Annotated in this window: 49 protein-coding genes and 1 pseudogene (2 of these 50 cut by a window edge); 23 read left to right on the forward strand and 27 right to left on the reverse strand. The window is 60.2% G+C overall.

Translation table 11 applies throughout. From position 1 onward, the window contains the following. Positions 1-1575, forward strand: the 3' portion of a protein-coding gene (locus tag KVG88_RS04565; protein WP_217870464.1) for an amidase. 135 nt of this gene lie to the left of the window's left edge; only the last 1575 of its 1710 coding nucleotides appear in the window; the start codon falls outside the window, past its left edge; its stop codon occupies positions 1573-1575. A gap of 1419 nt (positions 1576-2994) precedes the next feature. Here the strand turns inward: KVG88_RS04565 and KVG88_RS04570 are convergent. Further along, the gene (locus tag KVG88_RS04570) at positions 2995-4317 is read right to left on the reverse strand and encodes an OprD family porin (protein ID WP_217870465.1); all 1323 of its coding nucleotides are present in this window, start codon (positions 4315-4317) and stop codon (positions 2995-2997) included. Positions 4318-4719: 402 nt separating this feature from the next. Between KVG88_RS04570 and KVG88_RS04575 the strand changes: the two genes are divergently transcribed. The 5 genes from KVG88_RS04575 (at position 4720) to KVG88_RS04595 (ending at position 9180) form a co-directional block, all read left to right on the forward strand. Further along, positions 4720-5382, forward strand: a complete 663-nt coding sequence (locus KVG88_RS04575; protein WP_217870466.1) for a glutathione S-transferase family protein — start codon at positions 4720-4722, stop codon at positions 5380-5382. An 88-nt stretch (positions 5383-5470) separates the two neighbouring features. After that, on the forward strand, positions 5471-5737 hold the full coding sequence (locus KVG88_RS04580) for a hypothetical protein (protein WP_150702501.1): 267 nt from the start codon (positions 5471-5473) through the stop codon (positions 5735-5737). A gap of 304 nt (positions 5738-6041) precedes the next feature. Further along, positions 6042-7418, forward strand: a complete 1377-nt coding sequence (locus tag KVG88_RS04585; protein ID WP_217870467.1) for a pyridoxal-phosphate dependent enzyme — start codon at positions 6042-6044, stop codon at positions 7416-7418. Beyond that, positions 7415-8593 (forward strand): trans-sulfuration enzyme family protein, encoded by a 1179-nt coding sequence (locus tag KVG88_RS04590; RefSeq protein ID WP_217870468.1) that lies wholly within the window; start codon positions 7415-7417, stop codon positions 8591-8593. The genes KVG88_RS04585 and KVG88_RS04590 overlap by 4 nt, the downstream gene beginning before the upstream one ends. 92 nt (positions 8594-8685) lie before the next feature. After that, a complete protein-coding gene (locus tag KVG88_RS04595) occupies positions 8686-9180 on the forward strand; it encodes a PaaI family thioesterase (protein ID WP_217870469.1) in 495 nt (164 codons plus the stop codon). 18 nt (positions 9181-9198) lie between these two features. Here KVG88_RS04595 and KVG88_RS04600 read toward each other — a convergent pair whose 3' ends face one another. Further along, a complete protein-coding gene (locus KVG88_RS04600; protein WP_437179937.1) occupies positions 9199-10371 on the reverse strand; it encodes a DUF2252 domain-containing protein in 1173 nt (390 codons plus the stop codon). 464 nt (positions 10372-10835) lie between these two features. Between KVG88_RS04600 and KVG88_RS04605 the strand changes: the two genes are divergently transcribed. Next, positions 10836-11288, forward strand: coding sequence for a hypothetical protein (locus tag KVG88_RS04605; protein ID WP_217870471.1), 453 nt, complete (start codon positions 10836-10838; stop codon positions 11286-11288). A gap of 16 nt (positions 11289-11304) precedes the next feature. On the opposite strand, the gene KVG88_RS04610 is transcribed toward KVG88_RS04605, so the two are convergent. After that, positions 11305-11838: a nucleotidyltransferase family protein gene (locus tag KVG88_RS04610; protein WP_225933849.1), complete on the reverse strand. Its 534-nt coding sequence runs from the start codon at positions 11836-11838 to the stop codon at positions 11305-11307. A gap of 508 nt (positions 11839-12346) precedes the next feature. Between KVG88_RS04610 and KVG88_RS04615 the strand changes: the two genes are divergently transcribed. The 3 genes from KVG88_RS04615 to KVG88_RS04625 are packed head-to-tail and all read left to right on the forward strand — an operon-like array spanning position 12347 to position 14191. Beyond that, on the forward strand, positions 12347-12835 hold the full coding sequence (locus KVG88_RS04615; RefSeq protein WP_150702495.1) for an Hcp family type VI secretion system effector: 489 nt from the start codon (positions 12347-12349) through the stop codon (positions 12833-12835). Between the two features lie 7 nt (positions 12836-12842). Further along, positions 12843-13820 carry a hypothetical protein gene (locus tag KVG88_RS04620; protein WP_217870473.1) on the forward strand — a complete coding sequence of 326 codons (978 nt, stop codon included), beginning with the start codon at positions 12843-12845 and terminating at the stop codon, positions 13818-13820. Next, positions 13817-14191, forward strand: a complete 375-nt coding sequence (locus KVG88_RS04625; protein WP_150702492.1) for a hypothetical protein — start codon at positions 13817-13819, stop codon at positions 14189-14191. The genes KVG88_RS04620 and KVG88_RS04625 overlap by 4 nt, the downstream gene beginning before the upstream one ends. Before the next feature lie 135 nt (positions 14192-14326). Here KVG88_RS04625 and mqo read toward each other — a convergent pair whose 3' ends face one another. Continuing rightward, positions 14327-15973 carry a malate dehydrogenase (quinone) gene (gene mqo / locus KVG88_RS04630; protein WP_217870474.1) on the reverse strand — a complete coding sequence of 549 codons (1647 nt, stop codon included), beginning with the start codon at positions 15971-15973 and terminating at the stop codon, positions 14327-14329. A gap of 365 nt (positions 15974-16338) precedes the next feature. Here mqo and ilvD point away from each other — a divergent pair, with 365 nt between their 5' ends. Continuing rightward, complete coding sequence (gene ilvD / locus KVG88_RS04635) at positions 16339-18021, forward strand: dihydroxy-acid dehydratase (protein ID WP_150702490.1); 1683 nt, start codon at positions 16339-16341, stop codon at positions 18019-18021. 141 nt (positions 18022-18162) lie between these two features. Here the strand turns inward: ilvD and KVG88_RS04640 are convergent, their stop codons facing one another. The 3 genes from KVG88_RS04640 to KVG88_RS04650 all read right to left on the reverse strand — a co-directional run bounded on the left by KVG88_RS04640 (position 18163) and on the right by KVG88_RS04650 (position 22608). Further along, a complete protein-coding gene (locus KVG88_RS04640; RefSeq protein WP_217870475.1) occupies positions 18163-19590 on the reverse strand; it encodes an aldehyde dehydrogenase family protein in 1428 nt (475 codons plus the stop codon). A gap of 9 nt (positions 19591-19599) precedes the next feature. Next, on the reverse strand, positions 19600-20907 hold the full coding sequence (gene aptA, locus KVG88_RS04645; protein ID WP_150702487.1) for an omega-aminotransferase AptA: 1308 nt from the start codon (positions 20905-20907) through the stop codon (positions 19600-19602). 201 nt (positions 20908-21108) lie between these two features. Continuing rightward, positions 21109-22608, reverse strand: coding sequence for a serine hydrolase domain-containing protein (locus KVG88_RS04650; RefSeq protein ID WP_217870476.1), 1500 nt, complete (start codon positions 22606-22608; stop codon positions 21109-21111). Positions 22609-22798: 190 nt separating this feature from the next. On the opposite strand from KVG88_RS04650, the gene KVG88_RS04655 reads away from it, so the two are divergent. After that, a complete protein-coding gene (locus KVG88_RS04655; protein ID WP_150702485.1) occupies positions 22799-23677 on the forward strand; it encodes a GntR family transcriptional regulator in 879 nt (292 codons plus the stop codon). Between the two features lie 212 nt (positions 23678-23889). Here the strand turns inward: KVG88_RS04655 and KVG88_RS04660 are convergent, their stop codons facing one another. The 5 genes from KVG88_RS04660 to KVG88_RS04680 all read right to left on the reverse strand — a co-directional run bounded on the left by KVG88_RS04660 (position 23890) and on the right by KVG88_RS04680 (position 30333). After that, positions 23890-25176, reverse strand: a complete 1287-nt coding sequence (locus tag KVG88_RS04660) for an OprD family porin (protein ID WP_217870477.1) — start codon at positions 25174-25176, stop codon at positions 23890-23892. 114 nt (positions 25177-25290) lie between these two features. Then, complete coding sequence (locus KVG88_RS04665) at positions 25291-26922, reverse strand: ABC transporter ATP-binding protein (protein WP_217870478.1); 1632 nt, start codon at positions 26920-26922, stop codon at positions 25291-25293. Positions 26923-26924: 2 nt separating this feature from the next. Next, positions 26925-27800, reverse strand: a complete 876-nt coding sequence (locus tag KVG88_RS04670; protein ID WP_217870479.1) for an ABC transporter permease — start codon at positions 27798-27800, stop codon at positions 26925-26927. Then, a complete protein-coding gene (locus KVG88_RS04675) occupies positions 27797-28738 on the reverse strand; it encodes an ABC transporter permease (protein ID WP_217870480.1) in 942 nt (313 codons plus the stop codon). Before KVG88_RS04675 ends, KVG88_RS04670 begins: the two co-directional genes overlap by 4 nt. A 14-nt stretch (positions 28739-28752) precedes the next feature. Then, entirely contained in the window at positions 28753-30333 is a 1581-nt protein-coding gene (locus KVG88_RS04680; RefSeq protein WP_217870481.1) for an ABC transporter substrate-binding protein, read from the reverse strand. Between the two features lie 145 nt (positions 30334-30478). Here KVG88_RS04680 and KVG88_RS04685 point away from each other — a divergent pair, with 145 nt between their 5' ends. Then, on the forward strand, positions 30479-30685 hold the full coding sequence (locus KVG88_RS04685; RefSeq protein ID WP_217870482.1) for a hypothetical protein: 207 nt from the start codon (positions 30479-30481) through the stop codon (positions 30683-30685). Between the two features lie 4 nt (positions 30686-30689). Here KVG88_RS04685 and KVG88_RS31285 read toward each other — a convergent pair whose 3' ends face one another. The 3 genes and pseudogenes from KVG88_RS31285 to KVG88_RS04695 all read right to left on the reverse strand — a co-directional run bounded on the left by KVG88_RS31285 (position 30690) and on the right by KVG88_RS04695 (position 33066). After that, a complete protein-coding gene (locus KVG88_RS31285; protein WP_437179938.1) occupies positions 30690-31553 on the reverse strand; it encodes a methyl-accepting chemotaxis protein in 864 nt (287 codons plus the stop codon). Next, positions 31548-32303 (reverse strand): annotated as a pseudogene (locus KVG88_RS31290) (MCP four helix bundle domain-containing protein); the annotation flags it as partial. The pseudogene KVG88_RS31290 and the gene KVG88_RS31285, both read right to left, overlap by 6 nt. A gap of 88 nt (positions 32304-32391) precedes the next feature. After that, positions 32392-33066 (reverse strand): DUF2238 domain-containing protein, encoded by a 675-nt coding sequence (locus tag KVG88_RS04695; protein ID WP_217870484.1) that lies wholly within the window; start codon positions 33064-33066, stop codon positions 32392-32394. Between the two features lie 175 nt (positions 33067-33241). On the opposite strand from KVG88_RS04695, the gene KVG88_RS04700 reads away from it, so the two are divergent. After that, positions 33242-33673, forward strand: coding sequence for a nuclear transport factor 2 family protein (locus KVG88_RS04700; RefSeq protein WP_150702476.1), 432 nt, complete (start codon positions 33242-33244; stop codon positions 33671-33673). A 164-nt stretch (positions 33674-33837) separates the two neighbouring features. Here KVG88_RS04700 and nirD read toward each other — a convergent pair whose 3' ends face one another. The 3 genes from nirD to KVG88_RS04715 all read right to left on the reverse strand — a co-directional run bounded on the left by nirD (position 33838) and on the right by KVG88_RS04715 (position 37945). After that, positions 33838-34215, reverse strand: a complete 378-nt coding sequence (nirD, locus tag KVG88_RS04705) for a nitrite reductase small subunit NirD (RefSeq protein WP_217870485.1) — start codon at positions 34213-34215, stop codon at positions 33838-33840. Beyond that, positions 34215-36776, reverse strand: a complete 2562-nt coding sequence (gene nirB / locus KVG88_RS04710; protein ID WP_217870486.1) for a nitrite reductase large subunit NirB — start codon at positions 36774-36776, stop codon at positions 34215-34217. The genes nirD and nirB overlap by 1 nt, the downstream gene beginning before the upstream one ends. A gap of 968 nt (positions 36777-37744) precedes the next feature. After that, a complete protein-coding gene (locus tag KVG88_RS04715) occupies positions 37745-37945 on the reverse strand; it encodes a YbdD/YjiX family protein (RefSeq protein ID WP_150702473.1) in 201 nt (66 codons plus the stop codon). Between the two features lie 242 nt (positions 37946-38187). On the opposite strand from KVG88_RS04715, the gene KVG88_RS04720 reads away from it, so the two are divergent. The 3 genes from KVG88_RS04720 to msrA are packed head-to-tail and all read left to right on the forward strand — an operon-like array spanning position 38188 to position 39854. After that, positions 38188-38793, forward strand: coding sequence for an SCO family protein (locus KVG88_RS04720; RefSeq protein WP_150702472.1), 606 nt, complete (start codon positions 38188-38190; stop codon positions 38791-38793). Beyond that, positions 38793-39296, forward strand: coding sequence for a copper chaperone PCu(A)C (locus tag KVG88_RS04725; protein ID WP_150702471.1), 504 nt, complete (start codon positions 38793-38795; stop codon positions 39294-39296). The genes KVG88_RS04720 and KVG88_RS04725 overlap by 1 nt, the downstream gene beginning before the upstream one ends. Positions 39297-39347: 51 nt before the next feature. Next, positions 39348-39854, forward strand: a complete 507-nt coding sequence (msrA, locus tag KVG88_RS04730; RefSeq protein ID WP_217870487.1) for a peptide-methionine (S)-S-oxide reductase MsrA — start codon at positions 39348-39350, stop codon at positions 39852-39854. Positions 39855-40073: 219 nt separating this feature from the next. Here the strand turns inward: msrA and KVG88_RS04735 are convergent, their stop codons facing one another. Then, positions 40074-40994 (reverse strand): LysR family transcriptional regulator, encoded by a 921-nt coding sequence (locus KVG88_RS04735; protein ID WP_217870488.1) that lies wholly within the window; start codon positions 40992-40994, stop codon positions 40074-40076. Between the two features lie 121 nt (positions 40995-41115). Between KVG88_RS04735 and KVG88_RS04740 the strand changes: the two genes are divergently transcribed. Then, the gene (locus KVG88_RS04740; protein WP_150702468.1) at positions 41116-41520 is read left to right on the forward strand and encodes a RidA family protein; all 405 of its coding nucleotides are present in this window, start codon (positions 41116-41118) and stop codon (positions 41518-41520) included. 96 nt (positions 41521-41616) lie between these two features. Here KVG88_RS04740 and KVG88_RS04745 read toward each other — a convergent pair whose 3' ends face one another. Next, on the reverse strand, positions 41617-43614 hold the full coding sequence (locus KVG88_RS04745) for a peptidase U32 family protein (RefSeq protein ID WP_217870489.1): 1998 nt from the start codon (positions 43612-43614) through the stop codon (positions 41617-41619). Positions 43615-43841: 227 nt separating this feature from the next. Next, positions 43842-44222, reverse strand: coding sequence for a RidA family protein (locus KVG88_RS04750; protein ID WP_010459079.1), 381 nt, complete (start codon positions 44220-44222; stop codon positions 43842-43844). Positions 44223-44403: 181 nt separating this feature from the next. Here KVG88_RS04750 and pdxR point away from each other — a divergent pair, with 181 nt between their 5' ends. The 3 genes from pdxR (at position 44404) to KVG88_RS04765 (ending at position 48378) form a co-directional block, all read left to right on the forward strand. Continuing rightward, positions 44404-45936 carry a MocR-like pyridoxine biosynthesis transcription factor PdxR gene (gene pdxR / locus KVG88_RS04755; RefSeq protein ID WP_217870490.1) on the forward strand — a complete coding sequence of 511 codons (1533 nt, stop codon included), beginning with the start codon at positions 44404-44406 and terminating at the stop codon, positions 45934-45936. A gap of 85 nt (positions 45937-46021) precedes the next feature. Continuing rightward, positions 46022-47092, forward strand: coding sequence for a sugar phosphate isomerase/epimerase family protein (locus tag KVG88_RS04760; RefSeq protein WP_217870491.1), 1071 nt, complete (start codon positions 46022-46024; stop codon positions 47090-47092). Between the two features lie 20 nt (positions 47093-47112). Continuing rightward, a complete protein-coding gene (locus tag KVG88_RS04765; protein WP_217870492.1) occupies positions 47113-48378 on the forward strand; it encodes an MFS transporter in 1266 nt (421 codons plus the stop codon). 69 nt (positions 48379-48447) lie between these two features. Here the strand turns inward: KVG88_RS04765 and KVG88_RS04770 are convergent, their stop codons facing one another. The 5 genes from KVG88_RS04770 to KVG88_RS04790 all read right to left on the reverse strand — a co-directional run bounded on the left by KVG88_RS04770 (position 48448) and on the right by KVG88_RS04790 (position 54206). Beyond that, positions 48448-49296, reverse strand: coding sequence for an ureidoglycolate lyase (locus KVG88_RS04770; RefSeq protein WP_217870493.1), 849 nt, complete (start codon positions 49294-49296; stop codon positions 48448-48450). Between the two features lie 39 nt (positions 49297-49335). Continuing rightward, a complete protein-coding gene (locus KVG88_RS04775) occupies positions 49336-50076 on the reverse strand; it encodes an SDR family oxidoreductase (RefSeq protein ID WP_217870494.1) in 741 nt (246 codons plus the stop codon). Then, positions 50073-51455 carry an MFS transporter gene (locus tag KVG88_RS04780; protein ID WP_217870495.1) on the reverse strand — a complete coding sequence of 461 codons (1383 nt, stop codon included), beginning with the start codon at positions 51453-51455 and terminating at the stop codon, positions 50073-50075. The genes KVG88_RS04775 and KVG88_RS04780 overlap by 4 nt, the downstream gene beginning before the upstream one ends. 91 nt (positions 51456-51546) lie before the next feature. After that, the gene (locus tag KVG88_RS04785) at positions 51547-53127 is read right to left on the reverse strand and encodes an aldehyde dehydrogenase (NADP(+)) (protein ID WP_217870496.1); all 1581 of its coding nucleotides are present in this window, start codon (positions 53125-53127) and stop codon (positions 51547-51549) included. 128 nt (positions 53128-53255) lie between these two features. Continuing rightward, the gene (locus KVG88_RS04790) at positions 53256-54206 is read right to left on the reverse strand and encodes a LysR family transcriptional regulator (RefSeq protein ID WP_150702458.1); all 951 of its coding nucleotides are present in this window, start codon (positions 54204-54206) and stop codon (positions 53256-53258) included. 114 nt (positions 54207-54320) lie between these two features. On the opposite strand from KVG88_RS04790, the gene KVG88_RS04795 reads away from it, so the two are divergent. Further along, positions 54321-55502: a fumarylacetoacetate hydrolase family protein gene (locus KVG88_RS04795; protein WP_217870497.1), complete on the forward strand. Its 1182-nt coding sequence runs from the start codon at positions 54321-54323 to the stop codon at positions 55500-55502. 48 nt (positions 55503-55550) lie between these two features. Further along, positions 55551-57338, forward strand: a complete 1788-nt coding sequence (locus KVG88_RS04800; RefSeq protein ID WP_217870498.1) for an IlvD/Edd family dehydratase — start codon at positions 55551-55553, stop codon at positions 57336-57338. A 45-nt stretch (positions 57339-57383) separates the two neighbouring features. Here KVG88_RS04800 and KVG88_RS04805 read toward each other — a convergent pair whose 3' ends face one another. Further along, positions 57384-57671: the 3' portion of a bile acid:sodium symporter family protein gene (locus KVG88_RS04805; protein WP_150702455.1), read on the reverse strand. The gene runs 711 nt beyond the window's last position; the window shows 288 of its 999 coding nt (coding positions 712-999); the start codon falls outside the window, past its right edge; its stop codon occupies positions 57384-57386.

Genomic DNA, 57671 nt, shown 5'->3' on the forward strand with positions numbered 1-57671 from the left:
CTCAATGCCGTGGTGGTACGCAACCCGGATGCACTCCAGGAAGCCCAGGCCAGCGATGCCCGTCGGGCCAAAGGCCAGGCGCTGGGGCCGCTCGATGGCATTCCTTATACGGCCAAGGACAGTTACCTGGTCAAAGGGCTGACCGCCGCTTCGGGCAGCCCCGCGTTCAAGGATCTGATCGCTTATCGCGATGCGTTCACCGTCGAGCGACTGCGCGCTGCCGGTGCAATCTGCCTGGGCAAGACCAACATGCCGCCCATGGCCAACGGCGGTATGCAACGCGGGGTCTACGGACGCGCCGAAAGTCCGTACAACGCCGATTACCTCACGGCCCCGTTCGCCTCCGGTTCGTCCAATGGGGCGGGTACGGCAACCGCGGCGAGTTTCGCGGCGTTCGGTTTGGCGGAAGAAACCTGGTCGAGCGGTCGTGGTCCGGCGTCGAACAATGGCTTGTGCGCCTATACGCCTTCGCGCGGAGTGATCTCGGTGCGCGGCAACTGGCCGTTGACGCCGACCATGGACGTGGTCGTGCCGTTTGCCAGGACCATGGCCGACCTGCTCGAAGTGCTCGACGTGGTGGTGGCGGACGACCCCGATACCCGTGGCGATCTGTGGCGCCTGCAACCCTGGGTGCCGATTCCGAGTGTTGCGTCGGTGCGCCCCGCTTCTTATTTGGAGCTGGCGGTGAAACCCGATGCCCTGGCGGGTAAACGCCTTGGCGTGCCGCGCATGTACATCAACGCCGACGCGGACACGGGCACGTCAGAGGCACCGGGCATCGGTGGCCCGACCGGTCAACGCATCAACACTCGTGCCTCGGTGATCGATCTTTGGAAACAAGCACGTTCGGCCCTCGAAGCCGCTGGCGCCGAAGTGATCGAAGTCGATTTCCCGCTGGTGTCCAATTGCGAGGGTGATCGTCCCGGAGCACCGACGGTGTTCAATCGCGGGATCGTGTCCAAGGAGTTCCTGCACCACGAATTGTGGGACCTGACGGCGTGGGCGTTCGATGACTTCCTGCAAGCCAACGGCGATCCGAAGTTGAACCGCCTGGTCGATGTCGATGGACCGAAGATTTTCCCGCACGACCCGGGCACCTTGCCCAACCGTGAGGGCGACCTGGCCGCCGGCATGGACGAGTACGTGAAGATGGCCGAGCGCGGTATCACGCCGTGGGACCAGATCAGCACCGTGCCCGATGGTCTGCGTGGGCTTGAACAGACGCGCAAGCTTGATCTGGAAGACTGGATGGATCGCCTGGGCCTGGACGCGGTGCTGTTCCCGACGGTCGCAGATGTAGGCCCGGCGGACGCCGACGTCAATCCGGCGTCTGCCGACATCGCCTGGAGCAACGGGGTTTGGGTGGCCAACGGCAACCTCGCCATCCGTCACCTGGGCGTGCCGACAGTCACCGTGCCCATGGGCATCATGGCGGATATCGGCATGCCCGTCGGGCTGACCTTCGCCGGCCGCGCCTATGACGACTCGGCGTTGCTGCGTTTTGCTTCGGCGTTTGAGGCAACCGGCAGCAAGCGATTGATTCCGCCGCGCACGCCATCTTTGGCTGGCAAGTGATTGCGGTGACCGTCCGCCGACATTGATGTTGGATGGGATGGCCTCATCGCTAGCAGGCTAGCTCCCACAAGTTTTGCGGTGGTCACGGCGTTTGTGGCTCCACACAAATCCAATGTGGGACCTAGCCTGCTAGCGATGGCGGTGTGTCAGCCAGCATCGATGTCGGGAGTGCTGGCCTCATCGCTAGCAGGCTAGCTCCCACAAGTTTTGCGGTGGTCACGGCGTTTGTGGCTCCGCTCAAATCCAATGGGGGAGCTAGCCTGCTAGCGATGGCGGTGTGTCAGCCAGCATCGATGTCGGGAGTGCTGGCCTCATCGCTAGCAGGCTATCTCCCACAAGTTTTGTGGTGGTCACGGCGTTTGTGGCTCCGCTCAAATCCAATGTGGGAGCTAGCCTGCTAGCGATGGCGGTGTGTCAGCCAGCATCGATGTCGGGAGTGCTGACCTCATCGCTAGCAGGCTAGCTCCCACAGGGTTTTGTGGTGGTCACAGCATTTGTGGCTCCGCACAAATCCAATGTGGGAGCTAGCCTGCTAGCGATGGCGGTGTGTCAGCCAGCATCGATGTCGGGAGTGCTGACCTCATCGCTAGCAGGCTAGCTCCCACAAGTTTTGCGGTGGTCACAGCGTTTGTGGCTCCGCACAAATCCAATGTGGGAGCTAGCCTGCTAGCGATGGCGGTGTGTCAGCCAGTATCGATGTCGGGAGTGCTGACCTCATCGCTAGCAGGCTAGCTCCCACAAGTTTTGCGGTGGTCACAGCGTTTGTGGCTCCGCACAAATCCAATGTGGGAGCTAGCCTGATGGCGATGGCGGTGTGTCAGCCAGCATCGATGTCGGGAGTGCTGACCTCATCGCTAGCAGGCTAGCTCCCACAAGTTTTGCGGTGGTCACGGCGTTTGTGGCTCCGCACAAATCCAATGTGGGAGCTAGCCTGCTAGCGATGGCGGTGTGTCAGCCAGTATCGATGTCGGGAGTGCTGACCTCATCGCTAGCAGGCTAGCTCCCACAGGGTTTTGCGGTGGTCACGGCGTTTGTGGCTCCGCACAAATCCAATGTGGGAGCTAGCCTGCTAGCGATGGCGGTATGTCAGCCAGCATCGATATCGGGAGTGCTGACCTCATCGCTAGCAAGCTAGCTCCCACAAGTTTTGCGGTGGTCACGGCGTTTGTGGCTCCGCACAAATCCATTGTGGGAGCTAGCCTGCTAGCGATGGCGGTGTGTCAGCCAGTATCGATGTCGGGAGTGCTGACCTCATCGCTAGCAGGCTAGCTCCCACAGGGTTTTGCGGTGGTCACGGCGTTTGTGGCTCCGCTCAAATCCAATGTGGGAGCTAGCCTGCTAGCGATGGCGGTGTGTCAGCCAGCATCGATATCGGGAGTGCTGGCCTCATCGCTAGCAGGCTAGCGATGGCGGTGTGGATTACAACAACGGGATCGAGTAGTTGATGATGAAGCGGCTCTGATCCACATCACGCCCCGCGTCGGTGTTCGACTGGCCGTTGCGCAGTGAGAAACCGACGTTTTTGAACGTGCCCGACTGGACCACGTAGTCGAGTGTCATGTCGCGTTCCCACTCGGACTGATCGCTGCCGTTCTGCACTTTGATGTCCGTGCCCTTCAGGTACACGATCGATGCCTTCAGCCCCGGTACACCCAGCGCGGCGAAGTCGTAGGTGTATTGGCCGAAGTGGGTCTGCTCGCCCGCGCGGGTAAAGCTCTGGATCATGCGGTCGGTGGGCAGGTAGACGCTGCCGCCACCGGCCCCTTTGTCCGGCAGGCTGCCCTGGTTGGGCTGGACGAAGTTACTCCCATCACCCACCCGTTGATGCCCCAGCGTGACCGCGTGGCCACCATTGGCATAAGTGATCATCGCCGCCCAGGTGCTGTTGTCGATTTCACCGTTGTTGTCTTCGGTGTAACCCGACGCGCGATAACCTTGCGCCCGGCCCGCGGCGGAACTGTTGGCACCGCTCGACGTGGTGCGGAAGTAGCGCAAATCGGTGGTGATCGAACTGGCGCTGTCGATCGGCAGCAAATGCGTCAGGCCGACAAAGTTCTGGTTGTAGAAGTCTTCCAGCTGCGCAAAGTAATACTGCGCCTTCAAAGTTTTGGTGATTTCGTAGTCGCCACCGGCAAAGTAGAACTTGTTGCTGTCCCGGGTGGCGCCCGCCACCGACAACCCCGTACGGTCAGTCGAGGCCCGTCCGACTGCCTGCTCCAGCAAACCACCGGTCAGGGTCAAGCCGTCGATGTCTTTCGACGTGACCTGCGTACCGGTGAACGACTGCGGCAGCACACGCGCATCGTTGGAAATCAGGATCGGCAACTTCGGTAACAGCGTGCCGTAGCGCAGCTCGGTTTTGGCAATGCGCATTTTCGCGGTCGGGCCGAAGCTGCTCCAGCTGTCGGCAGCGTCGTCGCCATCGCTGGGGATCATGCCGCTTCCGACGTGGCGCCCGCGTCCGCTGTCCAGCGTCACGCCGAGCAACGCTTGGGCGTCCAGGCCAAAACCGACGGTGCCCTGGGTAAATCCGGACTCATAGCGCAGTACAAAACCCTGTGCGGTCTCTTCGGTTTTAGACGGGTCTGCCGCGCCGTCGCGGTTGTCGCTGTTGAAGTACAGCGTGCGCATCGAAAGCGTGGCTTTGCTGTCTTCCAGAAAGCCATGGGCGCCGTCTGCGGCCTCGGCGCTCATGGAGCCGGCGGCCAGCAGAATGGCGGTGGGAATTGCTCGTTTGAACATACGGTGCTCCAGAATGTTTTCTTGTTTTTTTAGGTTCGCCGCCCATTCGGACGCGACGGTTCACCCCGTCACGAGCGCGCAAACTCACCCGCCCGATGGAGAACCATCAGCATCGGTAAGTCGAAGCGGCGGGTTGGAAGTCAGAGTGGCCAGCGCCACTCGAAAGGGTCACGTCGAATGAATCGTGAAACTCTTAAAACATTTCGAGGCGCAATTATCAAACGAGGTGAAAGTAGTTTTCGTGGAGGGATAAGGGTTGTCGTACAGAGGCATGGGTGAACGCCGTATTTGAAAATCCACACTGCGGGTTTTCATCGATTTTCTCCGTTCATTCCATTCATTCGCGACACGCCGGGCAATGGTCGATACTGCAGGTCACCCCTTGTGCCGAGGAGATGAACAATGTCCCTGACGCTCTACTACCATCCGCTTTCGTCGTTCTGCCACAAAGTGCTGGTCGCGCTCTACGAGTACGGCATCGAATTCGAGTCCAGGCTCATCGACCTTTCCAGCGAAAAAGACCGAGAGGAATTGAAAGCGCTTTGGCCACTGTGCAAGTTCCCAGTGATCGTTGACCAGAAGCATCCCCACGGGTTGCCGGAGTCGAGTGTGATCATCGAGTACCTGGACCGGTTTTATGCAGGCGAGCACTGCCTGCTGCCCAGTGATTGGGAGACGGCGTTGCAGGTGCGGCTGTGGGACCGGTTTTTTGACCAGTACGTGCAAGGGCCATTACAGCGGATTGTCGCCGACCGGCTGCATGAAACCCACGGTGACATGACCGCAGAACACAATACGCTGACGACCGCGTACGGCATGCTCGACCGCCAGTTGGCCTGCCGAAACTGGGTGGCGAACCAGACGTTCAGCATGGCCGACTGCGCCGCAGCACCGGCGTTGTTTTACGCCAGCACCCTCCTGCCATTGCCGGATGACCACGGCCATTTGCGTGGGTATTTCGACAGGCTGATGCAGCGGCCCTCGGTTGAGCGGGTGATCGAACAAGCCAAACCCTGGTTTGCTTTCTATCCATATGCCGAAGCGATACCGGAACGGTTTCGCTGAACACCTGCCACCGATTGGCCCGCCCCTTGCTTTGGCACCTTCGCGCATTCACAAATCGGCGGGGGTGTTCATGGCAGGACAAACAACGATGGCGGTGTTCATCACTGCCCTGATCGCCGCAGCGATCATTCTGGCGACGATCTGCGCAGCAGCGGCGGCCACTTGGGTGACGGGTGCAACCTTTGCGGCGATTGGCCTGATCGAAAAGGTCGCGCCGGATATACAGCTGCTGGCCACGCTTTCCCTGACGCCGCAGCCGGCCATGCTGATGGCGGCGATGCAGGCCACCGGCCTGATGACGATTACGCAACTCATGCAGGAAGTGAATCTGGTGATGATTACCGTCACCCTTTGAGGCTTTATCTATTTCTTTTAACTACGTCTACCCCCCACTTCCAGTCGATTCCCGCCCCCAAACAGGTCACCAGATTCAGGGCATTGCCCAATGTCGGGGGCACAAAGGGTCAGTTCTGACTCAGCCAAACCGACTCTGAAAACATCAACCATGACCTGCCCGGCAACACGACCGACTGGCCACGAACGGTTGCGGATGGGCCGATCCCGGCCTATGGTCCAGACACAACAATATCGACGATCGGCGCCATGACCCGCCGCCAATTCTGTTCATCCAAAGCGCCTTTGCGCAGCGAGGTGACCACATGCCTAATGATTCCCGTCCCGCGGTACTCGAACTGATCGGCAACACGCCACTGGTGCGTGTCAGCCGATTCGATACCGGCCCGTGCACCCTGTTCCTCAAGCTTGAATCACAGAACCCCGGCGGGTCGATCAAGGACCGTATCGGTCTGGCGATGATCGACGCCGCGGAGCGCGATGGCCGCCTGCGACCCGGAGGCACCATCGTCGAAGCGACTGCCGGCAACACCGGCCTGGGCCTGGCGCTGGTCGGCCGCGCCAAGGGTTACCGGGTGGTGCTGGTAGTTCCGGACAAAATGTCCACCGAGAAAGTCCTGCACCTCAAGGCCATGGGCGCCGAAGTGCACATCACACGGTCCGATGTCGGCAAAGGTCATCCGGAGTATTACCAGGACGTTGCCGGCCGTTTGGCGAAGGACATTCCCGACGCTTTTTTTGCCGACCAATTCAACAACCCGGCTAACCCCCTCGCCCACGAATGCAGCACCGCACCGGAGATCTGGGCGCAGACTCAGCATGATGTCGATGCCATCGTCGTGGGTGTCGGCTCGGCCGGCACACTCACCGGCCTTACGCGCTTCTTCAAACGCGTGCAGCCGGAGCTGGAAATGGTACTGGCCGACCCGGTCGGTTCGGTGATGGCCGAATACAGCCGCAGAGGCACCCTCGGCACACCCGGCTCGTGGGCGGTGGAAGGCATTGGCGAAGACTTCATTCCGTCGATTGCCGACCTTTCCAGCGTGCGCCACGCTTACTCCATCAGCGACGAGGAAAGCTTCGATCACGCCCGCCAGTTACTGCGCGCCGAAGGGATTCTCGGCGGGTCATCGACCGGCACTCTGCTGGCTGCAGCGTTGCGTTACTGCCGCGAGCAGACCGAGCCAAAACGCGTGGTCAGCTTTGTCTGCGATACCGGCACCCGCTACCTCTCGAAGGTCTACAACGACCAATGGATGAGCGATCAAGGCTTGCTGCAAAGTAAACGCTACGGCGATTTACGCGACGTGATTGCGCGGCGCTTCGAGGACGGCCGTGTGATCAGCGTCGGCCCCGACGACACCCTGCTGACCGCGTTCCAGCGCATGCGTCTGGCGGATGTTTCCCAATTGCCGGTGTTGGTCGATGGTCAGCGACTGGTCGGGGTGATCGACGAATCCGACATTCTGCTGCGTGTGCACCAGGACGCTTCGCACTTTCGCCAAACCGTCTCCGGCGCCATGACCGACAAACTGCAAACCCTGCCACCCGCCGCCAGCCTCGTTGAATTGCAGGCGGAACTCGACCGCGGGCTGGTGGCGATCATCGCCGACGCTTCAGGCTTTCACGGTCTGATTACCCGGTTCGACTTGCTCAATCATTTACGGAGATCCCTTGCATGAGTCAGCACGATAAAACGGGCGCCGCCCGTGGTTTTGCCACCCGCGTGATTCACGCCGGGCAAGCGCCGGACCCTTCCACCGGCGCGCTGATGCCGCCGATCTACGCCAACTCCACTTACTTGCAACAAAGCCCCGGCGTGCACAAAGGCCTCGACTACGGACGCTCGCACAACCCGACCCGCTGGGCACTGGAACGCTGCGTGGCGGATCTCGAAGGTGGAACCCAGGCGTTCGCCTTCGCCTCCGGGCTGGCGACCATTTCAACGGTGCTGGAACTGCTTGATGCGGGTTCGCACATTGTCTCTGGCAATGATTTGTACGGCGGGACTTTCCGTCTGTTCGACAAGGTGCGCCAGCGCAGCGCCGGGCACCGCTTCAGCTTTGTCGACCTGACCGACCTCGCAGCCTTCGAAGCCGCGTTGCAGGACGACACCCGCATGGTCATGGTCGAAACGCCGAGCAATCCGCTGCTACGCCTGACCGACCTGGCCGCCATCGCCCGCACCTGCCGCGACCGGGGCATCATCTGCGTGGCCGACAATACTTTTGCCAGCCCGTGGATACAGCGCCCACTGGAGCTGGGATTCGACATCGTGCTGCACTCGACCACCAAGTACCTGAACGGTCACTCGGATGTAATCGGCGGCATCGCTGTTGTTGGCCAGAATGCCGAGCTGGCCGAACGCCTGGGCTTTCTGCAAAACGCCGTGGGCGCCATCGCCGGGCCGTTTGATGCGTTTCTCACGTTGCGCGGGGTCAAGACCCTGGCGCTGCGCATGGAGCGCCACTGCAGCAACGCGCTGGAGTTGGCGCAATGGCTGGAGCAGCAACCGCAAGTGGCGCGTGTCTATTACCCTGGCCTGCCCTCGCACCCACAACATGAACTGGCGCGCCAGCAAATGCGTGGCTTCGGCGGGATGATATCGGTCGACCTCAACACCGACCTGGCAGGCTCAAAACGCTTTCTCGAAAACGTGCAGATCTTCGCCCTGGCCGAGAGCCTGGGCGGCGTCGAAAGCCTGATCGAACACCCGGCAATCATGACCCACGCCACCATCCCCGTGGAAACCCGCGCACAACTGGGCATCGGTGATGCGTTGGTGCGGCTGTCGGTGGGGGTAGAAGACATAGAAGACCTGCGCGCGGACCTCGCACAGGCACTGGCACGAATTTAGCGCGAACCGAGCGAGATACCGGCATCTGCAACTTCGATGGCGCCTGATGCGCCGCAATAAACTTCGATGGATTTTTTTCGGATACACAACACATGTCCAACCCAGACACTTCCCTGCAAGACACCGCGGCACCCGACGGCGTTTGTTATGGCTGCGGTGGCAGCAACCCTCACGGTTTGCACATCAAAAGTTACTGGCATGAAGACGGCGTGCATGTCGTCGCCGAACACGTCCCGGATGCCAAATACTGCGGCTGGCCGGATCTGGTCTACGGCGGGTTGATCGCGATGCTGGTCGACTGCCATTCCAACTGGGCAGCGATGGCCTACCACTACCGCGCAGAAAACCGCGAAGTCGCCAGCCTGCCACGCATCAACTGCGTGACCGGCAATCTGGGCATCAAATTCATCAAGCCGACGCCCATGGGCGTGCCGCTGACGTTGCGGGCGAAAGTCGAAGGCGAAGTCGGGCGCAAAACCCGCGTCATCTGCGAAGTGTTTGCCGGGGATGTGTTGACGGCGGTCGGCGACTCGGTTTTCGTTCGGGTCGATACCGGCCAACTGGCGGACGCCGCTCACGGTCGCTAAGTGCAGCGCCGGGCTTCATCACTCTTCTTCTATGAGCGCTGTGATCCGCCCGGATCGTTCGGCGGCGAGCAGCGCGGCATAGTCCTTGGCGTTCTGGTCGGCATAGGCCATGGCAAATTGGCCGATGGCCTGGTCGAAGGAGTCCGATTTCCCCAGGTAGCCGCTGATGAGCGCGGCGTCCCCGGATTTCGCGTGGGCGCGGGCCAGGGTCTGACCGCACCAATGCGCGTACCGCTTCAGGCGCGCCGCGGTTATGCCCTCGATGGGCGCCGACATTTTCATGTCGCGCAACTGCCTCACAAAGAAGTCCCGACCGTTCTGGCCGCGTGTCCAGCCCAGAAAAATATCGCTTGAGGACTGCATCAAGCGCTGTCCGGTGACCACCCGCTCGCCCTGATTGTCGTAATCGCTCTTGCCTGCATAAGGCGCCAACACCGAGGGACAGGCCTCCTTGAATTGCAGGAGCAGCGGATGGTTTTCGGCGGAGAAAAACAGCCCGACAAAACAATACGTGCCGACACTACCGATCCCCACCGCTTTGACCGCAATGTCTTCGAGGCGATAACGATCAAACAGCACACGACGTTCATGGGGCAACGACAGGCGATAACCCTGCAGCGCCTCCCGTGCCCGCTCCAGGAAGTTTTTTTCATCGACATGATAAAGAATCGGCGGCTGATCGATCAGGCGCCTGCGCCCCGCCACCTCGCTGCTGATCTTGGGGTACAGATAATCGCCGACCCGTACTTTGGCCTTGGCCACCACCTGCTCGCGAAACTTCTTCACCTCGGCCGTGGGCGCCATGTCGATGATCGCCTGGGCATCTAGACGGTCATACCAGACTTCCAGCGGGCTCAGTTTCGACAGCTTGCGCAGGCGCTCACGGTAAGCACGCACGCACTCCATCGCAGCCGTTATCGAGGCCTTTTTGCCGAGCCGGTTATCCCCTGCCGCCACGACAAAACTGATCGCCAGGCGCTTCACATCCCACTCCCAGGGGCCTGGAAGCGTTTCGTCAAAATCATTGATGTCAAAAATCAGGTTGCGCTCGGGCGTCGCGAACAGGCCGAAGTTCAACAGGTGGCAATCACCACAGGCCTGCACGTTGATGCCAGTGATCGGCGTGGTTGCCAGGTCATGGGCCATCAACCCCGCAGAGCCGCGCAAAAACGTGAACGGGCTGCGCATCATGCGCCCGTAACGTACCGGCACCAGATTGGCCAGCCGATAGCGGTTGGATTTTTCCAGCAGCTCAATCGGGTCGCGGTGTTTGCGCGGGGGGGTCCATTCGGCGTGCAGCGCGTGCGGCAGGCTCTGGCTCAATCGTTCACCGGCACTCAAGCGTTCCTTGCGCGAGCGGAAGACCGGCTCATCCATCGAGACCACAGGGTTACCGGCAGACGCCTTGGCAGGCTTGCTTTTGCGGGGAGGCATGTCCACTCCTTTGCTCAACGAAATGGATCGAGCCGAAGATGGATAGAAGCGTAGCACTCGCCTTTGCAGGGCGAGGCGCAGGCTGAAAAATATCTGCAAGCTCTGTGCACAACGACGTGGTGCACAGCGGATTGTTTTAAATGCCGTTGCCCGCCAGAAAGTGATTAATGAGCTATACCCGCTAATCTCTCTTTGCAGTTGTTCAACACAGGAGTTTGGCAATGAAACTCAGACATTCTCTGGCGGCGCTGCTGGTCATCACCAGCCTGTTCGGCTGCGCCACATCGTCAAAACAAAGCGTGTTCGTGAACCTCGATGCCACTCGGCAGAATGTCGGCCAGATCGGCAACGTCACGCTGTCCGACTGGGACAAACAAACCGGTTTGAGCTTCTTCATCAGCGGCGCCCCCACCGGCGCTTCCCTGCCATTGCGGCTCTACAGTTTCATCAACAAAGGCAGTTGCCAGCAACCCGGCCCCGTCGCCTATGCCATGAACGACAAGGTCAACACCGAGCGCCAACCCATACGCGGCTGGACCTTTTCAAGAAGCGTACCGGTGCCCTTGCATGACTTGATGTCCAGCGAGCACTACATCGTGGTGCGAACCGCAGCGACCGATGGCAACGTCGATATTTTTTGCGGGGATATCAAACAGACGGCCACAGCGAAATAACCACGGCCAACAGCGTTCATAAAGGGTGCGGCTCGATAATCTTCAGCCAGGGCCAGCGCGCCTGATAACTTTTGGCCTTCTGTTCGAACAGCGCCGGCTTGGGATTCTTTGGGTTGATACGCAGCAGTCCTGACTGGGTATCGGCCAGTCCGTTTGGCGCATAGAGCTCGCCGGTGACGATATTCAGACCGATGCAGGTACCCGCAATCAGGTAGCGATCAATCCCGTCTTTGGCCGATTGAAGCTGAGGATAGGCCCCGCCAAATCGCTGGTTGTACCAAAGATGAACGCGGGCCTGATTCTTGATTTCGATGTTGGCCTCGAGATCCTGAAACAACCGTTGAGCTGCCTGGATGACTTCGTTCTCAGCCTCCCAAGACAGATCATCGTCGAAGTAAAACACGTCGTAATCCTTCACACCCCAACCCGGCGACTGTTCTGATTGACAATTCCACACCGCCTGAAACAGGCATCCGGCAGTGAGCATGCACTGGCTCAGACCCAATGCGGGCAGCCGTCTGCTGATTTCAGCGTTCAGCGGATTGGTCATGGCGATCCTGACCAATTCATCACCCGTCAATGTCATTTTGCAACCCTCGATCCCTGTGGTCGCCCATCGTAAACATCTGCACCGTCAGCCGCTACGTCGATGGCGTGGGCACGACCACGTCACACCGGCGAAATTGTCGCGAGCACGCCGATCAAAATAGTCACCAGCAAAAAACCACCGAGGAAAATCGCCATCTTGCCCATAAGGCCTCCTGCATTCTGAGTTTGCGGTGCACCGCGACCAAGGCGCGGCACTCGTCGCTATTGTGGAGCGCAAACTGAGTGCATTACAGAGGCAGAAAACACAAAAAAATACGGATCAGATGCGCATTACTGCGGAGCGAACCTGCTCGTGAGGAAGGTTCCTACATCCGACTGCCAAAACAGAATCAGACGCATCTGATTCTGTTATTCGGAAACGTCTTTATGCGCCATTGCTGGCGTCGACCGCCGTACATTCGCACCTGCACAAACATGGATCAACAATCTCATTGCCAAGGAGCGGTCGTATGGCATTTGACGCTTACATCAAAATCGAAGGTATTCCGGGAGAAGCCCTGGACGAGCAGTATCGTAACTGGATCGAAGTCAACAGCTACAACTTTGGCACTCAACAAAGTACTTCCGCCACCGCCAGTTCTGCGGGTGGCGCAACTGCAGGGCGAACGACGCTGAGCACCTTCACTTTTACCAAAGTACTCGACAAGTCCAGCTGCAAGTTGATGGAAGCCAGTTGCGCTGGTGAGCATTTGAAAGAAGTCACTCTGGTTCTTAGCCGTGCAGGCGGCGACAAACTCAAGTATTTCGAGATCGTTCTCGAAGAAGTGATCATCGCCGACTACATGCAAAACGCTGCTTCCGGCATTCCCGTTGAAATCGTGCAACTGGATTATGGCCGCATCAAGACGGTCTATACCCAGCAAAAACGCAGTGACGGTGCCGGTGGCGGCAACATCGCGGGCGGCTGGGATCGCATCAACAACAAGCGCTATTCGTGAGGCTGACATGGCACAGCCTCTGGCGTTCATCAATACACAATCCCAAACCTACGCGTCCCTCAAAGCTCAACTGGGCCTGAACGGTATCGCCAACAGCAAGTTCGATGCACTCAATAGCCATATCAGCAATTCGGTGGTGCTGGCGGGCGAGTTAGTGATCATCGGTGACGTGTCTACGCCACTCAGTACCAGCGAAGAGGCCTACTTGATGGCCAGGGCACGAGACATCCATATCGGCCTGCTGACGAATCAGGTCGATGCGGACGACTTCTTTCTCGATAACTTCGAACTACTCCAGGGCATGCTTGCTCACGGCGCTATCGGCGCAGGCGCCGTCAGTGACGGCTGGAGCAAGCACTTGGCCGCAATCAAGACCACTCTGGAGGAAATCGAACAAGCCCATAAGGACTATCTGCGCAGCGGATCAATAGCGGCCCGGGACAGGTTTTACAGTGAGCGCGCCCTGTTGTTCAGCAAGCTGGAAAATCAACTTGGCAATGTAGCGTCCTATGGTTCCGGGCTTCGTTATCAAGGGTCGATAAAACGGATGCTGGGAATTTCGACCAAGCGTTACATGAGTACGGGTGAGATTGCCGGGTATGCACAGAAGGTCAGTGGCGTGGCAAAGGCGGCAAAGCTGATCAAGCGAGGGGTTTATATCGGCGTCGCTCTTGACGTTGCTTCCGCTGGGCTGGATATCCGGCAAGCGTGTGCGTTGGGGCGGGAGGATGAGTGTACTAAGGCGAAGTATGTCGAGGGGTCTTCGTTGGTTTCAGGATTGGCGGGGGGTGCAGTTGGTGGTTTTTTAGGTTCGCGCGTCGGAACGCTTGGATGCATGCTCGCTTTGGGAATCGCTAGCGGCGGATCAGGGGCATTGGTATGTACTGTGTTGGGGGGTGCCGTGGGGGGTGTGTCAGGAGGATCGTTAGGTGGATCCGAGGGTGAGAGCATTGGTGAATATCTGTATGGAAACATGGCTCAATGAGCCAAGAACAACTCAGTCTGATATCACTCATCCTTTTCGTGCCATTTATCCTGACAACGGTTTGGATATTTTTGATGGTACATATCTATACAGATAAAGCCGAAAGGCTGTTACCAAACAGCCGACTCGTAAAAGATAATAAAAAATTATTCTCTCATATGGGGCTTTTGGGAAAAGCCACTAGCAATGGGGTAATTAGCTATATCCTTCTAATGCCGAAGCTGATCGCAAAAAAAGGTTTGGTCGATGTCACTGAAGTCCATAATTTCCCAAGAAAGTTGAAGCTAATCCTGATTTTGTCATGGGGCTCGAACTCGTTTTTCTTTTTTGCCCTGATTGCGCTCAATGTTTACCGTAGACACGTCGTGTAGAGAAGGCGCTCAAACTGCGTGGTGTTTCCACTTTAAAAAAACCATAAAAAAACCCGCTAACCATTACTGGTTCAGCGGATTTTTCATCTCAAGCCAAGTAATTAAACACCTCACCGTCACCGGCACGGCATCCTTTTACAAAGCCATATCAGTCGCAGCATTTTCCTTCGGTGCTTTCGGCGCTTCAGCTGGCGCAGTCACCGGTGCAGTTGCCTGACCAATCGCCGGTGGCGGAGTCAGTTCCAGCACCTTGGCGGTGTAGGCCCATTCCTGCGCAACCTTTTCAGGATTACCGTTCAGCTGGGTGCCGTAGCTTGGCACGATCTGGTGCAGTTTTTCCTGCCAGGCCGGGGTGGCGACCTTGTCCTTGAAGACTTTCTGCAGCACGGTCAGCATGATCGGCGCAGCGGTCGAAGCGCCTGGGGAGGCACCCAGCAGGCCGGCGATGCTGCCGTCTTGCGAAGCGACGATTTCGGTGCCCAGTTTCAGCACGCCACCGGCGGCTTCGTCACGCTTGATGATCTGCACGCGCTGGCCCGCTTGCCACAGACGCCAGTCTTCAGCCTTGGCGTTCGGGAAGTATTCTTTCAGGGCATTGAGGCGGTCTTCGTCAGACAGCATCAGTTGACCAGCGAGGTACTCGACCAGCGGGTATTCCTTGATGCCTACCTTGGTCATCGGCCACACGTTGTGGGTGGTCGTGGTGGTCAGCAGGTCCAGGTACGAACCTTCTTTCAGGAACTTGGTGCTGAAGGTCGCGAATGGGCCAAACAGGATCACGCGCTTGCCGTCCAGCACGCGGGTGTCCAGGTGTGGAACCGACATCGGCGGTGCACCCACCGAAGCTTTACCGTAGGCCTTGGCCAGGTGTTGCTCGGCAATGGTCGGGTTTTCGGTCACGAGGAACGAGCCGCCTACCGGGAAGCCTGCGTATTCCTTGGCTTCAGGAATGCCGGACTTCTGCAGCAAGTGCAGGGCACCGCCACCAGCGCCGATGAACACGAACTTGGCGTCGGTTTCGGATTTGCTGCCGTCTTTCAGGTTTTTGTAGCTGACGCGCCAGGTGCCGTCTTCATTCTTGGTGATGTCCTGCACTTCGCTGGACAGCTTCAAGTCGAATTTCGGCGTGGTTTGCAGGTGCGCGACGAACTGGCGGGTGATCTCGCCGAAGTTCACGTCGGTACCGATCGGGCTCCAGGTGGCCGCGATTTTCTGGTTCGGGTCACGCCCTTCCATCATCAGCGGAACCCACTTCTTGATCACAGCCGGGTCTTCGGAATACTGCATGCCGGCGAACAGCGGGCTCGCTTGCAGGGCTTCGTAGCGCTTTTTCAGGAACTTGATGTTGTCATCGCCCCACACAAAGCTCATGTGCGGCGTGGAGTTGATGAACGAACGCGGGTTCTTCAGCACGCCTTGCTGAACCTGCCAGGCCCAGAACTGACGGGAAATCTGGAAGGCTTCGTTGATTTCGACGGCTTTAGGGATCGAGACATTGCCCTTGTCGTCTTCCGGCGTGTAGTTCAACTCGGCCAGGGCGGAGTGACCGGTACCGGCGTTGTTCCAGCCGTTGGAGCTTTCCAGGGCGACGCCGTCGAGACGCTCGATCATTTCCATCGAGGTGCCGGGTTCCAGCTCATTGAGCCACACACCCAGGGTCGCGCTCATGATGCCGCCGCCAATCAGCAGCACATCGACTTTCTTGGCCTCTTCGGCCTGGGCCGTCGTCATCCCCAACGACAACGCCAACCCCAGCAGGGCTGTGTTCACTTTTTTAAACATCTGTAGCACCTATGATAAAACGCCATCCGCCCTTCCATCCTCGCGCACACGGCCCATGTTTCACGGCAGATCATGGGTGCGGCACAGCAGGATTACAGGGTGGGCACACAAGGCCGACATGACTGCATCGACCCCAGTTATATGTCCCTACTGAACTGACTTCTTATCTTTTTTGGCTTCAGCTGCTTGAGCGACAGTGATTCTGTTCGCCTGTCTCGTGGACAGGCAAACTGAATAGGTCAAACCAAGTTGCGCCAAGAATATCACGACATGGCTAACCCGCGCGTCTGTTCCCGACTCGTTAGTCCGGATAGGCGCGGTGGGAGCTCTATACTGATCCTGTTTGCCTCAATGGGTGCATTGTCATGAGCGATAAAGACTATCTGCGCAAATACTCTTCTCAAGTGATCGACGGCGTCGAGGCCGCCCCGGCGCGCGCCATGCTGCGTGCGGTGGGTTTTACCGATGACGACTTCAACAAGCCGCAGATCGGTATTGCCTCGACCTGGGCGATGGTGACGCCTTGCAACATGCACATCGACAAGTTGGCGCTGGAAGTGGAAAAAGGTGCGAACGCGGCGGGTGCCAAAGGCGTGATTTTCAACACCATCACCATCTCCGACGGCATCGCCAACGGCACTGAAGGTATGAAGTATTCGCTGGTGTCCCGCGAGGTGATTGCCGACTCCATCGAGGTCGTGGTCGGTTGCGAAGGCTTCGACGGTTTGGTGACCGTGGGCGGTTGCGACAAAAACATGCCGGGCTGCCTGATCGGCATGGCGCGGCTCAATCGACCGTCGATCTTCGTCTATGGCGGCACCATCCGCCCCGGCGCCGGCCACACCGACATCATTTCCGTGTTTGAGGCCGTCGGTCAGCATGCCCGTGGTGACATCAGCGAAATCCAGGTCAAACAGATCGAAGAAGTGGCGATCCCCGGCCCCGGTTCCTGCGGCGGCATGTACACCGCCAACACCATGGCCTCGGCCATCGAAGCGTTGGGCATGAGCCTGCCGGGCTCAAGCTCCCAGGATGCCGTCGGCGGCGACAAGGCCTCGGACAGTTATCGCGCCGGCCAGCAGGTCATGGAGCTGCTCAAGCTCGATCTGAAACCGCGGGACATCATGACCCGCAAAGCCTTCGAAAACGCCATCCGCGTGGTGATCGCCCTCGCCGGCTCGACCAACGCGGTGTTGCATCTGTTGGCCATGGCCAATGCGGTGGATGTCGAGTTGACCCTGGACGATTTCATCGAGCTGGGCAAGATTTCCCCGGTGGTGGCCGACCTGCGCCCCAGCGGCAAGTACATGATGAGCGAGTTGGTGGCCATCGGCGGCATTCAGCCCTTGATGAAGCGCATGTTGGCGGCGGGCATGCTGCATGGCGACGTCATGACGGTCACTGGCAAGACCCTCGCCGAAAACCTCGAAAGCGTGCCCGACTACCCCGAAGGCCAGGACGTGATCCTGCCCTTCGACCGGCCGGTCAAAAAGGATTCGCACCTGGTGGTGCTGCACGGCAACCTCTCGCCCACCGGCGCGGTGGCCAAGATCACCGGCAAGGAAGGCCTGCGTTTTGAAGGCACGGCGCGGGTTTATCACGGTGAGGAAGGTGCGCTGGCGGGCATTCTCAACGGCGAAGTAAAACCCGGTGAAGTGATCGTGATCCGCTACGAAGGCCCCAAGGGCGGGCCGGGCATGCGCGAGATGCTTTCACCGACGTCGGCGGTGATGGGCAAAGGGTTGGGCAAGGATGTGGCGTTGATCACTGATGGGCGCTTTTCCGGTGGCTCCCACGGTTTCGTGGTGGGGCATATCACGCCGGAGGCCTTCGAAGGCGGGCCGATTGCGCTGATCGAAAATGGCGACAAGATCACCATCGACGCCGAAACCCGGCAGATTACGGTCGATGTGTCCGATGCAGAGCTGGCCGAGCGCAAATCGCGCTGGGTGCGGCCGGAATCGAAGTACAAGCGCGGGGTGTTGGCCAAGTATGCGAAAACGGTTTCGAGCGCTTCGGAGGGGGCAGTTACCGATAAGTATCTTTGACCGGTAGTTCTATGTTGCCTGCTCTGACGCTATCGCGAGCAGGCTCGCTCCCACAAGGGATCTGCGGCGACCACAGATTTTGTGTTCGCTGAAGATTAACTGTGGGAGCGAGCCTGCTCGCGATGAGGGCTGCACAGTCACCTAAACATTCGGCTGATACCCGAACATCGACTTCACCTCGAGGTAATCCTCCAACCCGTACACACCCCATTCACGGCCGTTGCCCGACTGTTTGTAGCCACCAAACGGTGCGCCGTTATCGGCCTTGCTGCCGTTGAGATGAACCATGCCCGTACGCAAGCGCCGCGCTACGACTCGGGCGCGCTCCAGCGTACCTGCCGTGACATAACCCGAAAGGCCGTAAGGGCTGTCGTTGGCGATCGCCACGGCTTGGTCTTCCGTGTCATAGGGGATGATCACCAATACCGGTCCGAACACTTCTTCCCGGGCGATCGGCATGTCCGGATGGACGTCGGCGAACACCGTCGGCCGGACGAAATAGCCCTGAGTCACACCGTCGGGACGGCCGACGCCGCCACACACTGCCCGCGCACCTTGATCGATGGCTTCACCGATCAACGCCTGCACTCGCTCGAACTGCGCGGCATTCGCCAGCGGCCCCATGGCATTGGCGGGCTGGCTGTCATCGAAACAGATTTGCCCGGCGACGGACTGCGCGATCTCGATGGCCTGCGCTTGCATTGCTCGAGGAATCAACAGGCGGGTTGGCGCGTTGCAGGACTGTCCGCTGTTGCGAAAACAGCTGCTGACGCCATGGCGCACCGCCGCGTCGATATCGGCGTCGGCGAGAATCAGATTGGCCGACTTGCCACCCAACTCCTGCGAAACCCGCTTGACCGTATCGGCGGCGGACTTGGCCACGGCAATACCAGCAGCGGTGGATCCGGTGAACGAAACCATATCGATTTCAGGATGCCGGGCGATGCCGTCGCCGATGGTCGGACCATCGCCATTGACCAGATTGAACACGCCCTTGGGTACGCCGGCCTGGTGAAGAATGTCAGCCAGCAACATCGCCGACAACGGCGCCTTCTCACTGGGCTTGAGCACCATGGTGCACCCCGCCGCCAATGCCGCAGCGAGTTTGCAGGTCAGTTGGTTCAGCGGCCAGTTCCAGGGCGTGATCAGCCCGCAGACGCCAATCGGCTCGCGGCTGATCAGCGTCGTTCCGTGGAGTCGGTCAAACTCATAACTGCGCAGCACGTCGAAGGCCCGTTGCAGATGCCCGAGACCCGCCGGCACATGGGCACTGCGCGCCAGTGACAATGGCGCGCCCATCTCCCGATGCACCCGTTCGACCAACGCTTCGCTTTGCTGACGGTAACCCTCGATGATCGCGGCCAGCAGCTCCAGGCGGTCTTCGCGCGACCATTGCGCGTAAGACGTAAACGCATGGCGGGCCGCCGCCACGGCGCGGTCGAGGTCAGCACGGGTGCCCAGCGTGATCGCACCGATGGCGCGCTCGGTGGACGGGTCGATCACCTCCAGCGATTCACCCCCCAAAGGCTTGACCCACTCGCCATCAATGTAGAAGTCCAGGTAATTCATCGGGTCTCCTCAGGCGACTTGATCGAGCACGCGCTGCAAGGTGTCGAAAATCAGCGCGATTTGCTCCTCGCTAATGATCAGCGGTGGCGACAGCACAATGTTTTCGCCTGAAGCTCGTACCAGCAGGCCGGCGTCGAAGCAGCGTTGCGCGACTTCAGCGGCGCGAGCGCCTGGCGCATTTTCGCGGGATTTGAGCTCGACGGCGCACAACAGGCCGATGGCCCGAATGTCCTGCACCGATGTTTGCTCGCGCAACGCCAACGCAGCACTTTGCCAGACCGGGGCGACTTGCCGGACATGGGCATTGATGCCCAATTCTTCATGCACCGCCAGAGTCGCCAGCCCTGCCGCGCACGCCAGCGGATGCGCCGAATAGGTGTAACCGTGCATCAGCTCGATGGCTTGCTCGGGGCCCGCCATGAATGCGTCATACACCGAACCGCTGACCAGCACGGCGCCCATGGGTACGGCGCCATTGGTCAAACCCTTGGCGAGGGTCATCAGGTCCGGCGTCACCCCGAATGCCTGGGCGGCGAACGAGTGGCCAAGGCGTCCGAAACCGGTAATCACTTCATCGAAAATCAGCAGCACGCCATGGCGGTCGCAAATCTCGCGCAGCCTCTGCAAGTAACCCACGGGCGGCGCATAGACGCCACCGGAGCCGGTCACCGGTTCAACGATGACCGCCGCCACTGTCGCCGGGTCGTGCACCTCCAGCAATTGCAACAACGCGTCGGCGTAGTGGGCGCCCTGTTGCGGTTGACCGTTGCTGAAGCGCAGACCGGCATCATAGGGCAGCGGCAGGTGCGCAACATCGCCGAGCAGTGGCCCGAAGTCGCGTTTCTGCCGACCGATACCCGACACCGACAACCCACCGAAGCCCATACCGTGATAGCCCTTGGCACGGCCGATCAGCTTGGTCCGACGGCTGTCGCCTCGGGCCTGATGGTAGGCGCGGGCGATCTTCAGCGCGGTGTCGACCGCCTCTGATCCCGAGTTGGTGAAGAACACCTTGTCGAGCCCCGCCGGGGCAATCGCTGCCAATTGGTCGGCCATGCTCAGCGCCGCCGGATGGCTCATCTTGAACGAGGACACGAAGTCCAGCCGCCCTGCTGCTTCACGAATCGCCTCGACAATCCGTGCCTGACCGTGGCCGGCGTTGACGCACCAGAGTCCGGCCATGGCATCCAGCACCCGGTGCCCCTCGGTGGTGGTGTAATGCATGCCCTCAGCGCTTTCGAACAGCATCGGCTGACGATTGAATTGGCGCATTGGGGTAAAAGGCGCCCACAGCGCGGAAGTCGACATCGGGTTCATTTTTTTGCTCCAAACAATAAGGTAACGGTGATCTGTAGCCGCTGGCGCAGCCTGCGTTCGGCTGCGCAGCAGTCGTGGAGTCAGCCGACGCGGTGCTTCAGGAAGATCAAGCACTCAGGTTTTACGACTGCTTCGCAGCCGAACGCAGGCTGCGCCAGCTGCTACGCAAAGCGTGTTCACCTGCGAGGAAACTGGCAGGGATCAGATCCGGGTGCCGGTCAGGGTTGGGCGTTGCATCGATCCGGCGTTGGTGTTGACGCCACGATCAAACAGCAAGCGGCCCTCTTCCAGACGACAGCAAACGTGGTCGCCAAAAGTCGTTTCGACAAAGCGCCAATCCATGCGCAACTCGCCTTGCGCGCTCCAGCGAGCGTGGGCAATGACCGGGGTCTGCTCCGGTTGGTATTGGTGATGCAGATAATTGCCGGTGAGGCTGGTCTGCGACTCAATGGGCTGATGCAGGCCAACACGTAAACTGTGTCGCCCACGGTGGTCGATCAGGGTGAAATCGCAGTAGTCATCGTGAAAGTCGAAGCCCAGTTCCAGCACGCCGTCCTCGTTTGGCGCCACGGCGAAACGGCCTTGCAGGGCAGCGGCGTGCGGCGACTCGCTCAGGCCTTGCAGGGTCGGCAGGCGCAGGGCGTCGATCAGGCCGACGAGTTGCGTTTGGATGGTGTGCGGCTCCGAGGCCTCACGTCCCAGTGCCGGGAACAGGTGCTCCCAGATCGCTGCTTTCAGACGTTTCTCGCCCAAACGCAGACCGCAGGTGAAAGCGATCACCGTGTCCTGGTCCGGCAGCACCATGCAGTACTGACCGAAGACACCGGACGCGTAGTAACCGCCGTGTTCGGTCATCCACCATTGATAGCCGTAGCCTTCCTGACGCGATTCGGTGTGGCTGTCTTTGCTGCGCGGCAGGTACTGCTTGCCGTCGAACTCCCCCATCCACACATCGTCCACCTGATTGCGCGTGGCATCGGCAATCCACTGCGGGCTCAGCAACTGCCGCCCCTGCCACTGACCCCGGTTCAGGTGCAACACACCGAACTTCAGGGAGTCTTCCGTGGTGCAACTCAAGCCATTACCGCCGGAGTTGAAACCACCGGGTGCCAGGTCCCATTCCAGGCCGTCCATGCCGAGGTAATCCAGCACCCGCTCTTGCAGCAAGGCGTGCAGGGTTTGCCCGCTGACCCGGGTGACAATCGCCGACAGCATAAAGCTTGAAGCGCTGCTGTAGATGAAGTCTTTACCCGGCGGCACCGTCACTGGCTCGTGTAAAAAAGCTTCGACCCAGCTGGTTTTAAGGTTGCGCCAGTCGCCGCCGGAAATGCCCCGCGGGTGGCCGGTGCGCATGGTCAGCAAGTCTTCCACGGTCATGGCGGCAAGGTTTTCGCTGATCTCGACCGGGCACAGCTCGGGGAAAAAACTGACCACTTTGTCATCGAGATTCAGGCGTCCGTCATCGACCAGCAGCCCCACGGCCGTGGCGGTCCAACTCTTCGTCGCCGAGTGCTGCACATGCCGGCGCCGCGCCGAGTACGGCCGCCAGAATGCTTCTGCCACCACCGCGCCCTGGCGATAAAGCATGAAGCTGTGCAGTTCAAGTCCGGCGCTGTCCACCGCCGAGAGGAAGTCAACGATGCCTTGAGGGTCGACGCCTCGTTCATGGGGCAAGGCTCTGGGCAGGGGTACATAGGTCATGACTAACGTCCTCAAAATTGCCGTTTCTCTGCTTGGCAATGTTTTTATATTTCAAATAATACAGACTTGGTTTTACTGGTCGCTGCATAAATGTATTTGCAGCCCCTATAATTCAGTTTCAGGCCGCTCCAAAGCTTTCCGGCCTTTTCGGGTATCCTTGCCTCCCCTGTCACAGGAACGACAACGCGCCATGGCTCAACTCACCTCGCTGCAGACCAAAGTCGCCGGCCAGATCCTTTCCGCCATTCAGTCCGGCGACCTGCAACCCGGTACCCACCTCAAGGAGGTGGAACTGAGCCAACGGCTGGGCGTGTCGCGCTCGCCGATCCGCAGCGCCCTTTCGTACCTGGCCGAACAGCAACTGATCGAACCGTTGCCCCAGCAAGGCTTTCGCGTACCGCTGCAAACCTCTGCGGGCCTGGCCGAACAGTTCGATGAGCTGCATAACGAAGAGGACGAGCTTTACACCCGGCTGATCGACGACCGGCTGAACCAGGTCTTGCCCGACCAGATCTCCGAAAGTGATTTGTTGCGAAGGTACGGTGCCGGTAAAAGCGTGCTGCGCCGCTGCCTGCTGCGGCTTTCCGATGAAGGCGTCATGCAGCGCAAACACGGGCATGGCTGGATGTTCCTGCCCACCCTGAGCAGCCCGCAGACGCGCTTCGAGAGTTACCGTTTTCGCATGCTGGTCGAGCCCGCCGGGCTGCTGGAGCCCACGTTCAAAATCAATGCCGAACAGTTCCGGCGCTGCCGGGAACGGCAACTCGAATTGCTCGAAGGCCAGGTCGACGGCCAGCGCTTTTTCGAATGCAACGCCGAGTTCCATGAACTGCTCGCCGCAGCGTCCGGCAATACCTACATCCTTCAGGCGATCCAGCAGCAGAACCGTTTGCGTCGGCTGACCGAGTTTCATTCGGCGAGCAATGTCGAGCGGGTGAAAGTGTCCTGCCGTGAGCACCTGGCAATTCTTGATGCGCTGGAGCAAGGCGATAACGAATGGGCTTCGACCTTGCTCCACCGGCATTTGGAAGTCGCCAGCAAGATGGGTGTTGCTCGCAATAAGGCCTGATACCTGTTGAATATGGCCAGCCAAGGCTGGACATGCCCCTGTAGGAGCCGTCGAGTGCAACGAGGCTGCGATCTTGAAAGCAAGATCAAAAGATCGCAGCCTTTGGCAGCTCCCGCATTTGACGAAAGACATCCGTGAAATCAGGTTGGCTGACACACCGCCATCGCCAGCAGGCTGGCTCCCACAGTTGTTTAGCGTACACACCCTGCTCATCACCAAAGCGCCACGGTATAACCGACGATCACACGGTTTTCGTTCATGTCCCGCAGGTAGTTGGCCTTGCTCAAGCCATTACGCCAGCGCAACGAAACACCCTTGAGCGCCCCGGACTGAAACACATAGCCCAGGTCGATATCCCGCTCCCACTCACGCCCCTCGCCAGCAAAACCCAGGACTTCAGCCTGATCGCCCTTGGCCCAGCGCGTGGAAAACGTCAGCCCCGGAACCCCCAGCACGGCAAAGTCAAAGTCGTAGCGCGCGTGCCAGACCCGCTCGTTGGTCTGGGAGAAGTTGCTCAGTTGGTACTCGGAAAACAGATAAGTGTTGGTTCCGTCCACATAGGTAAAAGGCGTGTCGCCGTACTGTTCCTGATAACCGCCACCCAGGCTGTGGCCCTTGTAGCTGTAAGCCATTCGCGTACTCAGCGCACGGTTGTCGACCTTGCCCGCCAGACCTGCGCCTGCCTTGTCCGCGTCGAAGTAGCGGATGTCGGTTTTCAGCGTGCCGCCACCTAGGGCAAAGCTGTTTTTCAGGCCGACGTAATGCTGCTGATAGATGTCTTCCAGCTGTGCAAAGTGGTAGGTCAGCGTCAGGTTCGGATTGAGTTTGTAATCGCCGCCGACAAAGTTGAACTCGTCACTTTTGGCCGAGCTTTTGTAAGCGCCGCTCTGGCTCGTCAGGCCCATCTCTTCGTAGTCGGTTGACTCACGCTGCTTGGTCCGGTCGATCTGGCCGCCGATCAAGGTCAGGTCCTTGATGTCCGCCGATGTCACTTGAGTGCCACGGAAGCTCTGCGGGAACAGTCGGCTGGTGTTCGGTTGCAGGGTTGGCAGGTCGGGCAGCAGATAACCCGTGCGCAACTCGCTTTTGGCGATACGCATTTTTCCGGTCACGCCCAGCTTGGAATATTCGTCGTGCGCGCGTTTCGCGTAGCTCGGTTTGCCCGGCTCGGCCTCGTTGTCCCGCGACAGCAAACCAGAGCCGGAGCGGTCGGGGCTGGAGTCGAGTTTCAAGCCGAGCATGCCCACCGCGTCCACGCCAAAACCGACCGTGCCTTCGGTGAAACCCGACTTCAGGTTGAGGATGAAACCCTGCGCCCATTCTTCGCGCTTGGATTGCCCGGCATCCTCACGGTAATCGCGGTTGAAGTAGTAGTTCTTCAGCTCCAGATCGGCCTTGCTGTCCTTGATGAAATCGGCCTGGGCCGGTGCGCTCAGCAGGCCCCCGCCCATCAGGCTGACACCGGTCATGATCAGGTTCAGATTGCTGTTGTTGCTCATTGCTTGGCTCCTGGCAGTCGTCGTGAGTGAGTTGGTCTTATTGTTTTTCGGACATGACTTCCCCCTTCGCGCCGGTTTCGGGACTGGCGCGCGGGGTGCAATCAGGGTGTTAAATCAAACGCTGGCCGGTCGTATTCGATAACCACCGTCAGCGAGTTTTTCCAGTGGGCTGGCCGCCGCCAGCAACTGGCGCGTGTAGGGGTGCTGCGGATGGTCAAAGACCTGCTCGCGAGCGCCGACTTCCACCACTTCGCCTTGGTGCATGACTGCTACCCGGTGAGCGATGCGCTCCACAGCTGCCAGGTCATGGGAAATGAACAGGCAGGCAAAGCCGTACTGCGCTTGCAAGCGCTCGAACAACTCCAGAATCTGCTTCTGGATGGTCATGTCCAAAGCGGATATCGGCTCGTCGGCGATCACCAGTTGCGGGTGTCGCACCAACGCTCGGCCAATGGCGACTCGCTGGCGCTGGCCACCGGACAATTGATGAGGAAAGCGCTCGACAAACTGCTCGCCAAGGCCCACATCTCGCAACGTCTGCGCGACCCGTTCGCTGCGCTGGGCGGCATTCATCCCGGGCTCATGACGCAGCGGTTCGGCCAGAATCTCGCCGATTTTCATCCGCGGATTGAGCGACGAATACGGGTCCTGGAATATCATCTGGCATTGCAGACGGTGGGTGCGGTTGGCAGCCTTGAGAATGTCCACACCTTTGAAGCGAATCGCCCCGGCACAGGGTTTGATCAAACCTACCAGCGAACGGCCAAGGGTGGTTTTGCCCGAGCCACTACCGCCCACCAGCGCCAGGGTTTCTCCCGGTGCAATGGCGAGGCTGGCCGAATGCACCACCCGTTTGTACTGGCGCTTGCCCCAGAACGAGGGTGGTCCCGGATGCTCGATGCACACCTGATCGACCTCCACCAACGGGCCATTGCTAGCCGGCAACGCCGCCAGTTCGCCGCGCCGTGGCAACGCCTCCAGCAACTGGCGGGTGTACTCGGCCTTGGGGGCCAGCAGAATGTCGTTGATCGTGCCCTGCTCCACCGACTGGCCGTGGCGCATCACCACCACTTTGTGGGCATAGCGCGCCACCAGAGACAGGTCATGGCTGATGAACAGAATCGCCGTGCCCTGCTCGCGGGTCAGCTCCAGCATCAGCTCGATCACATCCAGTTGAGCCAGGCAATCGAGTGCGGTGGTCGGCTCGTCGGCAATCAACAGGGCCGGGCGCAGCAACATCACCGAGGCCAGCATGATCCGTTGGCGCATGCCGCCGGAGAATTGGTGCGGATAGGCTTCCAGGCAACCCTCGGCATCCTTGATGCCGATGCGCCGCAACATGGTCAGGCAGCGTTCGCGGATCTGCCCGGCATTCAGGTCGGTGTGCAGTTGCAACGCTTCGCTCATTTGCTGGCCGATTTTCAACGCTGGATTGAGCGAAACCATCGGTTCCTGAAACACCATGCCGATGCTCGCGCCACGGATGGCCCGCAGCCCGGCGGTGTCGAGGGTCACCAGATCGCGGCCCTGGAAATCCAGGCGCCCGCCGCAGACCTGCATCGGCATCGGCAGTAGGCCGATCGCTGCCCGTGCGGCCATGGTCTTGCCGCTGCCGGATTCACCGACCAGTGCCACGATTTCGCCCGGTGCAACGCTGAAGCTCAAGTCGTCGACGGCCAACGGCCCATGCTCACCCACGCGGATCTTCAGGTTTTCCACGTTCAACAAAACATTGGTGGCTGACATGCTCATTTCCTCATCCGCGGGTCGAGACGATCACGCAGTGCATCGCCAAACAGATTGATAGCCAACAGCGCCAGGCAGATGAACAGCCCCGGAAAAATCCCCAGCCAGGGCGCCGAAGCGATGTACGGACGGCTGCTGGCAAGCATGTTGCCCCAGGTCGCCGCGGGCGGTGGCACGCCCAGGCCAAGGAAGCTCAGAGCACTTTCCGACAGCAATGCCCAACCGAACATGCTGGTCGCCAGCACACACAGCGGCGCCAGACAGTTGGGCGCGATATGCCGCAGCATGGTGTACAGCTCCGAGTTGCCAATCACCCGCGACGCCTCGATGTATTCCAGCTCGCGCAACGACAGCACCGTGCCACGCACCACCCGCACCACCGACGGCGTGTAGGCAATGCCCAGTGCCAGGACGATGCCGTATTTGCTGGCACCGATGATCGCCATGATGCCCAGTGCCATCAGGATGCCCGGAAACGCCAGCAACGCATCGTTGAACATCATCAGCACACGATCGGTCCAGCCGCGCAGGTAACCGGCGAGCATGCCGATCAGCGTACCGGCGACCACCGCGACACTGACCGTCAACAGACTGATCCACAGGCTGGTGCGGGCACCGATCAACAGCCGGCTGAACACATCGCGACCGAATTCGTCGGTGCCCAGCCAATGCAGGGCTGAAGGGCCTTGCAAGCGCGACAGCAGATCGATTCGCAGCGGGTCGAACGGTGTCCACACCAGTCCCAGCAACGCCAGGCCAATCAACACAATCAACAACCCGCCACCAACCAGCGCATTGGCCGCTGGCCAGGCACGACGGCGCTTGGCGGGTGGGCTCGCAGCACCGACGAAAGGCGCCACAGGGATATTCGAACTCATAACTTCACCCTTGGATCGAACAGTGGGTAGAGCAGATCCACACAAAGGTTGACCAGCACATAGATGAAGGTGATCAGCAGCAGGCAGCCCTGCAGCACCGGATAGTCACGGGCGAAAATCGCATCCACCATCAGCCGGCCGATGCCCGGCAGGGTGAACACGGTTTCCAGTACCGCGATGCCGCCCAGCAGGTTGCCGAGGATCAGCCCGACCAGGGTCCAGGTCGGCGCAAACGCGTTGGGCAAGGCATGCCGCCACAACACCGCGCGTTCGGATAAACCCTTGGCGCGGGCATGGGCGATGTATTCCAGGCGCAACACTTCAATGGTGCTGGCACGGGCCATTCGGGTAATCGCTCCCAGCTCGACCAGGGTCAGGGTGATGACCGGCAGCACCAGAAAACTCATGGCTTGCCACGGGGCCTGGGCGAAGCTGACGTAACCCACCACCGGCAGCCAGCCGAGCTTGATGCCGAACGCGTGAAGCAGCAGCAAACCGAGCCAGAAGCTGGGGATCGACAGCAGCAATGTGGCGGTGGTCACCAGCCCCAGATCCAGCGCGCTGTTCTGTTTCCACGCAGCCACCAGCCCTACCGGCACAGCAATCAGCGTGGCCAGCAAAACCGCCACCAACACGATGATCGCACTGACACTGAAACGCTCCAGAATCAGCGGCAACACTGCCTGTTTGGTGCTGATGGAAAAGCCCAGGTCACCGCTAAGGACAGCCTTGAACCAGATCAGGAACTGGGTCACCAACGAGTGATCCAGCCCCAGATTGCTCCGCATGTCGGCCAGGCTTTGCGGGTCGGCCATGTCGCCGAGCATCAACAGCGCCGGGTCACCGGGAATCAGGCGAATCAACGCGAACACCATCACCGAAATCAGCAACAGCGTCGGTATCGCCATCCCGAGTTTTTGCAGGATAAAACGCAACATGATCAGACTCCGCGTTACTTGGCCGCGAGGCTGACGCCCCACAGTCGCGGCTTGGCCACCGGCCAGGAGTGGTAGCCGCGTACGCTGTCACGCAACCCACCGATAATGGTGCCGTTGTAGATGATCACCATGGGCGTGTCCTGGATCATCATCCGGTGCAATTGGTCGAACAACGCTTGTCGTTTACCCGTGTCACGCTCGCGCACCGCCTCACGCAGCAATGCCTGGGCTTGGGGGTTATCCCAGACTTTACGCGGTTCCTTGGTTTTGTCGCCCATCAGCGAATCGAAGCCCAGTGCCGGGTCCAGCCGAGAGGAATAGGAGAACGACATCATCTGGTAGTTGCCGCTTTGGTAGCGCTCCAGTTGGGTGCCCCACTCCAGGGTTTCCATTTCGATATTCAGCCCGGTGGCCTGGGCCATGGCCTGGCTCAACACGCCCATGTCGAACATTTGCTGATAGCGTTTGTTGACGATCATCTTGATCGGCTGGCCGTGATAGCCCGCCTCTTTCAGCAAGCGTTGCGCCTCCTGCGGGTCGTACTTGTATCCCTGTTTTGCCGTGGCATCGTAGAACGCACTGGTTTGCGGGATCGCCGAGTTGTTCGGTTCGGACAAGCCATTGGACAGGGCCGTGACCATTTGCCCGTAATCCAGCGAATGGGCGATGGCCTGGCGGATGCGCACGTCCTTGAGCAGCGGGTCGTTGGTCTGGAACAACAAGCCGCAGATCGCCATGATCGGGCTGACCGACACTTGAATCCCCGGCAACGCCTTGAGCTCCTGGGCATCGCTGGCGGTGACGTCCGGTAGCAGGTCGATGTTGTTCGACAGCAAGGCTGCCTTGGCCGAAGCCGCATCGGGGATGATCATGAAGCGCACGTTATCGACCAGTGCCTGCTTCTTGCCGGTAAAACCATCCGGCCCGGCATCGTCACGGGCGCTGTAATCCTTGAAGCGAGCCAACTGTACAAATTGGCCGGGCTTCCAGTCGGCAAGGGTGAACGGGCCGGTGCCGATCGGTGCCTTCCAGCGTCCGTCCGCCGCCACCGAATCCGGGTGCAAGATACCGCCCCCGCCGCAATCGGGACGGGCCATGGACGCCAGGAACAAACCGCTAGGCTGATCGAGCTGGAACACCACGGTCAGCGGATCAGGTGTGGTGATGCCGGTGATCTTCGCCCCGCCGCGACCATCGAACTCCGCCAGGCAGCGCCACTGTGTTTGCGGGTTGAGGTAGTGCGACCACGTCCATTTGACGTCGGCGGCGGTCAGCGTCGCGCCGTTCTGAAAGCGCACCCCTTCGCGCAGTTTGAAGGTGTAGGTCAAACCATCGTCGGAAACCTGAACCTCCTTGGCCAGCAGCGGGCCGACCGTGGCGTCCTCACGATGGGCCACCAGGCCTTCAACAATGTGCAGGATGACGGTATCGGTGTTTTCGTCGCGGTTGACGCCGGGCTCGGTGCTGCGGATGTCGGCATTCAGGCCAACACGCAAGGTGGTATCGGCCTGGGCCTGTGCAATGACGGCACCGAGCGCGACAACACCGAGCGCTTGCAGGGTGACGCAAAGAGATCTGTTCAGTAAGCGATTCACGGGAGAGGTTCTCCTTCGCTGAAAAGTCCGGCCAGGGGCAGAGCCGGCTTCAAGCCTGTGTTTATGTCGTTTTTGTTATGGCCTGACCTTGGTCAGTGCCGCATGCGATTATGTTTTTTTAAATTCGCACGGACATATTCACAGCATGAAGGCTGCATTGCAATGTTTTTTTAAGCATATAAAAACATTTGTAGTCGTTTTTAGGGCGCACCAAATCATCGCGCAGGTGGCAGGCTTCGAGATTTCTGGGGTTACTGAGGACGCCATCGCGAGCAGGCTCGCTCCCACAGTTGAAATGCATTCCAATGTGGGAGCGAGCCTGCTCGCGATGGCGATAGATCAGACGAAATAATGCCTTACAGGCGGAACCGATCCACTGACTGCGACAACTGCCCCGCCAGACTCGACAACTCATCTGTCGTCGACGCCGTCTGCCCGATCACTTTGCTGTTGCCTTCGGACATGCCGGCAATCATCTCCACCTGATGGGCGATTTCGTTGCTGGCCAGGCTTTGTTCGCCGATGGTGCGGCTGATGTCGTTGACCAGTTGCGTGGTGTTCAGCGTGGCTTCAAGGATTTCGCGGATGGCGCGCTCGACGTCGGCGGTCACGGCCATGCCTTTGTCGACCTGGGCCACGCCCTCCTCCATGCTGACCACCGCTTCGCGGGTGCTTTGCTGGATGCGCGCGACCATGGTGGCGATTTCCTGGGTCGAGGCGCTGGTGCGCCCGGCCAGGCTGCGCACCTCATCGGCGACCACGGCAAAACCACGGCCCTGCTCGCCGGCGCGGGCCGCTTCGATGGCGGCGTTGAGCGCTAGCAGGTTGGTTTGATCGGCGATGCCCTTGATCACCTGGATGATGCTGAAAATCCCTTCGGATTCCTTGTCCAGCGTACGAATCACCTGCGCCGACTGCTGCGCCGAACGGGCGATGCCATCCATGTCGTTGACCACTTGATGGATCACCCGCCCACCGTCCTTGGCCAAGGCTTCGGCCTGATTGGCCATGTCCAGCGCGCGCTCGGCGTGCCGAGTGATTTCCTCGATGCTCGCGGTCATTTCACTGGCGGCAGCGGCCATGGTGCTGGCAGCGGCGCTTTGCTGCTGACTGCTGCCGGCGACTTCGTGACAACCGTTGCTCAGTTGCACGCTCATGCCGCTGACGCCATGGGCGTTGCTGCGCACCACTTCGATCATGCCGCGCAGATCACGCTGCATGGTGGCCAGGCTACGAATCAATCGGCTGGCTTCGTCGTTGCGCTGCGTCTCGACAATCGGTTCGCTCAGGTTGCCATGGGCGATGCTGTCGGCGATGCGGCTGGCAGTCTGCAGTGGCCCCATGATGCTCACGATTGCCGAGCGACCCAGTGCCAGCAGCAACAACAGGCTGGCAATCAGCACACCGCCGACGGTCAGGTTGGCGTTGCTGATGGCGTGCGCGGTGCCTTGGCTGGTCTGTTGCGTGTTGCTTTCGATCAGCTCGCTGAGGGCGGCCATCTGGTCTTCCAGTTGGCTGAAGGCATTGTTGAAGGCGCCCAGTTCCTTTTGCGCAGCGTCGGGGTTTTCCAGTGCCAGGCTGACAATGCGCTCGGCGGCACTGATGTACGTGTCGAGGCTGGGCTTGATCTGGCTCAGCGCGGTTTTCAAGGTGTCATTGACCGGCAGCTTGAGATTCTCCCCGAGCATCTCGCGAAAATGCCCGGTGTGCTCCTCCAGGGAATTGCGCACCTCGGCCTGACTACTGGTGCTTTTGCCCAATCCCACCAGCATCGCCGAAAGCACATCGGCGCGCAGGGCGTCGTGCATCATGTCGGCTTCAAGGTGATTGCGCAGCGCGCTCATGCCGACGTCATTGTCCTGCACCGCTTGCGCCATCTGGCCATTACCCAGGTAACTGACCAACCCCATGATCAACGCCGTGAGCACACCGGTACCGATCAACAACAGTAAACGCAGTTTTATGGACACTCTGTGGTTCCTCTCTTCGCACGCCCGTTGATCGACTAAAGTCTGATTGCTGAAAAGGCTATCGACTGATCCGCGTGAGAATTGAAGGCTAACCCCGCTGATTCCATTTTTTACGACATGCGGTAGGCATCAGGGGTTGGCGCACGGCGCTATGCAGGGACACCACCAGCAAACTGATGACCCCCCCCAGAACGGCGAGCGCCATGTCCTTTTGCGAATCCCATGGGTCGTTTTGCGCTCCGACAAACGCTTGCGAGGTGTCGTCCCCCAAGTAAGCACCCCCCACCCATTCCACCAATTCGTAAACCGCCGACGTGGACAGCATGATGTTCAGGGTCACGAAAAACAGCCAGAAACCGCGCAAGGGCGTGAGCCGCAGCAGCACTTCACGGATGGGATAGACCAACAACAGGCCGTAGCTCAGGTGCACCAGACGGTCGTAATGGTTACGGTGCAGGCCAAAGGTTTTGTTGAAACTGAACCCGGTCATGGCTGAACACCAGCGATCGTAAGGCACCAGGGAATAGGTGAAGTGCGAGCCGAGTTCGTGGACGCACAAGAAGACGAAAACCAGGGTGAGTGATGCGGCCGACAAACGAAACTGCCGATAAACCGCTAGCAGTGTCCCCACCAGTAACAGCACCAGCAGGTTCTCCAGCGCCCAGTCGACCCGGCTGCGGGGCGAAAAACCCAGTACGGCCACGATGGCCAGCAAGAACAAAAACAGCGTCAATTCGTATCGCGGGTGTGCCTTGGTCGGCATGGCATTGAATCCTCGAAATCCGGCACTTGGTCTCAAAACAGTGACGAACCTTTAACTTCGAGAAAAACCCGTGGCGCAAGTTCGCTTTTTTCCTTGGCAGCATGCTAGGTTGTACGATGACTGATGAATTAATGTTCGAGTGTCAGTCAGCCCCTACAACAACAAGGAAACACCCATGAAAAAAACAACATTGCTGGTCGGTTTTCTGTGCCTGTTCAGCGGCTATGTCGCTGCCGCCCCCGCTGCCGCAGACAAGGATGTAGCGCAAGCCGTTGATCATCTGACCGACGCCATGCTGCACAAAAACATCACGCAGCTTCAGACCTTGACCGCCGATAACCTGACCTACGGGCATTCCAGCGGCAAGATTCAGAACAAGAAGGAATTCATCGCCGACATCGAAACCGGCAAAAGCGCGTTCAAGACCCTTGAGATGCAGAACCAGACCATCACCGTTTCCGGCGATGTCGCGTTGGTCCGCCATCACTTTTCCGCTCAGGCCTTGAAGGGCACGGAAGTGGTTCCGACCGAGATCGAGAACTTCCAGATCTGGCAGAAACAGAATGGGAAATGGTTACTGGTAGGACGACAAGCCTTCAAGTTCTGACAAAATCTGTAGCAGCTGGCGCAGCCTGCGTCCGGTTCGGGCCGCGTTCGGACGCAGCAGTCGCAAATTCAGGCATTGCGGTCTGTTTGGTAAACCGCATACGCAGGTTTTACGACTGCTGCGCAGCCGGACGCAGGCTGCGCCAGCTGCTACATGCTCCCTCCTCAGGCCACCCCGACTTCCACCTGCCCTTCGTTCAACCGTACCGGCCAAGTTCGCAAGCGCTGCTGCGGGTATTCCAGGCAACTGCCGTCCTCAAGGCGGAAATGCTGTTTGTAGATGGGGGATGCCACCACCAGGTCGCCCTTGATGCTGCCGATCAGGCCGCGGCCGATGACGTTGGCCCCGGATTGCGGGTCATGGTTGTCGATGGCGAAGAGGTTTTTGCCCTCTGCGCCCGGCAGGTAGAACAGCGCCACCTGCGCGCCGTCCAGCCACACCACCACCCCGGAATCGTTCACCAGATCCTGCTGGCTGCACACCGATTGCCAAACGTCGATATTTTCCAAAGGTGCAGCGCGTTGGGTATTGGACTGATTCATCAGACACTCTCCTCGGTGACAGGGATAAGGTTGAGCTCGGCGGCCATGATCGGGCGCCGCTGACCGCGCTCCTGGACGAAATGGATGTCCGGGTCCGGGCGTTTATCGTTGACGAAGGTGCGGAAGCGCTTCAGTTTTTCCGGGTCTTTGAGGGCGTTGGCCCATTCACATTCGTAGCGGTTGACCACCAGTTGCATTTGCGATTCAAGTTCGGCACCCAGGCCCAGGCTGTCGTGGATGATCACGTCCTTGAGGTAGTCCAGACCGCCCTCCAGGCTTTCGCGCCACACCGAGGTGCGCTGCAACTTGTCGGCGGTGCGGATGTAGAACATCAGGAAGCGGTCGATGTAACGGATCAGGGTCGCATCGTCCAGATCGGTGGCGAACAACTCGGCATGCCGTGGACGCATGCCACCGTTGCCGGCGATGTAGAGGTTCCAGCCTTTCTCGGTGGCGATTACGCCCACGTCTTTGCTTTGTGCTTCGGCGCATTCACGGGTGCATCCGGACACCGCGAATTTTAGCTTGTGCGGCGAACGCAGGCCCTTGTAGCGGTCTTCGATGGTCAGGGCCATTTGCACGCTGTCCTGCACGCCGTAACGGCACCAGGTGCTTCCGACGCAGGACTTCACCGTGCGGGTCGATTTGCCGTAGGCATGCCCGGTTTCGAAACCGGCTTCGATCAACTCGGCCCAGATGTCCGGCAACTCATGCAACTGCGCGCCGAACAGGTCGATGCGCTGGCCGCCGGTGATCTTGGTGTAGAGGTCGTATTTCTTCGCCACCACACCAATGGCGATCAGTTTGTCGGCGGTGATTTCGCCACCCGGAATGCGCGGGACCACGGAGTACGTGCCGTTTTTCTGCATGTTGGCCATGAACGTGTCGTTGGTGTCCTGCAACGGCACCAGCGACGGGTCCATGATCGGCTGGTTCCAGCACGACGCCAGGATCGAGCCCACCGCCGGTTTGCACACGTCGCAACCGGTGTGTCCCTTGCCATGTTTGGCCAGCAGTTCTTCGAAGGTGATCACCCCTTCTACCCGAACCAGCGCATACAGTTCCTGGCGGGTGTAGGCGAAGTGTTCGCACAGGCTCTTGTCGACGCTGACCCCACGGGCGATCAGCTCATGTTCAAAGACTTGCTTGAGCAACCCGGCGCAACCACCGCAACCGGTGCAGGCCTTGGTCTGCGACTTGAGCAGGCCGAGGTCGGTGCAGCCTCCGTCGATGGCTGAGCAAATCGCGCCCTTGGTCACGTTGTGGCAGGAGCAGATGGTCGCCGCTTCCGGCAAGGCGCCCGGGCCGAGGGTCGGCGCGCCTTCGGAAGACGGTAGAATCAGCGCGGCCGGCTCGGACGGCAAGGCAATCGCGTTCTGCATGTATTGCAGCAGCGTGTCGTAATAGCTGTTGTCGCCGATCAGTACCGCGCCGAGTACGTGCTTGCCGCTGGCGTCGACTACCAGGCGCCGGTAGCTGGCGGTGGTTTCGTCGATGAACTGATAGCTGCGTGCGCCCGGCGTGTTGGCGTGGGCATCGCCGATGGAGCCGACGTCGACACCCAGCAGCTTGAGCTTGGTCGACATGTCGGCGCCCTGGAACGGTTCGGCGGCGTCATCGCACAACCGTGCCGCCACGCTACGCGCCATTTGGTAGCCCGGAGCGACCAGGCCGAAGAGGCTGCCGTTCCACGATGCGCATTCGCCGATAGCGTAGATGTTCGGGTCGCAACTCAGGCAGGTGTCGTCGATCACCACGCCACCGCGCGGGCCGATCTCCAGCGCGCATTGGCGGGCCAGTGCATCTTGCGCGCGGATACCGGCAGAGAACACGATCAGGTCGGTTTCAAGGAATTCGTCGTTGGCGAAATTCATCCGGTAGCGGTACTGCTCACCGGCACTGATCGACTGTGTAGCGCGGGACAGATGCACACCGACGCCCAGCCGTTCAATCTGCGCTTTCAGCGCCAACCCACCGAGGTCATCCAGTTGCACTGGCATCAGGCGCGGCGCGAATTCCACCACGTGCGCTTCAAGGCCCAGGCTTTTCAGGGCATTGGCCGCTTCGAGGCCGAGCAGTCCACCGCCGACCACCACACCGCGTTTGGCATTGGCCGCTGCGGCACGAATCGCATCAAGGTCTTCGAGGGTTCGGTACACTAGCCGTGAATCGCCTTCGGCGCCTTCGATCGGCGGTACAAACGGGTAGGAACCGGTGGCCAGGACCAGTTTGTCGTAAGTGAAGCAACCTTGCGAAGTGATCACCTGGCGACGCTCGCGATCGATCTCCAGCACCGGCACGCCCAAGTGCAGCGTGACGCCCGGCGTCTGGTACAGCGACGCGTCACTCAGCGCCAGCGACTCGGCATCGCGGCCGGAAAAGTATTCGGACAAATGCACACGGTCGTAAGCGCGCATCGGCTCTTCGCTGAAAACGTGCAAGCGATAGCGCTCAAGGGCGCCGCGCTCGATCAATTGCTCGACACAGTGATGCCCGACCATGCCATTGCCGATCACGATCAGCGTTTGATGCTTGTTCAACGCGGCTACATTGGAATTCATAAACGACCCTGCCCAAAGCCCATCACGGTTCAAAAAGCAAAAAAAAACGCCTGAAACCTTGCGGTTCCAGGCGTCTTTGCCTGTTCTTTTGCGGTGTTGAAACCAGACGGCCATGCCTGATCCACCGATATTGCCCACGACCTGTGCGGTTGATCGATCGTCGTTGACCGAGTGGGCGGTCCATCTTTTTCAGATGGCGCTGAGGGGGTTAATGCAGTGTTTGTGCCAGTCGAGCGCGGAGACTGGAAACATGCGTGCAGAGCCTTGTGGGCAAGGCTTTTGGCTAAGTGAGCGGGCTTGTCAGCGGTTGATGTCGCAGGCGGGAATGGATCAGGGAACCGCTTCTCACTGGTGCACGTTGTCGATCATCGCGCTTTAAAAGTGCGCAAAAATCTGTGGGAGCCAGCCTGCTGGCGATAGCGGTGTATCAGCCAGCATTGATGTCGCGGTCAGTCCGTCATCGCCAGCAGGCTGGCTCCCACAGGGGTTATTGAGCAAGACACAGAACCTGTGGGACCTAGCCCTGCTGGCGATAGCGGTGTATCAGCCAGCATTGATGTCGCGGTCAGACCGTCATCGCCAGCAGGCTGGCTCCCACAGGGGTTATTGAGCAAGACACAGAACCTGTGGGAGCTAGCCCTGCTGGCGATAGCGGTGTTCAGCCAACATCGATGTCGCGGTCAGTCCGTCATCGCCAGCAGGCTGGCTCCCACAGGGGTTATTGAGCAAGATACAGAACCTGTGGGAGCTAGCCCTGCTGGCGATAGCGGTGTATCAGCCAGCATTGATGTCGCGGTCAGTCCGTCATCGCCAGCAGGCTGGCTCCCACAGGGGTTATTGAGCAAGACACAGAACCTGTGGGAGCTAGCCCTGCTGGCGATAGCGGTGTATCAGCCAGCATTGATGTCGCGGTCAGTCCGTCATCGCCAGCAGGCTGGCTCCCACAGGGATTTTGGGCAGTCGAAGGTTCAGCAACACCGCGTATTACATTTCCCACGCCCAAACCGCGCTTCCTGACGCTCCCGAAAAAACGCCTCATAGCTCATCACCGGTTCGCCCGGCTGGTTGATGGCCATCTGTGCGACGTAGTTATCGTAATCCGGAACGCCAACCATCAAACGCCCGCTCTGGCTCAAGAAACGCACGGCTTGCTGCAGTTTACGGAACATGGCGAGACTCTCTTTGAGGTATTGGACACCCCTATCAAACCCCATGTTTGTATCTGCAATGTGTCGAGGCGCCAAGGCATTGTATTTTCCTGTAATCGAAGGGCCGCGACCTTTTGGCGCATGACCGGTCGGCCATCGATTAAGCGCCAACGGGCAACAGTTTGTTAACATCCCTGCGCTTTTTTTCGTCTGATCCGTCAGGCACTGTGTTCCATCTGTCGCTACACAGGATGCTTTTTTTCATGAGTACGTTGTATTCCCGTCGCACGGTCCTGCAAGGCATGAGTTTGCTGAGCCTTGGCCTGCTTGCCGGCTGCGACGACAGCAGCAAGCTGTCGTTCAAGTACGGCAAGGACCTGAGCGACAAGATCATGGGCCGTTCCTTCAAGCTCAAGGATACTGACGGCGAAACCCGGATGCTGGGCAGCTACCAGGGCCTGATGCCGATGATCTTCTTCGGTTTCACCCAGTGCCCGGCCGTCTGCCCGACCACGCTGGCCCGCGCCGCTCAGGCGAAAAAACTCATGGGCCGCGATGGCGAGCGCCTGCAAGTGGTTTTCATCACCCTGGACCCCGAGCGCGATACACCTGAACTGCTCGACAAATACGTCAAGGCCTTCGACCCGAGTTTCGAAGCCCTGTACGGCACCCTGGAAGAAACCGCCGCCACCGCCAAGGAGTTCGGCGTATTCTTCGAAAAGGTCCCGAGCGGCGACACCTATACCCTTTCGCATACCGCGACCAGTTTCGTGTTCGACTCCCGAGGCAACCTGCGCCTTGGCCTGTCCGCGTCCCTTACCGCTCAAGAGTGTGCAGAAGATTTGCTCACCGTCATGGAGGTCTGCTGATGACTTCGATCTGCGCTTCACGTTTTAAACAATTGGCCCTGGGCCTGTCCCTGATTGGCATGGCATGGCAGGTATCGGCGCAAACCCAGGTCAACGACGCCTGGGTCCGCGCGACCGTTGCCGGCCAGCCTTCGAGCGGCGCCTTCATGACGCTCAAGGCAGACACCGACAGCAAACTGCTGAGCGTTGAGTCGCCGGTGGCGAAGCTGGTGCAGATTCACCAGTCGAGCATGAAAGACGATGTGATGAGCATGCAGCAGGTCCAGTCCGTTGATCTGCCCGCCGGCAAAGCGGTGAACTTTGATCCCCATGGCTATCACATCATGCTCATGAACCTGAGCGCGCAAATCAAGGAAGGCGACAAAGTGCCGCTGACCCTGACCGTGGAAAACGCCAAGGGCGAGAAAGAAACGATCAAGGTCGAGGCCCCGGCGCGTGCACTCGACACGATGGACCACGGCAACATGGATCACAGCAAGATGGATCACAGCAAAATGCAATGAGGGTCTGACGGCCTCCCCCACGAGGCCGTTGTCTGATGGGAGGTGCGCACCATGACAACGAACACCGAAACCGCCATTCTGGCTGGCGGCTGCTTCTGGGGCATGCAGGATCTGCTGCGACGCAAACCGGGCGTGATCTCCACGCGGGTCGGTTACTCCGGCGGCGATGTGCCCAATGCGACTTACCGCAACCACGGCACCCACGCCGAGGCGATCGAAATCGTCTTCGACCCGGCGCAGATCAGCTATCGGCAGATTCTCGAGTTTTTCTTCCAGATCCACGACCCGAGCACCCAGAATCGCCAGGGCAATGACGTGGGCACCAGCTATCGTTCGGCCATTTATTACCTCAGCGAAGAGCAAAAGCGCGTCGCTGAAGACACCGTGGCCGATGTTGACGCCTCCGACCTCTGGCCCGGCAAAGTGGTCACCGAAATCGAACCCGCCGGCCCGTTCTGGGAAGCGGAGCCTGAACATCAGGATTATCTCGAACGCCTGCCCAATGGCTACACCTGCCACTTCATTCGGCCGAACTGGACGCTGCCGAAACGCGGCTAATGCAGCGAAAACATTTCCCCTGTAGGAGCTGTCGAGTGAAACGAGGCTGCGATCTCTTGATTTGGTTTTTCAAGACCAGGATCAACAAGATCGCAGCCTTCGGCAGCTCCTACAGGCGCGGTGCGCCCGCAGAATTCACCTCGCTTTTCACTTTCGCTTTGCGGTGCTCACCCCCCTCATCCTCATGCAAATCAATCGCACGCCGATGGCCATGCCCGTCTACTTTGCGCTTTGAACCGGCGCGTGCCGGGCCATCAGTTCAGCGACCCAGTCGATGAATACACGGACCTTGCGGCTGATGTGCCGGTTCGGCGGGAACGCCACGTAAAGCGGCATCGGGTCGAGCTGCCAGCCTTCGAACAGTGGCACCAGTTCACCGCGTGCTAAATAGGGCTTGGACATGTATTCGGGCAACCACAGAACGCCCATTCCGGCCAGGCCCGCAGCGATGTAGGCGTTGCCATCGTCGACCGCCAACACGTAGCGCCCTTTGATCTCAAGACTTTCGTTGTGGTTACGCAAAGCGTAGGGCACGGCTTTGCCGGTGCGCGCCCACAAAAAACCGACAATGCGATGTTCGGAGTCTTCAAGATCCCGTGGGTGCACAGGCGTGCCGAGACGTTGCAGATAGCTCGGCGCCGCAAACACACCCAGTTGCAGGTCGCCCACCCGCCGGGCCATCAACGATTGGTCGGTCAGCTCGCCACCGCGCACCACGCAATCGACGTGCTCGTCGATCAGATCGACGATGCGATCGCTGACGCCCATGTCGATCTGGATATCCGGGTATCGGGCGTGAAATTCCGGCATCGCCGGGACCAGGATCATGCTCGCCAGCGGACTGGGCACATCCACCCGCAGCCGTCCCCGGGGCGCAGTCGAGGCACTCGACAGGCTGGTTTCGGCATCGTCCAGATCGGCCAGCAGCCGCACCACACGCTCATAGTAAACGGCGCCGTCGGCGGTGACGTTGACCTTGCGGGTCGTACGGTTGAGCAATTTGACCCGCAAGCGCGCCTCTAGCTGCTGCACCAGTTGTGTGACGCTGGTTTTGCTCATGTGCAAGGTCTCGGCAGCCTTGGTGAAGCTGCCCGCCTCCACCACCCGGGCAAACGCCTGCATTGCATCGAAACGGTCCATACCTGCCCCGAATTGCTGTGGGATTATTTGGGATTCCCAAACAGTGATAGTTGCAGTTGCGCGTTTATCGGGCAAGTGCCGGCCCGTAGAGTCCCTCTATCGTTAATCGAAGGAGGTTGTCATGAGTCAGCGTGATGTTGTTTTTCCAGTGGGACGCCAGGCACTTTACGAGCGCAATCGCTACTCGCCGGCGATCCGCTCCAATGGCTTTTTGTTTGTGTCGGGGCAAGTAGGCAGTAACGAGGATGGCTCGCCCGAGGAAGATCTTGAGGCTCAGGTCCGGCAAGCGTTCAACAACCTGAACGCGATTCTCAGCGCTGCCGGCAGCAGTTTCGATGATGTGGTGGACGTCACCGTCTTCATGGTCGATCCTCAATCGACGTTCGAGAGGATCTGGAAGGTGGTGCCGGAGTTCTGGGGCCAGGCACCGCATCCGACGTTGACCGCCGTCGGCGTTACCTGGCTCTATGGGTTTGCGTTCGAGATCAAGGTCATCGCCAGGCTCCCGGAAACCTCTGCAAGCTAACCGTTGATAGCCCGTGCAGGAGCAAGCCTGCTCGCGATAGCGTCGATTCAGTCAACGCCATCGATAGCAGGCTCCCATCACAAGGCACTTCAGCGCTTAGTGCGGCGCGCGCGGGATGGTTTTCAGCAGGTCGTCGGGGCTGATGTAACCCACCACCGGCTGAACGCTGCCCGGTTGTGGCAAGCCAAGGATGTGCCCCTTCATCTTGCCGATGATGTGCATTTCACAAGGCTTGCAGTCGAACTTCAGCGTCAGCACTTCATCGCCGTGAATCAGTTGCATCGGCGCCACCTTGGTGCGCACGCCGGTCACGCCTTTGGCCTGTTTGGGGCACAGGTTGAAGGAGAAACGCAGGCAATGCTTGGTGATCATCACCGGCACCTCGCCCGCCTCCTCGTGCGCCTCGTACGCCGCGTCGATCAGCTTGACCCCGTGACGGTGATAGAAGTCGCGGGCCTTCTGGTTGTAGACGTTGGCCAGGAACGACAGGTGCGACTCAGGGTACACCGGGGGTGGCGTGGTTTCGGCTTTGCGACCGCCACGCGGGTGGGCGGCGATCCGTGCTGCGGTCAAAACTTCGATCACCTCACGGCGCAAGGCCTTGAGCTGCGAGTTAGGGATGAAGTACGCCTGCGGCGCATCGAGCTTGATGTCGATGGCATGGTACTGCGTGGTCCCCAACTGGCCGAGCAGATCCTGCAATTGCTCCAGCGCCTGTTCCGGTTTGTTGGCTGCGCCGAACGGACCATTCAACGTGACGCTGGCGCTGACACCCTCTTCACTGGTCGCCGTCAATTCAAGCTGCTCTTCCCGCAGGCGCGCGACCCAACGCAGGGCCACACGACGCTCGGCAGAAGTCTTTTGCAACGCCTGCTGCCAGTTGTGATCGAGGTTGCGATTGAGCGGATGGTTGGGGCGCAACTTGTACATGCCTTCCGGCATTTCGTTGGGCTCGACGCGATAGCGATAACGCTTCTCGCCGTCTTCCTCGAATTCGCCTTTGGCTTCGGCGATGTTGGCGCGGAAACCCACCACTTCACGCTTGACCAGCACGTTGAGGCCGTCACCGTTGGACAGCGGCTCGTGCGTCACGACCAGCATGTCGCGTTTGGCGACTTTCTCGACCACGCCCACCGGCAAACCGGTGAAGGTCGGCGAGTCGAAGGCGCCGATGTCGATCTTGCGGTCGGTGACGAAGTAATCGGTGCTGCCACGGTGGAAGGTTTTTTCCGGGTCGGGCAGGAAGAAATGCGCGGTGCGGCCGCTGGAGGCACGGGCCAGATCCGGACGTTCTTCGAGCACGGCGTCGAGGCGTTGGCGGTAATAGGCCGTGATGTTCTTCACATAACCCATGTCCTTGTAGCGGCCCTCGATCTTGAACGAGCGCACGCCAGCCTCGACCAGTGCGCGGATGTTGGCACTCTGGTTGTTGTCTTTCATCGACAGCAGGTGCTTTTCGTAAGCGATCACGCCACCCTTTTCATCTTTGAGGGTGTACGGCAAACGGCAGGCCTGGGAGCAGTCGCCACGGTTGGCACTGCGACCGGTCTGCGCGTGGGAGATGTTGCACTGCCCGGAGAACGCCACGCACAAGGCACCGTGAATGAAAAACTCGATGGCCGCGTCGGTTTCGTCGGCAATGGCGCGGATTTCCTGCAGGTTCAGTTCGCGGGCCAGCACCAGTTGCGAAAAACCGGCCTGATCGAGGAACTTCGCCCGCGCCAGGGTGCGGATGTCGGTCTGGGTACTGGCGTGCAGCTCGATCGGCGGGATATCCAGCTCCATCACGCCCAGGTCCTGGACGATCAGCGCGTCGACACCGGCGTCGTACAACTGGTGGATCAGCTTGCGGGCCGGCTCCAGCTCGTTGTCGTGCAGGATGGTGTTGATGGTGGTGAACACCCGCGCGTGATAGCGACGGGCGAATTCCACCAGTTCGGCGATCTCGCTCACTTCGTTGCAGGCGTTGTGGCGGGCGCCGAAGCTCGGGCCGCCGATGTAGATGGCATCGGCGCCATGCAGAATGGCCTCGCGGGCGATGGCTACGTCGCGGGCGGGGCTGAGCAATTCCAGATGATGTTTGGGCAGGGACATAATATTTTTTTAGTCAGGCTGTCACGGTCGAGGCGTGCATTGTAGCGGCGAATCGCCTGACGGGCATCCGTAGGCTGCCGGGTGGCGTTCGCTTTGGCCTGACTGGCCCCAATCCCTGTGGGAGCGGGCTTGCCCGCGATGGCGATATCTCTGGCCAATGATGATGCTGGATCAAATGGCCCCTTCGCGAGCAAGCCCGCTCCCACAGGTTTTGTGTGTTGCTGCGGTCAGGCCTTGGCCGCCATCGCGGTGACTTCCACGCGCATGCCTTCCACCGCCAATGCAGCCACGCCAACAGCGGCGCGTACGGGCCATGGCTTGGCGAAGAAGCGCTTGTAGACTTCGTTGAATGCGGCGCGGTCGGCCATGTCGGTGAGGTAGATGGTCAGGTGCAACACGCGGTCCATGGAGCTGCCGGCACGTTCAAGCGCCACTTTGAGCGCCTGCAAGGTGCATTCGCTTTGCAGGGTGATATCGCCAAGTTCCAGGCTACCGTCGGCGCGGGTCGGGATCTGGGTCGAAACCAGCATGCCGCCGAAACCGGCGACGTCGGAAGAAATGGAGTCTGCGTCAGGATCGGGTGTGAACGTGATGTCTTGGTTGGCCATGGGACTCTCTTGCTTGATGAGGTAAAGGGGCGCCGCCGCGGTACATCGCAGCGATGCCTTTTGCACGCGCAGTTTACCGCATGTTTTTTGTTCGCCCATCCGCCATGTCAACAGAGTGACTTATCCATTGCCTCTGGATACCCTTGCGCTCATCACCTCACTCCCTCCATGCGAGCCTGTCATGAAATCCCCTGCCGGCCTGCTGTTGTCGGGCATAGAACTGGACCGTGCCAGCTCGATTCCCCTTTACCGTCAGCTCTACCTGCAGATCCGCAAACAGATACTGTCCGGGCGCCTGCAAGGGGGCGTGCGCCTGCCGTCGACCCGAACACTGAGCACCGAGCTTGCGCTGTCGCGGATCACCATCCTGAATGCGTTCGACCAGTTGATCGCCGAAGGCTTTCTGGCGTCGCGCACCGGCGCCGGGACTTACGTGGGCAATGAGTGGGAAAGCCGCGGCGGTGTCGACGACGAACAACAGCGCCAGCCGCCTCGGCTATCGGACCTGAGCCAGTCGATGCTATCGCTGCGCAGCAAGCATTTTAGTGGGGTGTCCTATGCCGACTGGGATCCGGCGAGCCCGACCTCGTTCCTGCCCAGCCACAGCACGTACGACGCCTTCCCGCAGCACATCTGGAAGCGCCTGATGAGCCGTCACCTGCACAAGCCGACCAAGGCCATGCTCGGTTACGGCGAACTGCAAGGGTTGCTGGCCTTGCGCACGGCGATTGCCGAATACGTCTTCGATGCCCGCGGTATCGACTGCACGGCCGAGCAAGTGGTGATTGTTTCCGGCGCACAGCAAGCCTTCAACCTGCTCGGCATGTTGCTGCTCAATCCGCAGGACAGCGTGTGGATGGAAGACCCCGGACACATCGCCGCGCGCATCGCGCTCCAGGCCCAGGGCGCGCAGGTGGTGCCGTTGCGTATCGACGATCAGGGGATCGACATCGTCCAGGGCCTGGCTGAATGCCCTGATGCGCGGCTGGTGTTCACCACCCCTTCTCGCCAGCATCCCTTGGGCGTGACCATGAGCTACGCGCGGCGTCAGGCGCTCATCGATTGGGCCGCGCAATACCAGAGCTGGATCATCGAGGATGATTGCGACAGCGAGTTTCGCTACAGCGGCCGCCCTTTGCCGGCGCTGTACGCCATGGACCAACGCGCTCGGGTGATTTACGTCGGCACGTTCAGCAAGGTCCTGTTTCCCTCCCTGCGCCTGGGCTATGTGATCCTGCCCCACGCCTTGATCGAACCTTTTTGCACCCTGCGAGCGGTCATGGATCGCAGCCCGCCAACCCTCTTGCAAGCGGTGACCGCCGACTTCATGAGTGAGGGCCATTTCCTCGGACATATCCGCCGCATGCGTGCGCTGTATCAGGCGCGCCAGCAAGCGCTGGTCGAGCAATTGCATGAGCAACTGGGGGATTTTTTCAGCATCACCCCGGTTGAAGCCGGCATGCACCTGATTGCCTGGCTGCCCGCCGAACTGGACGCCGACACCCTCGCCAAGGAGCTGGCCCGGCACAACATCCACACCTACGCCCTGAGCGACTACTGCCTGCAGAACTACCTGCCCCCGGCGCTGTTGATCGGTTTTGCCGGCACGCCGGCGGACAAGGCCCGGGAACGCGTCGAAGCGCTGGCTCAGGCGCTGATCAGCATTGGTGCCTATTCGGCCCCGCCAAATGAGCAAAGTGGTCTTATCAATTAAATAGTAATGGATCTATCGAGAGTTCCTGACTGGCGCGATAAAGGCTGCGCCGGGAGACCCGGCGTCTGAACCAGGAATCACTCGAATGAACAATAAGATCCAGGAACGATTCAACGCCTTGCTCAGCCACAAGGCGACCGGGGCCGAAGCGCCTCCCGTGCTGACCCAGGCACTGGCCCGCCAGCTGCTGGCGCGCCTCCAGCAATTGCGCTTGTTTGCCCATGCCTATCCCCTGCTGACCAACCTGACCCATGGCCGTGTCACGCCCGCCGACATGCTCGATTTCGCCTATCGCCACGAGCTTCAGGGGCTGAGCCTGCACTTGCTCGACGGTGAGGAAAACAGCCTCAGCCAAATGACCGCCGCGCAGCTTCAGGCGTTCGCGGCCAAGGCCAAAGCGCTGGAACTGGACGTGCATCTGGAAATCAGCAGCACACGCAAAAAAGATGTCGATCAGGTGATCAGCATTGCCAAGGCGTTGGGCGTGCGCAACATCCGCGTCTACTCGCGCTACGAAGGCATGTTGTCGCGGGTCATGGACATCATCGAGACCGACCTGCACTACCTCGCGCAGCAGGCCGACGAACACGATCTGTACTTCGACTTCGAACAGCATGAAGAGCTCAAGAGCGGCGAGATCGCAGATCTGTTGACCCGCCTCAACCACCCTCGCCTGCACGCCTTGTTCGACTTCGGCAACATGATCAATGCCTGCGAGCAGCCCTTGCAGGCGCTGCAAACACTGGCGCCGCACATCCGCCAGACCCACCTCAAGGGCGTGCGAGTGGTCCCCGAGCAAAACGGTTTCGGCCACTACGGCGTGCTGCAAGGCAGTGACGAAGACGACCTGCCCAATGCCCGGATGCTGTTCGAACTGCTGATGCTGGGCGAGTCCACGCCACAAGTGATCGCTTTCATCCTTGAGCAGGAAAACCACTACGTGGCGCCGGCGTTCCGTCAGACAGACGAAGCGGCCGACCCCTTCATTGCCTACCGGGAAATGAGCGACACACCGCTGCCGGGCGGTTACTCGCTGGAACGCATGCTGGCGGACGAACACCGCTGGGCCAACAACCAGGTCGCCTATGTCCGCGGCCTGCTGGCCGAGTTTCGCACCCTCGCCGAACTGACCCTGGACAACCGCAGCAACGCCTGAACTTGACGTGGAGAACAACAATGACAATCCAAAACAAGGCCAAATGGCTCAGATTCCTGATCCTCATTCTCGGTGGCGGCACCATCTACAAACTGGCGAACCTCAAGGACGCGTTCTACGTGCCCATGCAGGAATTCATGGGCTTGAGCCACACTGAAATCGGTGTGCTGCTGAGCGCCAACGCAATCATCGCCACCGCGCTGTTCGTCGTCGGCGGGATGCTCGCGGACCGTTTCGACACACGCAAACTGATCCCCATCGGCTTGCTCGGCACCGGCTGCCTGGGCCTCTATCTCGCGACCTTCCCACCGTTCAGCAATTTGTTGATCGTGTTCAGCCTGCTGGCGGTGTGCGCCGATTGCATCTTCTGGCCTTCGTTGCTCAAAGCCATTCGCAATCTGGGTGACGATCAGGAACAGGGTCGGTTGTTCGGCCTGCTGGAGGGTGGGCGTGGCGTGATCGATACGGTGGTGGCTTTTTCCGCACTGGGCGTGTTCATCGCCATGGGCTCCGGCGAGTCCGGTCTGAAATCGGCGATTCTGTTCTACTCGGTGATCGACATTCTCGCCGGCACGCTGACCTGGTTCCTGCTCAAGGGCGGCGCCACGCAATCGACCGCCAAACCGAAGAACGGTTTGTCGAACCTGCTGGAAGCGGTCAAGGTCCCGGGCATCTGGCTGGTCAGCCTTAACGTGTTCATGGTCTACATCGTGTATTGCGGCCTGACCTACTTCATCCCCTACCTCAAGGAAATGTACGGATTGCCCGTGGCGCTGGTGGGTGCCTACGGCATCATCAACCAGTATTTCCTGAAGATTCTCGGTGGCCCCGCCGGTGGCTTCATTGCCGACAAGCAATTCAAGAGCACCAGTCGTTACCTGAAGTGGGCATTTCTGGCCCTGCTGCCGCTGATGGGCGTGATCATGCTGATCCCGAAAAGCCCGGACTTCATCTACGCAGGCATGGCCGCCACCCTGTCGTTCGCGCTGATCGTGTTTTCCATGCGCGGCGTGTTCTGGGCACCCATGGGCGAAGTCGGCATCCCGCAGCACATCACTGGCTCGGCGTTCGGCATTGGTTGCCTGATCGGTTATGCGCCGGGCATGTTCGCCTATGTGATCTACGGTTCAATCCTCGATCACTTCCCCGGCCAACAAGGTTACAACTACGTCTTCAGCCTGATGAGCGTGCTGGCGATTCTCGGGTTCCTGGTGTCCAGCGTGCTGTATCAAACCGTGCGCCGCCAATCCACGGTTAACGCTGCAGTGAGCACGGCACAAGCCTGAGCCGCCCCGTAAAAAACCTCGCCGTGCTTAGCCATTGCCCCGGATGTTGCCGGGGCAATGGCGTGCTCATCAATCCGCTTGCACAGTGGTTTGACGCTGCTCGCCAAGACCGGTAATGCCCAAACGAATGGTTTGCCCCGGGCGCAGGAAGACCGGGTCGGGTTTGATCCCAAGCCCGACGCCGGGCGGCGTACCGGTGGAAATCACATCGCCCGGTTGCAGGCTCATGCAACGGCTGAGGTAGGCAATCAGCTGCGGCACATTGAAGATCAGCGTTCGTGTGTTGCCCTTCTGGTAACGATGCCCGTCAACGTCCAGCCACAGGTCCAGCGCATGCGGATCGGACACTTCATCGCGGGTCACCAGCCACGGGCCGAGGGGGCCGAAGGTGTCGAAGCCCTTGCCCTTGTCCCAAGTGCCGCCGCGCTCCAACTGCCACTCACGCTCTGACACGTCATTGATCACGCAATAGCCGGCGACATGCTCCATCGCATTGGCTTCGTCGATGTAGCGCCCGCCCTTGCCGATGACCACGCCGAGTTCCACTTCCCAGTCGGTTTTGCGCGCACCGCGAGGGATCTCGATGTTGTCGTTCGGGCCGCAAATGGCGCTGGTCCATTTGTTGAAGATGATCGGCTCTTTCGGCACTTCCATGCCCGACTCGGCGGCGTGGTCGGCGTAGTTCAAACCGATGCAGATGAATTTTCCGACCTGTCCGACGCACGCGCCAATCCGTGGCTGGCCCGGTACGATCGGCAGGCTGGCGGGATCAATCGCGGCCAGTGCCGCCAGGCCGGCCGGGGTCAGGGCCTGCCCGGCGATATCCGTGACGTGGGCCGAAAGGTCACGCAGCTGATTGTCGGCGTCCAGCAGGCCGGGCTTTTCCGAACCTTTTTCGCCATATCGCAACAGTTTCATGGGGCTCTCCTGCTTAAACCAAAAATACGAACGCGGATTTCAGATGCTCATGCCGCCATCGATCACGTGCACACCGCCGGTGGTGTACGACGAAGCATCGCTGCCCAGGTACACAGCCAACCGGGCGATTTCTTGCGCCGTGCCGATCCGGCCCATGGGCTGGCGATCGAGGAATTGCTGGTAGACCTGCGCTTCATCGACGCCCTGTTGTGCGGCTTGGGCAGCGATGCGTTGGCGCAGCGACGGTGACTCCACGGTGCCGGGGCAGATCGCGTTGCAGCGAATGCCCTGGCCGATGAAATCGGCCGCGACCGCTTTGGTCAGACCGATCACCGCCGCCTTGCTGGCAGCATAGGCGAACCGGTTGGGCACGCCCTTGACGCTGGAAACCACCGACGACATGTTGATGATCGAGCCGCCGCCCCGCGCCAGCATGCCCGGCAGAAACGCGCGGATCATGCGGTACATGGCGGTGGCATTGATGTCCATCGAACGCGCCCAGGCCGCTTCGTCACACTCAAGAATATTGCCGCTGTGCACGTAGCCGGCGCAGTTGAACAATACATCCAGCGCACCGATGCGCTCACAGGCGTCGCTGATGGCACTGGTCGACGTCACGTCCAGGGTAATCGCGTTGATGCCTTCGATGCCCGCCAGTGCGTGAATGTCGATGTCACTGGCATACACCTCGGCGCCCGCCTCGGCAAACGCCATGGCACTGGCCAGCCCGATACCCTGGCCGGCCGCCGTGACCAGTACCCGTTTGTTCTGCAGGTTCATGCAGTCTCCAGCTTGGCGTTGGTGGCGGCGGTTTTCGGCGTTCTGCCGAGCATCGCCGCGGGGATCATCAGGATCAGTCCGCCGCTGACAAACAGGCAGGCTGCCAAAACGTAAGTGCCGTTATTGATATTGCCGGTGAGGTTTTCCGCGACGGCGGTGATCATCGATCCGGTGAACCCGGACAGATTGCCGATGGCGTTGATCATGCCGATCCCGGCAGCCGCCGCGACACCCGACAGCACGGTGCCTGGCAAGGTCCAGAAAATCGGCATCAGGCTGAGTATCCCCGAGGCGGCAACGCTGAGAAACAGCACCGAAAGCACCAGGTTGTCGGCGAAGAACGCACTGAGCATCAGCCCCACGCCGCCGATGAAGGCCGGAATCGCCGCATGCAGCCGACGCTCGCCGGTGCGGTTGGAGTGACGGGCATTGAGCAACATCGCCACCACCGCCACTGCGTAAGGAATGGCCGTCAGGAAACCGATGTGCAGGCTGTTGGTGATGCCGGTGCTCTTGATAATCGACGGCATCCAGAACGCCAGGCCATAGAAGCCGGTGTTGAAGGTCAGCAGGATAAGCACCAGCAGCCACACGCGGGGGTTGAAGAACACTTCGCTCAGGCGTGAAGCCTTGCCTTGGTTGTCGGTTTGCAGATTGGCCTTGAGCATGGCTTTTTCCGCCGCCGACAGCCACTTGGCCTTGTCGATGTTGTCGGCCAGGCAGACGATCACCACGAACGCCATGATGATCGAAGGGATGCCCTCGATGATCAGCATCCACTGCCAACCGGACATGCCGTGCACGCCTTGCATGCTGTTCATCAACCAGCCGGACAGGATACCGCCCAGGGTCAGGCTGATTGGCATGGCCATCAAGAACCCGGACATCACCCGGCTTTGGCGGTGGGTTGGAAACCAGTAGTTGAGGTAAAGAATCACGCCCGGAAAGAAGCCGGCTTCACAGATGCCCAGCAAGAAGCGCAACGTGTAGAACATCGTGCTCGATTCGATGTGGAAGAAGCCCGCCAACGGAACGGTGTAGGCCACGGCCATGGAGATCACCGCCCAGCTCAACATGATCCGGGCAATCCAGAATCGTGCGCCGAAGCGATGCAGCAACAGGTTGCTCGGCACTTCGAACAGGAAGTAGCCCCAGAAAAACATGCTCGCGCCCAAGGCATAGATGGTGTTGCTGAATTGCAGCTCGTTGAGCATGTCGAGCTTGGCAAAGCCGATGTTGACGCGGTCCAGGTACGCCGCCATGTAGCACAGCAGCAGGACAGGCAGGATGCGCCAGATGACTTTGCGGTAGGTCCGGTCTTCAAAATCGAGTTGGCTGGCTTGCGCCTGCGCGGGCAAATGCTCGGATATCGTTTGCATGGAGGTAACCCCTGGGCATGTGGACATGCCTGATTGTTTTTATCGAATGGGTCACGCCGAGCGAGCAGTTCGCCCGGCGGTAAAGCGATGGCTAGAGTGCCTGGGCGGTTTTTTCTCCGTTAACCAGGCGCGTCAGCCCCAGTGGGTTGCTGTTCTTCAGGGCCTCGGGGAGCAAGGCATCGGGGAAATTCTGGTAGCACACCGGGCGCAAAAAGCGCTCGATGGCCAGGGTGCCCACCGAGGTGCCACGGGCATCGGACGTTGCCGGCCAGGGACCGCCGTGGACCATCGCGTCACACACTTCCACGCCGGTGGGGTAGCCGTTGATCAACACGCGGCCAACCTTTTGCTCCAGCACCGCCACCAGGTCCGCGGCCTGTTCCAGCTCGGCCGCTTCGCCCAGCAGGGTGGCGGTCAGTTGCCCGCGCAAGCCCTGCAACGCCGCCAGCAACTCGGCGCGATCTGCCACCTCAACCACCACGGTGGCCGGGCCAAAGATTTCTTCCTGCAACAGCTCATTGCCGGTCAACAACAGGCTGACATCGGCCTTGAACAATTGCGCCTGCGCCTGATGCCCCTGTTGCGCCTGCCCCGCCAGATGCGTGATCTGCGGATGCGCCAGCAAGGAATCGCAACCCTGCTCATAGCTGCGCAGGCCGCCAGCATTGAGCATGGTTTGCGCCGGTTGATCGGCCATCAAGGTACTGAGCGTCTGCACAAATGCAGTGAACGCCGGTGAGCGAATACCAATGACCAAACCGGGGTTGGTGCAGAACTGACCCGCACCCATCACCACCGAAGCTGCCAACTCAGCGGCAATGCGTTCGCCACGCACCTGCAAGGCCTGCGGCAACACCAGTACCGGGTTGATGCTGCTCATTTCGGCGAACACCGGAATCGGTTGTGGGCGCGCGGCGGCCATGTCACACAGCGCCCGTCCCCCTTTTAGCGACCCGGTGAAACCCACCGCCTGAATCAACGGATGCTTGACCAGTGCTTCACCGACGCCGGCACCGAAAATCATATTGAACACGCCCGCAGGCATCGCGGTTTTTTCAGCGGCGCGGATGATCGCTTCGGCCACTCGTTCGGCCGTCGCCATGTGCCCGCTGTGCGCCTTGAACACCACTGGGCAACCGGCCGCCAATGCGGCGGCGGTGTCACCACCGGCCGTGGAGAACGCCAAGGGAAAATTGCTGGCACCGAACACCGCCACCGGCCCGACACCCAGTTGACACTGGCGCAGATCGCCGCGAGGCAATGGCTTGCGTTCAGGCATCGGCAGATCAATGCGGGCACCGTAGAAATCACCGCGACGCAAGGTCTGCGCAAACAAGCGCATCTGACCGCTGGTACGGGCTCTTTCACCCTGAATACGCGCCGCCGGCAATGCGGTTTCCTGGCAAACCAGGCTGATGAAATCTTCGCCCAGTGCATCCAGTTCGGCCGCGATGGCCTCAAGGAATTGCGCTCGACGCTCGGCAGCCAAATGGCGGTAGATCGGGTAGGCCTGATGGGCTGCTTGGGCGGCCGCGTCCACTTCTTCGGCCGTGGCTTGTATGAATGCGGTCGGCAGTGCTTGACCGGTAGTCGCGTCAACGCTGTGCAGCATCACCGAGCCGACGGCGCTGCGGCCACCGGCGATGAAATTGTGTCCGGACAGTTCGGGCATGACAGTCTCCTGACCCTGATTGGAAGCTGGTCGATACTCTACTGTCGTGAACCGATTCTTTCCCAATGGCATTTTTGGATTAACCGATAACGGATCGTTATCGAAATGCACCAAGGGTTTTGCGCGTTTCAACTGGCCGAATCACGGGCCAATCGCGCGTTCTCCTTGAGAATTTCGGCAAACTCCAGCGCCGCGCCAACCAACGGCTCGCCTTTGCGGGTGAGGATGCCGTAATCCTGTGGAACCAGGTGCAACGGCGTGTCGAGGGTTTTCAGCTGACCGCTGTCGAGCAGCGGATGGACCATCGCATTGGGCAACATGCCGATCATGGGCCCGCGCTGCAAAACCTGAAGGAAGGTCTGCATGGAAATGGTGTCGACGGTGTTGCGCGGCATCCCGACCCCGGCTTCGGCAAAGGCCAGTTCCATGCGTGCGCGAATCGGCGTACCGACCGGGTAGAGAATCCACGGCAGGTCCACCAGCTGCTGCAACGACGTCGGGCCGGCGTCGGCCAATGGATGGCGATTGTTGACCACGATGCAGAACGGTTCGGGCGCCAGCGGCTGAAAGTCATAGCGTTGCTGCTGGCTCTGATCGGTGAAGCGTGCAACAGCCAGGTCGAGCTTCTTCTCTTCGAGCATTTCCATCAGGTGATTACTGGTTTGCTCCACCACTTCGATCGACAGCAGTGGCGAGCGCTGCTTGATCTGCAAAATGGCTTCGGGCAAGGCGACCGCGGTCGCCGCGAAAATTCCGCCGACCTTGAGATGACCATGCCCGCCTTCGCGCAGGCTGCTGATTTGCTCGACGAACGAGCGCGCATCGTTCAAGGCAATCTGCGCATAGCGCAGCACATGTTCGCCCAGCGCCGTGGGCGGCATGCTCCGTGGCTGGCGCTCGAACAGGGCAAAGCCCAACAGGCTTTCGATTTCCTTGAGCATCTTGCTGATGGCCGGCTGGCTCAGGTTCATCTGTTGGGCCGCCAAATGCATGTTGCGTGTGCGCCCCAACGTGTCGATCAGCAGCAAATGCCTGAATTTGAGCCAACCGCAGAAGCTGGAAAAGGACAGTTCTGACATGTGCGTTCCTCGACGAGGTAATAACCTGGCGTTATCGAATACTGAATATATCTCATTGGAGTTTATCGACTGCCCGCCCTAGCGTGAAGGCTTTACGAACCAGGAAGATTCGCCATGTCGCTAATGCTTACTCCCGAAAACACACTGCCGGTCGATGGCGTGGCCGGTACTTTGATCGGTCGCGCCTGGGTTCCGGGCACGATCGCCGGGCCTTCGCCGATTGTCCTGCGCGCCGATGGCGTGTTCGACCTGTCGGATCGTTTCGCGACACTCAGTGACTTGCTGGAATCAGACGCACCGCTGGCAGCCGTGCGGCAGACACCGGGGACGTTCATTGCCAGCCTCGAAGAACTGCTGGCCAACACCGGTCCCGATGCCGATCCGTCAAAACCGCACTTGCTGCCTCCGCTGGATCTGCAAGTGATCAAAGCCGCCGGTGTCACCTTTGCCGCCAGCATGATCGAGCGCGTGATCGAAGAGCAGGCCGGCGGTGACGCGGCAAAAGCCGAAGCCGTGCGAGCCACCGTGCACGCCGTGATCGGCGACAACCTGCGCTCGATCGTTCCGGGCTCCGAGCAGGCCATGCGTTTGAAAGCCCTGCTGATTGAGCAAGGCATGTGGTCGCAATACCTGGAAGTCGGCATCGGCCCGGACGCAGAAATTTTCACCAAGGCCCCGGTGCTCGCCGCCGTCGGCAGCGGCAACCGGATCGGCATTCACCCAGGTTCGCAGTGGAACAACCCGGAGCCGGAAGTGGTGCTGGCGGTGAACAGCCGTGGGCAGATCCATGGCGCAACGCTGGGCAACGACGTCAACCTGCGGGATTTCGAAGGCCGTAGCGCGCTGCTGCTGAGCAAGGCCAAGGACAACAATGCGTCCTGCTCGATCGGGCCGTTCATTCGCCTGTTCGACGAGCAATTCAGCCTCGATGATGTGCGGGCCTGCGTGGTCGATCTGCAGGTACAGGGCGAAGACGGTTACCGCATGCACGGCTCCAGCTCCATGAGCCAGATCAGCCGAGACCCGCAGGACCTGGCCGGCCAGACGTTGAATGCCAATCACCAATATCCCGATGGTTTTCTGCTGTTTCTCGGTACCCTGTTCGCCCCCACCGAAGATCGCGATCATGTCGGCAGCGGATTCACCCACAAACTGGGTGACCGGGTCAGCATCAGCAGCCCGTTGCTGGGCAGCCTGCACAACCAGGTGACCCACAGCTGCGAGGCCACGCCGTGGACCTTTGGCGTCAGCGCGTTGCTGCGCAACCTCGCGTCTCGGGGACTGCTCGCCCGCTGAAGCCGCAACAGATTGTCGATTCATCCAATTACAAGAGAGACCTGAATCATGAGTGACACCCCAAAGCGCCGCCTGCGCAGCGAGCAGTGGTTCAACGACCCTGCCCACGCGGACATGACTGCCCTGTACGTCGAACGCTACATGAACTACGGGATGACCCGTGAAGAACTGCAATCGGGCCGTCCGATCATCGGCATCGCCCAGACCGGCAGCGACCTGACCCCGTGCAACCGCCATCACCTGGAACTGGCGCAACGGGTCAAGGCCGGCATCCGCGATGCCGGGGGCATTCCCATGGAGTTCCCGGTGCACCCGATTGCCGAGCAGTCGCGCCGTCCGACCGCCGCACTCGACCGCAACCTGGCGTATCTGGGACTGGTAGAGATCCTGCACGGCTACCCGCTCGACGGCGTGGTGCTCACCACCGGTTGTGACAAAACTACCCCCGCCTGCCTGATGGCCGCGGCGACCACCGACCTGCCTTCCATCGTCCTGTCTGGAGGGCCGATGCTCGACGGCCACCACAAAGGTGAGCTGATCGGTTCCGGGACCGTGCTGTGGCATGCGCGCAACCTGATGGCTGCCGGGGAAATCGACTACGAAGGCTTCATGGAAATGACCACGGCAGCGTCGCCTTCTGTGGGCCACTGCAACACCATGGGCACGGCATTGTCGATGAACGCACTGGCCGAAGCCCTGGGCATGTCGTTGCCCGGTTGCGCGAGCATTCCGGCGCCGTACCGTGAACGTGGGCAAATGGCCTACGCCACAGGCAAGCGCATCTGCGATCTGGTGATGCAGGACGTACGCCCGTCGCAAATCATGACCCGCGAAGCATTCGAGAACGCCATCGCCGTGGCCTCGGCATTGGGCGCATCGAGCAACTGCCCGCCGCACTTGATCGCCATCGCCCGGCACATGGGCGTCGAACTGAGCCTCGACGACTGGCAACGCATCGGCGAAGACGTGCCGCTGCTGGTCAACTGCATGCCGGCGGGCAAGTACCTGGGCGAAGGCTTCCACCGCGCGGGCGGTGTGCCGGCGGTCATGCACGAACTGCAAAAGGCCGGGCGCCTGCACGAAGACTGCGCCACGGTCAGCGGCAAAACCATCGGCGAGATCGTCAGCAGCACGCTGACCAGCAACGCCGACGTAATCTACCCGTTCGAAACCCCGCTCAAGCACCGTGCCGGTTTCATTGTGCTGAGCGGTAACTTCTTCGATAGCGCGATCATGAAAATGTCGGTGGTGGGCGAAGCGTTTCGCAAGACGTACCTGTCCGAACCTGGCGCGGAAAACAGCTTCGAAGCGCGCGCCATCGTGTTCGAAGGTCCGGAGGACTACCACGCCCGCATCGACGATCCGGCACTGGATATCGACGAGCGCTGCATCCTGGTGATTCGTGGCGCCGGCACCGTGGGTTATCCCGGCAGTGCCGAAGTGGTGAACATGGCCCCGCCGGCGGCGCTGATCAAGCAGGGCATCGACTCCCTGCCCTGCCTGGGCGACGGTCGCCAAAGCGGCACCTCGGCCAGCCCGTCGATTCTCAACATGTCCCCGGAAGCCGCCGTGGGGGGTGGCCTGGCGCTGCTCAAAACCAACGACCGCCTGCGTGTGGACCTCAACGCCAGGTCGGTCAACCTGTTGGTCGATGAAGCTGAAATGGAACGCCGTCGCGCCGCATGGACGCCGAACATCCCGGCCTCACAAACCCCGTGGCAGGAACTCTACCGGCAGCTGGTCGGGCAACTGTCCACCGGCGGCTGCCTGGAACCGGCCACCCTGCACTTGCGAGTGATCGCCCGCAGCGGTGGCGAGCCCCGGCATTCGCACTGACCGGCCCGTGAGCGTCCGGCTAACCGATGAGTTAGCTGGACGCCATCAAGGATCGACTTGCCCCATCAGCTCGGGCACCGATTCCGGGCGATTGGCGTAGCGCTGGGCGAGTACCGCGCAGACCATCAACTGGATCTGATGGAACAGCATCAAGGGCAGGATCAGCACACCAATGGTGCTGCCGGCGAACAGCACCTGCGCCATGGGCACGCCGGTGGCCAGGCTTTTCTTCGAGCCACAAAAGAGAATGGTGATGCGGTCTTCCTGACTGAAGCCACAGACCTTGCCGAGCACGGTAGAGGCCACCAGTACCAGCCCCAACAGCACGCAGCA

The sequence above is a fragment of the Pseudomonas azerbaijanoccidentalis genome (assembly GCF_019145495.1).
In the GTDB taxonomy this organism is placed as follows: Bacteria; Pseudomonadota; Gammaproteobacteria; order Pseudomonadales; family Pseudomonadaceae; genus Aquipseudomonas; species Aquipseudomonas azerbaijanoccidentalis.

Bases quoted from the DNA above. Each gene is read 5' to 3' on its own strand.
- KVG88_RS04670 (WP_217870479.1), bottom strand. From the start codon at position 27,800: ATGAGTTCGAATATCCCTGTGGCGCCTTTCGTCGGTGCTGCGAGCCCA.
- KVG88_RS04785 (WP_217870496.1), bottom strand. From the start codon at position 53,127: ATGCCCGAACTGTCCGGACACAATTTCATCGCCGGTGGCCGCAGCGCC.
- KVG88_RS04620 (WP_217870473.1), top strand. From the start codon at position 12,843: ATGGCACAGCCTCTGGCGTTCATCAATACACAATCCCAAACCTACGCG.
- KVG88_RS04575 (WP_217870466.1), top strand. From the start codon at position 4,720: ATGTCCCTGACGCTCTACTACCATCCGCTTTCGTCGTTCTGCCACAAA.
- KVG88_RS04590 (WP_217870468.1), top strand. From the start codon at position 7,415: ATGAGTCAGCACGATAAAACGGGCGCCGCCCGTGGTTTTGCCACCCGC.
- nirB (WP_217870486.1), bottom strand. From the start codon at position 36,776: ATGAATTCCAATGTAGCCGCGTTGAACAAGCATCAAACGCTGATCGTG.
- nirD (WP_217870485.1), bottom strand. From the start codon at position 34,215: ATGAATCAGTCCAATACCCAACGCGCTGCACCTTTGGAAAATATCGAC.
- KVG88_RS04695 (WP_217870484.1), bottom strand. From the start codon at position 33,066: ATGCCGACCAAGGCACACCCGCGATACGAATTGACGCTGTTTTTGTTC.
- KVG88_RS04615 (WP_150702495.1), top strand. From the start codon at position 12,347: ATGGCATTTGACGCTTACATCAAAATCGAAGGTATTCCGGGAGAAGCC.
- KVG88_RS04660 (WP_217870477.1), bottom strand. From the start codon at position 25,176: ATGAGCAACAACAGCAATCTGAACCTGATCATGACCGGTGTCAGCCTG.
- KVG88_RS04780 (WP_217870495.1), bottom strand. From the start codon at position 51,455: ATGCAAACGATATCCGAGCATTTGCCCGCGCAGGCGCAAGCCAGCCAA.
- KVG88_RS04795 (WP_217870497.1), top strand. From the start codon at position 54,321: ATGTCGCTAATGCTTACTCCCGAAAACACACTGCCGGTCGATGGCGTG.
- KVG88_RS04595 (WP_217870469.1), top strand. From the start codon at position 8,686: ATGTCCAACCCAGACACTTCCCTGCAAGACACCGCGGCACCCGACGGC.
- KVG88_RS31285 (WP_437179938.1), bottom strand. From the start codon at position 31,553: ATGCAGCGTGATCTGCGCGGCATGATCGAAGTGGTGCGCAGCAACGCC.
- KVG88_RS04770 (WP_217870493.1), bottom strand. From the start codon at position 49,296: ATGAAACTGTTGCGATATGGCGAAAAAGGTTCGGAAAAGCCCGGCCTG.
- KVG88_RS04735 (WP_217870488.1), bottom strand. From the start codon at position 40,994: ATGGACCGTTTCGATGCAATGCAGGCGTTTGCCCGGGTGGTGGAGGCG.
- KVG88_RS04775 (WP_217870494.1), bottom strand. From the start codon at position 50,076: ATGAACCTGCAGAACAAACGGGTACTGGTCACGGCGGCCGGCCAGGGT.
- KVG88_RS04700 (WP_150702476.1), top strand. From the start codon at position 33,242: ATGAAAAAAACAACATTGCTGGTCGGTTTTCTGTGCCTGTTCAGCGGC.
- KVG88_RS04720 (WP_150702472.1), top strand. From the start codon at position 38,188: ATGAGTACGTTGTATTCCCGTCGCACGGTCCTGCAAGGCATGAGTTTG.
- KVG88_RS04790 (WP_150702458.1), bottom strand. From the start codon at position 54,206: ATGTCAGAACTGTCCTTTTCCAGCTTCTGCGGTTGGCTCAAATTCAGG.
- KVG88_RS04605 (WP_217870471.1), top strand. From the start codon at position 10,836: ATGAAACTCAGACATTCTCTGGCGGCGCTGCTGGTCATCACCAGCCTG.
- KVG88_RS04675 (WP_217870480.1), bottom strand. From the start codon at position 28,738: ATGTTGCGTTTTATCCTGCAAAAACTCGGGATGGCGATACCGACGCTG.
- KVG88_RS04685 (WP_217870482.1), top strand. From the start codon at position 30,479: ATGAAGGCTGCATTGCAATGTTTTTTTAAGCATATAAAAACATTTGTA.
- KVG88_RS04725 (WP_150702471.1), top strand. From the start codon at position 38,793: ATGACTTCGATCTGCGCTTCACGTTTTAAACAATTGGCCCTGGGCCTG.
- KVG88_RS04610 (WP_225933849.1), bottom strand. From the start codon at position 11,838: ATGACCAATCCGCTGAACGCTGAAATCAGCAGACGGCTGCCCGCATTG.
- ilvD (WP_150702490.1), top strand. From the start codon at position 16,339: ATGAGCGATAAAGACTATCTGCGCAAATACTCTTCTCAAGTGATCGAC.
- KVG88_RS04600 (WP_437179937.1), bottom strand. From the start codon at position 10,371: ATGATGCGCAGCCCGTTCACGTTTTTGCGCGGCTCTGCGGGGTTGATG.
- KVG88_RS04760 (WP_217870491.1), top strand. From the start codon at position 46,022: ATGAACAATAAGATCCAGGAACGATTCAACGCCTTGCTCAGCCACAAG.
- KVG88_RS04640 (WP_217870475.1), bottom strand. From the start codon at position 19,590: ATGAATTACCTGGACTTCTACATTGATGGCGAGTGGGTCAAGCCTTTG.
- KVG88_RS04580 (WP_150702501.1), top strand. From the start codon at position 5,471: ATGGCGGTGTTCATCACTGCCCTGATCGCCGCAGCGATCATTCTGGCG.
- KVG88_RS04800 (WP_217870498.1), top strand. From the start codon at position 55,551: ATGAGTGACACCCCAAAGCGCCGCCTGCGCAGCGAGCAGTGGTTCAAC.
- KVG88_RS04625 (WP_150702492.1), top strand. From the start codon at position 13,817: ATGAGCCAAGAACAACTCAGTCTGATATCACTCATCCTTTTCGTGCCA.
- msrA (WP_217870487.1), top strand. From the start codon at position 39,348: ATGACAACGAACACCGAAACCGCCATTCTGGCTGGCGGCTGCTTCTGG.
- KVG88_RS04750 (WP_010459079.1), bottom strand. From the start codon at position 44,222: ATGGCCAACCAAGACATCACGTTCACACCCGATCCTGACGCAGACTCC.
- KVG88_RS04715 (WP_150702473.1), bottom strand. From the start codon at position 37,945: ATGTTCCGTAAACTGCAGCAAGCCGTGCGTTTCTTGAGCCAGAGCGGG.
- pdxR (WP_217870490.1), top strand. From the start codon at position 44,404: ATGAAATCCCCTGCCGGCCTGCTGTTGTCGGGCATAGAACTGGACCGT.
- KVG88_RS04765 (WP_217870492.1), top strand. From the start codon at position 47,113: ATGACAATCCAAAACAAGGCCAAATGGCTCAGATTCCTGATCCTCATT.
- KVG88_RS04585 (WP_217870467.1), top strand. From the start codon at position 6,042: ATGCCTAATGATTCCCGTCCCGCGGTACTCGAACTGATCGGCAACACG.
- aptA (WP_150702487.1), bottom strand. From the start codon at position 20,907: ATGAACCCGATGTCGACTTCCGCGCTGTGGGCGCCTTTTACCCCAATG.
- KVG88_RS04740 (WP_150702468.1), top strand. From the start codon at position 41,116: ATGAGTCAGCGTGATGTTGTTTTTCCAGTGGGACGCCAGGCACTTTAC.
- KVG88_RS04570 (WP_217870465.1), bottom strand. From the start codon at position 4,317: ATGTTCAAACGAGCAATTCCCACCGCCATTCTGCTGGCCGCCGGCTCC.
- KVG88_RS04665 (WP_217870478.1), bottom strand. From the start codon at position 26,922: ATGTCAGCCACCAATGTTTTGTTGAACGTGGAAAACCTGAAGATCCGC.
- KVG88_RS04650 (WP_217870476.1), bottom strand. From the start codon at position 22,608: ATGACCTATGTACCCCTGCCCAGAGCCTTGCCCCATGAACGAGGCGTC.
- KVG88_RS04745 (WP_217870489.1), bottom strand. From the start codon at position 43,614: ATGTCCCTGCCCAAACATCATCTGGAATTGCTCAGCCCCGCCCGCGAC.
- KVG88_RS04655 (WP_150702485.1), top strand. From the start codon at position 22,799: ATGGCTCAACTCACCTCGCTGCAGACCAAAGTCGCCGGCCAGATCCTT.
- mqo (WP_217870474.1), bottom strand. From the start codon at position 15,973: ATGTTTAAAAAAGTGAACACAGCCCTGCTGGGGTTGGCGTTGTCGTTG.